At 43.1% G+C, this 55,342-nt stretch carries 67 protein-coding genes and 1 tRNA gene (2 of these 68 running past the window's edge); 22 read left to right on the top strand and 46 right to left on the bottom strand.

Annotated elements, in window-relative coordinates:
* On the top strand, positions 1–125 hold the end of the coding sequence (uvdE, locus tag BRC29_02310) for a UV DNA damage repair endonuclease UvsE (GenBank protein PSG98940.1). It extends 772 nt beyond the left edge of the window; 125 of the gene's 897 nt are visible here — the last part of the coding sequence; its start codon lies beyond the left edge, outside the window; it ends in the stop codon at positions 123–125.
* Positions 126–150: 25 nt separating this feature from the next.
* On the opposite strand, the gene BRC29_02315 is transcribed toward uvdE, so the two are convergent.
* Positions 151–471 carry a hypothetical protein gene (locus BRC29_02315; protein ID PSG98941.1) on the bottom strand — a complete coding sequence of 107 codons (321 nt, stop codon included), beginning with the start codon at positions 469–471 and terminating at the stop codon, positions 151–153.
* A 152-nt stretch (positions 472–623) separates the two neighbouring features.
* Here BRC29_02315 and BRC29_02320 point away from each other — a divergent pair, with 152 nt between their 5' ends.
* A complete protein-coding gene (locus BRC29_02320) occupies positions 624–1,979 on the top strand; it encodes a deoxyribodipyrimidine photo-lyase (GenBank protein ID PSG98942.1) in 1,356 nt (451 codons plus the stop codon).
* Positions 1,980–2,040: 61 nt separating this feature from the next.
* Here BRC29_02320 and BRC29_02325 read toward each other — a convergent pair whose 3' ends face one another.
* The 3 genes from BRC29_02325 to BRC29_02335 are packed head-to-tail and all read right to left on the bottom strand — an operon-like array spanning position 2,041 to position 7,311.
* Complete coding sequence (locus BRC29_02325) at positions 2,041–2,724, bottom strand: hypothetical protein (GenBank protein ID PSG98943.1); 684 nt, start codon at positions 2,722–2,724, stop codon at positions 2,041–2,043.
* Positions 2,725–2,781: 57 nt separating this feature from the next.
* The gene (uvrC, locus tag BRC29_02330; GenBank protein ID PSG98944.1) at positions 2,782–4,473 is read right to left on the bottom strand and encodes an excinuclease ABC subunit C; all 1,692 of its coding nucleotides are present in this window, start codon (positions 4,471–4,473) and stop codon (positions 2,782–2,784) included.
* A 3-nt stretch (positions 4,474–4,476) separates the two neighbouring features.
* Positions 4,477–7,311 (bottom strand): excinuclease ABC subunit UvrA, encoded by a 2,835-nt coding sequence (locus BRC29_02335; protein ID PSG98945.1) that lies wholly within the window; start codon positions 7,309–7,311, stop codon positions 4,477–4,479.
* Positions 7,312–7,404: 93 nt separating this feature from the next.
* On the opposite strand from BRC29_02335, the gene BRC29_02340 reads away from it, so the two are divergent.
* Positions 7,405–9,399 (top strand): excinuclease ABC subunit B, encoded by a 1,995-nt coding sequence (locus BRC29_02340; GenBank protein PSG98946.1) that lies wholly within the window; start codon positions 7,405–7,407, stop codon positions 9,397–9,399.
* Here the strand turns inward: BRC29_02340 and BRC29_02345 are convergent.
* Together BRC29_02345 and BRC29_02350 are read right to left on the bottom strand one after the other, a co-directional pair.
* The gene (locus tag BRC29_02345; protein ID PSG98947.1) at positions 9,396–9,788 is read right to left on the bottom strand and encodes a DUF4864 domain-containing protein; all 393 of its coding nucleotides are present in this window, start codon (positions 9,786–9,788) and stop codon (positions 9,396–9,398) included. The two genes, BRC29_02340 and BRC29_02345, sit on opposite strands and share 4 nt — an antisense overlap.
* Positions 9,785–11,152: a CRTAC1 family protein gene (locus BRC29_02350; GenBank protein ID PSG98948.1), complete on the bottom strand. Its 1,368-nt coding sequence runs from the start codon at positions 11,150–11,152 to the stop codon at positions 9,785–9,787. Before BRC29_02350 ends, BRC29_02345 begins: the two co-directional genes overlap by 4 nt.
* A gap of 278 nt (positions 11,153–11,430) precedes the next feature.
* Here BRC29_02350 and BRC29_02355 point away from each other — a divergent pair, with 278 nt between their 5' ends.
* A complete protein-coding gene (locus BRC29_02355) occupies positions 11,431–11,886 on the top strand; it encodes a hypothetical protein (protein PSG98949.1) in 456 nt (151 codons plus the stop codon).
* A gap of 68 nt (positions 11,887–11,954) precedes the next feature.
* The gene (locus BRC29_02360) at positions 11,955–12,644 is read left to right on the top strand and encodes a hypothetical protein (GenBank protein ID PSG98950.1); all 690 of its coding nucleotides are present in this window, start codon (positions 11,955–11,957) and stop codon (positions 12,642–12,644) included.
* On the opposite strand, the gene BRC29_02365 is transcribed toward BRC29_02360, so the two are convergent.
* A complete protein-coding gene (locus BRC29_02365) occupies positions 12,641–14,572 on the bottom strand; it encodes a copper-translocating P-type ATPase (protein ID PSG99533.1) in 1,932 nt (643 codons plus the stop codon). The genes BRC29_02360 and BRC29_02365 overlap by 4 nt on opposite strands.
* Positions 14,573–14,697: 125 nt before the next feature.
* On the opposite strand from BRC29_02365, the gene BRC29_02370 reads away from it, so the two are divergent.
* Together BRC29_02370 and BRC29_02375 are read left to right on the top strand one after the other, a co-directional pair.
* A complete protein-coding gene (locus BRC29_02370; GenBank protein PSG98951.1) occupies positions 14,698–15,087 on the top strand; it encodes a hypothetical protein in 390 nt (129 codons plus the stop codon).
* Positions 15,088–15,232: 145 nt separating this feature from the next.
* Positions 15,233–16,921, top strand: coding sequence for a glutamate--tRNA ligase (locus BRC29_02375; protein PSG98952.1), 1,689 nt, complete (start codon positions 15,233–15,235; stop codon positions 16,919–16,921).
* Here BRC29_02375 and BRC29_02380 read toward each other — a convergent pair.
* The 7 genes from BRC29_02380 to BRC29_02410 are packed head-to-tail and all read right to left on the bottom strand — an operon-like array spanning position 16,918 to position 24,841.
* Positions 16,918–17,268 (bottom strand): hypothetical protein, encoded by a 351-nt coding sequence (locus BRC29_02380; GenBank protein PSG98953.1) that lies wholly within the window; start codon positions 17,266–17,268, stop codon positions 16,918–16,920. The two genes, BRC29_02375 and BRC29_02380, sit on opposite strands and share 4 nt — an antisense overlap.
* 2 nt (positions 17,269–17,270) lie before the next feature.
* A complete protein-coding gene (locus BRC29_02385; protein PSG98954.1) occupies positions 17,271–18,449 on the bottom strand; it encodes a cysteine desulfurase in 1,179 nt (392 codons plus the stop codon).
* 26 nt (positions 18,450–18,475) lie between these two features.
* The gene (locus BRC29_02390) at positions 18,476–19,981 is read right to left on the bottom strand and encodes an MATE family efflux transporter (protein ID PSG99534.1); all 1,506 of its coding nucleotides are present in this window, start codon (positions 19,979–19,981) and stop codon (positions 18,476–18,478) included.
* A gap of 51 nt (positions 19,982–20,032) precedes the next feature.
* The gene (locus BRC29_02395; GenBank protein PSG98955.1) at positions 20,033–21,127 is read right to left on the bottom strand and encodes a hypothetical protein; all 1,095 of its coding nucleotides are present in this window, start codon (positions 21,125–21,127) and stop codon (positions 20,033–20,035) included.
* Entirely contained in the window at positions 21,124–22,524 is a 1,401-nt protein-coding gene (locus BRC29_02400) for a Fe-S cluster assembly protein SufB (protein PSG98956.1), read from the bottom strand. The genes BRC29_02395 and BRC29_02400 overlap by 4 nt, the downstream gene beginning before the upstream one ends.
* 49 nt (positions 22,525–22,573) lie before the next feature.
* Positions 22,574–22,999 carry an FAD synthase gene (locus BRC29_02405; GenBank protein PSG98957.1) on the bottom strand — a complete coding sequence of 142 codons (426 nt, stop codon included), beginning with the start codon at positions 22,997–22,999 and terminating at the stop codon, positions 22,574–22,576.
* 12 nt (positions 23,000–23,011) lie between these two features.
* Positions 23,012–24,841: a hypothetical protein gene (locus tag BRC29_02410; protein PSG98958.1), complete on the bottom strand. Its 1,830-nt coding sequence runs from the start codon at positions 24,839–24,841 to the stop codon at positions 23,012–23,014.
* Positions 24,842–24,914: 73 nt separating this feature from the next.
* Here BRC29_02410 and BRC29_02415 point away from each other — a divergent pair, with 73 nt between their 5' ends.
* The 4 genes from BRC29_02415 (at position 24,915) to BRC29_02430 (ending at position 27,360) form a co-directional block, all read left to right on the top strand.
* Positions 24,915–25,877, top strand: coding sequence for a hypothetical protein (locus BRC29_02415; GenBank protein PSG98959.1), 963 nt, complete (start codon positions 24,915–24,917; stop codon positions 25,875–25,877).
* Positions 25,878–26,359: 482 nt separating this feature from the next.
* Positions 26,360–26,575: a hypothetical protein gene (locus tag BRC29_02420; protein ID PSG98960.1), complete on the top strand. Its 216-nt coding sequence runs from the start codon at positions 26,360–26,362 to the stop codon at positions 26,573–26,575.
* Positions 26,562–26,867 (top strand): hypothetical protein, encoded by a 306-nt coding sequence (locus BRC29_02425; protein PSG98961.1) that lies wholly within the window; start codon positions 26,562–26,564, stop codon positions 26,865–26,867. Before BRC29_02420 ends, BRC29_02425 begins: the two co-directional genes overlap by 14 nt.
* Before the next feature lie 70 nt (positions 26,868–26,937).
* A complete protein-coding gene (locus BRC29_02430; protein PSG98962.1) occupies positions 26,938–27,360 on the top strand; it encodes a hypothetical protein in 423 nt (140 codons plus the stop codon).
* 44 nt (positions 27,361–27,404) lie between these two features.
* Here the strand turns inward: BRC29_02430 and BRC29_02435 are convergent, their stop codons facing one another.
* The 22 genes from BRC29_02435 to BRC29_02540 all read right to left on the bottom strand — a co-directional run bounded on the left by BRC29_02435 (position 27,405) and on the right by BRC29_02540 (position 42,020).
* Entirely contained in the window at positions 27,405–29,159 is a 1,755-nt protein-coding gene (locus tag BRC29_02435; protein ID PSG98963.1) for a translation initiation factor IF-2, read from the bottom strand.
* A gap of 96 nt (positions 29,160–29,255) precedes the next feature.
* The gene (locus BRC29_02440) at positions 29,256–29,411 is read right to left on the bottom strand and encodes a hypothetical protein (GenBank protein PSG98964.1); all 156 of its coding nucleotides are present in this window, start codon (positions 29,409–29,411) and stop codon (positions 29,256–29,258) included.
* Positions 29,412–29,459: 48 nt separating this feature from the next.
* Positions 29,460–29,636: a 30S ribosomal protein S28e gene (gene rps28e, locus BRC29_02445; GenBank protein ID PSG98965.1), complete on the bottom strand. Its 177-nt coding sequence runs from the start codon at positions 29,634–29,636 to the stop codon at positions 29,460–29,462.
* 89 nt (positions 29,637–29,725) lie between these two features.
* On the bottom strand, positions 29,726–30,100 hold the full coding sequence (gene rpl7ae, locus BRC29_02450; GenBank protein PSG98966.1) for a 50S ribosomal protein L7ae: 375 nt from the start codon (positions 30,098–30,100) through the stop codon (positions 29,726–29,728).
* Between the two features lie 350 nt (positions 30,101–30,450).
* A complete protein-coding gene (locus BRC29_02455; protein PSG98967.1) occupies positions 30,451–31,254 on the bottom strand; it encodes a hypothetical protein in 804 nt (267 codons plus the stop codon).
* Positions 31,255–31,309: 55 nt separating this feature from the next.
* Positions 31,310–32,350: a hypothetical protein gene (locus tag BRC29_02460; protein ID PSG98968.1), complete on the bottom strand. Its 1,041-nt coding sequence runs from the start codon at positions 32,348–32,350 to the stop codon at positions 31,310–31,312.
* A gap of 59 nt (positions 32,351–32,409) precedes the next feature.
* Positions 32,410–32,949 (bottom strand): hypothetical protein, encoded by a 540-nt coding sequence (locus BRC29_02465; GenBank protein PSG98969.1) that lies wholly within the window; start codon positions 32,947–32,949, stop codon positions 32,410–32,412.
* A gap of 1 nt (position 32,950) precedes the next feature.
* On the bottom strand, positions 32,951–33,562 hold the full coding sequence (locus BRC29_02470; protein ID PSG98970.1) for a 30S ribosomal protein S2: 612 nt from the start codon (positions 33,560–33,562) through the stop codon (positions 32,951–32,953).
* A gap of 97 nt (positions 33,563–33,659) precedes the next feature.
* A complete protein-coding gene (locus BRC29_02475; protein PSG98971.1) occupies positions 33,660–34,787 on the bottom strand; it encodes a hypothetical protein in 1,128 nt (375 codons plus the stop codon).
* Positions 34,788–34,864: 77 nt separating this feature from the next.
* Positions 34,865–35,032, bottom strand: a complete 168-nt coding sequence (locus BRC29_02480; GenBank protein ID PSG98972.1) for a DNA-directed RNA polymerase subunit K — start codon at positions 35,030–35,032, stop codon at positions 34,865–34,867.
* 22 nt (positions 35,033–35,054) lie between these two features.
* Entirely contained in the window at positions 35,055–35,819 is a 765-nt protein-coding gene (locus tag BRC29_02485; GenBank protein ID PSG98973.1) for a proteasome assembly chaperone family protein, read from the bottom strand.
* Between the two features lie 14 nt (positions 35,820–35,833).
* Positions 35,834–35,986, bottom strand: coding sequence for a ribosome biogenesis protein (locus BRC29_02490; protein PSG98974.1), 153 nt, complete (start codon positions 35,984–35,986; stop codon positions 35,834–35,836).
* Positions 35,987–35,994: 8 nt separating this feature from the next.
* Positions 35,995–36,747: a hypothetical protein gene (locus tag BRC29_02495; protein ID PSG98975.1), complete on the bottom strand. Its 753-nt coding sequence runs from the start codon at positions 36,745–36,747 to the stop codon at positions 35,995–35,997.
* 146 nt (positions 36,748–36,893) lie between these two features.
* Positions 36,894–37,067 carry a 30S ribosomal protein S27e gene (locus BRC29_02500; protein ID PSG98976.1) on the bottom strand — a complete coding sequence of 58 codons (174 nt, stop codon included), beginning with the start codon at positions 37,065–37,067 and terminating at the stop codon, positions 36,894–36,896.
* 8 nt (positions 37,068–37,075) lie between these two features.
* The gene (locus BRC29_02505; protein ID PSG98977.1) at positions 37,076–37,378 is read right to left on the bottom strand and encodes a 50S ribosomal protein L44e; all 303 of its coding nucleotides are present in this window, start codon (positions 37,376–37,378) and stop codon (positions 37,076–37,078) included.
* 37 nt (positions 37,379–37,415) lie between these two features.
* Complete coding sequence (gene pyrH / locus BRC29_02510; protein ID PSG98978.1) at positions 37,416–38,051, bottom strand: UMP kinase; 636 nt, start codon at positions 38,049–38,051, stop codon at positions 37,416–37,418.
* Between the two features lies 1 nt (position 38,052).
* Positions 38,053–38,667: a hypothetical protein gene (locus BRC29_02515; GenBank protein PSG98979.1), complete on the bottom strand. Its 615-nt coding sequence runs from the start codon at positions 38,665–38,667 to the stop codon at positions 38,053–38,055.
* A gap of 43 nt (positions 38,668–38,710) precedes the next feature.
* Positions 38,711–40,111, bottom strand: coding sequence for a hypothetical protein (locus BRC29_02520; protein PSG98980.1), 1,401 nt, complete (start codon positions 40,109–40,111; stop codon positions 38,711–38,713).
* A 55-nt stretch (positions 40,112–40,166) separates the two neighbouring features.
* A complete protein-coding gene (gene msrB, locus BRC29_02525; protein ID PSG98981.1) occupies positions 40,167–40,541 on the bottom strand; it encodes a peptide-methionine (R)-S-oxide reductase in 375 nt (124 codons plus the stop codon).
* Positions 40,538–40,759 (bottom strand): hypothetical protein, encoded by a 222-nt coding sequence (locus BRC29_02530; GenBank protein PSG98982.1) that lies wholly within the window; start codon positions 40,757–40,759, stop codon positions 40,538–40,540. Before BRC29_02530 ends, msrB begins: the two co-directional genes overlap by 4 nt.
* Positions 40,760–40,920: 161 nt before the next feature.
* Positions 40,921–41,673: a proliferating cell nuclear antigen (pcna) gene (gene pcn, locus BRC29_02535; GenBank protein PSG98983.1), complete on the bottom strand. Its 753-nt coding sequence runs from the start codon at positions 41,671–41,673 to the stop codon at positions 40,921–40,923.
* A gap of 14 nt (positions 41,674–41,687) precedes the next feature.
* Entirely contained in the window at positions 41,688–42,020 is a 333-nt protein-coding gene (locus BRC29_02540; GenBank protein PSG98984.1) for a hypothetical protein, read from the bottom strand.
* Between the two features lie 102 nt (positions 42,021–42,122).
* On the opposite strand from BRC29_02540, the gene BRC29_02545 reads away from it, so the two are divergent.
* Positions 42,123–42,692, top strand: coding sequence for a hypothetical protein (locus tag BRC29_02545; GenBank protein ID PSG98985.1), 570 nt, complete (start codon positions 42,123–42,125; stop codon positions 42,690–42,692).
* A 5-nt stretch (positions 42,693–42,697) separates the two neighbouring features.
* Here BRC29_02545 and BRC29_02550 read toward each other — a convergent pair whose 3' ends face one another.
* The 5 genes from BRC29_02550 to BRC29_02570 are packed head-to-tail and all read right to left on the bottom strand — an operon-like array spanning position 42,698 to position 45,052.
* Positions 42,698–43,048, bottom strand: coding sequence for a hypothetical protein (locus tag BRC29_02550; protein PSG98986.1), 351 nt, complete (start codon positions 43,046–43,048; stop codon positions 42,698–42,700).
* Between the two features lie 57 nt (positions 43,049–43,105).
* Complete coding sequence (locus BRC29_02555; protein ID PSG98987.1) at positions 43,106–43,612, bottom strand: signal peptidase I; 507 nt, start codon at positions 43,610–43,612, stop codon at positions 43,106–43,108.
* A 36-nt stretch (positions 43,613–43,648) separates the two neighbouring features.
* Positions 43,649–44,167, bottom strand: a complete 519-nt coding sequence (locus BRC29_02560) for a hypothetical protein (GenBank protein ID PSG98988.1) — start codon at positions 44,165–44,167, stop codon at positions 43,649–43,651.
* Positions 44,168–44,190: 23 nt separating this feature from the next.
* Entirely contained in the window at positions 44,191–44,433 is a 243-nt protein-coding gene (locus BRC29_02565; protein PSG98989.1) for a hypothetical protein, read from the bottom strand.
* Positions 44,434–44,449: 16 nt separating this feature from the next.
* Positions 44,450–45,052 carry a hypothetical protein gene (locus tag BRC29_02570; GenBank protein PSG98990.1) on the bottom strand — a complete coding sequence of 201 codons (603 nt, stop codon included), beginning with the start codon at positions 45,050–45,052 and terminating at the stop codon, positions 44,450–44,452.
* Between the two features lie 96 nt (positions 45,053–45,148).
* On the opposite strand from BRC29_02570, the gene BRC29_02575 reads away from it, so the two are divergent.
* The 5 genes from BRC29_02575 to BRC29_02595 are packed head-to-tail and all read left to right on the top strand — an operon-like array spanning position 45,149 to position 49,703.
* The gene (locus BRC29_02575) at positions 45,149–46,810 is read left to right on the top strand and encodes a hypothetical protein (protein PSG98991.1); all 1,662 of its coding nucleotides are present in this window, start codon (positions 45,149–45,151) and stop codon (positions 46,808–46,810) included.
* Entirely contained in the window at positions 46,807–47,115 is a 309-nt protein-coding gene (locus BRC29_02580) for a hypothetical protein (protein PSG98992.1), read from the top strand. The genes BRC29_02575 and BRC29_02580 overlap by 4 nt, the downstream gene beginning before the upstream one ends.
* Positions 47,116–47,156: 41 nt before the next feature.
* Complete coding sequence (locus BRC29_02585; protein ID PSG98993.1) at positions 47,157–48,131, top strand: sugar ABC transporter ATP-binding protein; 975 nt, start codon at positions 47,157–47,159, stop codon at positions 48,129–48,131.
* The gene (locus BRC29_02590) at positions 48,118–48,915 is read left to right on the top strand and encodes a hypothetical protein (protein ID PSG98994.1); all 798 of its coding nucleotides are present in this window, start codon (positions 48,118–48,120) and stop codon (positions 48,913–48,915) included. The genes BRC29_02585 and BRC29_02590 overlap by 14 nt, the downstream gene beginning before the upstream one ends.
* Positions 48,912–49,703 carry a hypothetical protein gene (locus BRC29_02595; protein ID PSG98995.1) on the top strand — a complete coding sequence of 264 codons (792 nt, stop codon included), beginning with the start codon at positions 48,912–48,914 and terminating at the stop codon, positions 49,701–49,703. Before BRC29_02590 ends, BRC29_02595 begins: the two co-directional genes overlap by 4 nt.
* Before the next feature lie 174 nt (positions 49,704–49,877).
* On the opposite strand, the gene BRC29_02600 is transcribed toward BRC29_02595, so the two are convergent.
* Positions 49,878–50,624 (bottom strand): hypothetical protein, encoded by a 747-nt coding sequence (locus BRC29_02600; GenBank protein PSG98996.1) that lies wholly within the window; start codon positions 50,622–50,624, stop codon positions 49,878–49,880.
* Between the two features lie 96 nt (positions 50,625–50,720).
* Positions 50,721–51,251: an inorganic pyrophosphatase gene (locus tag BRC29_02605; GenBank protein ID PSG98997.1), complete on the bottom strand. Its 531-nt coding sequence runs from the start codon at positions 51,249–51,251 to the stop codon at positions 50,721–50,723.
* Between the two features lie 570 nt (positions 51,252–51,821).
* On the opposite strand from BRC29_02605, the gene BRC29_02610 reads away from it, so the two are divergent.
* The 4 genes from BRC29_02610 to sufC all read left to right on the top strand — a co-directional run bounded on the left by BRC29_02610 (position 51,822) and on the right by sufC (position 53,731).
* A complete protein-coding gene (locus BRC29_02610; protein ID PSG98998.1) occupies positions 51,822–52,091 on the top strand; it encodes a hypothetical protein in 270 nt (89 codons plus the stop codon).
* A gap of 125 nt (positions 52,092–52,216) precedes the next feature.
* Positions 52,217–52,376, top strand: a tRNA-Met gene (locus BRC29_02615).
* A 53-nt stretch (positions 52,377–52,429) separates the two neighbouring features.
* The gene (locus BRC29_02620) at positions 52,430–52,957 is read left to right on the top strand and encodes an NUDIX hydrolase (protein ID PSG98999.1); all 528 of its coding nucleotides are present in this window, start codon (positions 52,430–52,432) and stop codon (positions 52,955–52,957) included.
* 27 nt (positions 52,958–52,984) lie between these two features.
* Positions 52,985–53,731: a Fe-S cluster assembly ATPase SufC gene (sufC, locus tag BRC29_02625; protein PSG99000.1), complete on the top strand. Its 747-nt coding sequence runs from the start codon at positions 52,985–52,987 to the stop codon at positions 53,729–53,731.
* Positions 53,732–53,758: 27 nt separating this feature from the next.
* On the opposite strand, the gene BRC29_02630 is transcribed toward sufC, so the two are convergent.
* Positions 53,759–53,962 (bottom strand): hypothetical protein, encoded by a 204-nt coding sequence (locus tag BRC29_02630; protein PSG99001.1) that lies wholly within the window; start codon positions 53,960–53,962, stop codon positions 53,759–53,761.
* An 85-nt stretch (positions 53,963–54,047) separates the two neighbouring features.
* Here BRC29_02630 and BRC29_02635 point away from each other — a divergent pair, with 85 nt between their 5' ends.
* On the top strand, positions 54,048–54,251 hold the full coding sequence (locus tag BRC29_02635; protein PSG99002.1) for a hypothetical protein: 204 nt from the start codon (positions 54,048–54,050) through the stop codon (positions 54,249–54,251).
* A gap of 5 nt (positions 54,252–54,256) precedes the next feature.
* Here BRC29_02635 and BRC29_02640 read toward each other — a convergent pair whose 3' ends face one another.
* Complete coding sequence (locus tag BRC29_02640) at positions 54,257–54,907, bottom strand: fibrillarin (GenBank protein ID PSG99003.1); 651 nt, start codon at positions 54,905–54,907, stop codon at positions 54,257–54,259.
* Positions 54,904–55,342: the 3' portion of a hypothetical protein gene (locus BRC29_02645; protein ID PSG99004.1), read on the bottom strand. The gene runs 320 nt beyond the window's last position; 439 of the gene's 759 nt are visible here — the last part of the coding sequence; its start codon lies beyond the right edge, outside the window; it ends in the stop codon at positions 54,904–54,906. Before BRC29_02645 ends, BRC29_02640 begins: the two co-directional genes overlap by 4 nt.

Here is a 55,342-nt window from a genome sequence, read left to right on the forward strand (position 1 = left end):
CAAGGCCTCAGAGCCATTCAGATGACATCAAAGGACCGATAAAGACTTTCGGACAAAAAATTTATGTTATGATAGAGGCCAAAAACAAGGAAAAGGCCTTACTGAATTACAGAAATAAACCTTAACTCTAAATTAATACTCGACACTATGTTATGCTTCGCCTCTATATTCCAGGCTTTTTTCGTTTAATTCTTCGATGAATCTCTGTCCTTCCTGTTCTATCTTTTTCGAGACCTCGATTGCTTGGATAAGTTGTTCTCTACTCATCTGTTTGTAAGCCGGTTTATCTGCCTGCTTATCCAAGTAATTATACCAGCAGTCTCCGAATACAGTATCTAATATTACTCTCTGGAAACAATGATCGTAGACAATAACCCATCCGTTTTCTTTCGCTCGTCTGGGTAGTATTCTTTCCGTCAAGTTAAGATATATTTCTCTCAGCCTTTCCATATCAGCGCCGCCTAGATCCATTACAATTAAGCTAATCTATTTCACCATTATTAACTTGAAATCTTCCTGACGAGAATTTGAAGGGAAACGCCTTCAGTTTTCTTTCAGCCAGAACTTAGCCGGTAAACGGATTTCTATCTGGTTGATTTAAATCTTGTAACCGATCAAATATTATGAATATATTCCTTCATAGAAACGACCTCAGAATCCATGATAACAGGCCTCTAAGAGCTGCCTCAAAATCTTCTGAAACAGTACCAGTTTATATTGATGATCCTCGGATCGAAAACAAAAATGGAGTGAACAAGAGAGCTTTCAGGGAAAGAGGTCTTGAGAAATTAGCGGAGAAATACGAGGAAAGAGGTTCAGGCCTGATAATCAAACAGGGCAAGACAAAGAATGAGCTAGAAGGTCTGGTAGACGAGTTTGACGCGGAAAAAGTTTATTACGGCAGGACATACACTCCTACGGGAAGGGAGATAGGAAAAGAAATTGAGGCACTAAATGTCGAGTCTCAAGGTATGCAGAATAATCTCTTGGTTGAGCCCCGACAGCTCTCGAAGGAATATGATACTTTCTCGCCTTTCTACAGGGAATGGAAGAAGGTGAAAAAGGCCTCGCTAGCAGAGAAACCAGAAAACCTTGCAGATGTGAAAAGTGAGGTACCTGATTTTGATACGGAGGCTCGAGCAGATATTCCGGAGGCCGGGGAGGATGCAGCTCTGGAGAAATGGGAAGATTTTAGGGACAAGAGGATGAGTAATTACAAGGACAAGAGAGATGATGTTGCAAATCCTGAGTATGTCTCAAAACTTTCCATGTACTATAGCTCCGGAATGTTGGGGAAGAGAAAAGTATTATCTGATATAGAAAATAAAATTAACCGCGAAGATAATTCCCACCATATCAAAAATTATGCGAAGTATAGGAACGAGATCGCCTGGGGAGAGTTCTTCTACCAGGTTCTTTACCGCAATCCTCAAGCCGTAACTGAAAATTACAGGGATATTCCAAAGAAAATTGAATGGAAAAACAAATCCGATGAACTTCAGGCCTGGAAGAAAGGAGAAACCGGTGTTCCATTCGTAGATGCGGGTATGAGACAGTTGGTCAAAAAAGGTTACATGCACAATCGTTTAAGACAGAATGTCGCATCATTTCTGACAAAACATCTGATGATTGACTGGCGTGAAGGAGCCAGATTCTTCAGGAAGCATCTAGTAGATCACAATACTCCGTCTAACAACGGTGGCTGGCAATGGTCAGCATCAACCGGAACAGATTCAGTCTCTATAAGAATATTCAATCCAGTAAAACAAGGGAGGCAGTACGATTCACACGCAGAATACATCAAACGCTGGGTTCCAGAGCTCAGAGAACTTAATCCAGATTCCATCCATAACTGGGTGGAAATGGGGCAGAAAGAGAGAAATGAATACGATACAGATTATCCAGATCCTATCATAAATTTCAACCAGAGATACCACATGGGAAAGGCTATGTTTGAGAAAGCTCTAGGCTATGAATAACCTTCTAGAGTTGGGTAAGCTAAAACTCTGCTGTCGCCTTTGAGAGTTTTTTGCGATCGTTTTAGCCTTTTTCTGGTCTTATGAGTACTGTGTTTCTGTAGATGTTTTTCCCGTCTTCTTTTCCTATAATTTTGTAGCTCTTTGAAGTCCTGACTTCAAATTTTTTCTTTGTGCTATTGATAACTTTCTGGCTCATGTGTTCAGTAGATAATAGGTAGTTGTATCCGCCTTCTACATCTTTTTTCTTAACTAAGAAATCATCAAAGTTTTTTTCTTCCAAGTTTTGACATCTGTCCATGATATGATCGGATATTCTATCTATACTGTCTCCTCTCAGCTGTATCTTTGATTTGGTGAATGCGCCTTCAAATCCTTTACATTCCCTACAGATATCTTCTTTTAGAACTAACTCTATGCTTCCAGATTGTTCTAAATCATTCTTTGATACCTGATAATCGATAAGCAATTTGTCTTCATTTCTCGATACTTCAAACTCTATCTTTTCTGAGCTATTCGTGTGATCTGCAAAATATTTCTCACATATCTCCCTGTCAGTAAATCTTCCGTATAACTTCCCCTCTTCAAACAACCTGTCACAGTTCTCACAGATTGTTAAACTATCTTTATCCGGTAAATCAAGTAATTTATTGGAGTTAGTATAGCAGTTACCACATAATTTCACATTATCGCCGTAAAGGATCTTGGCTTCATCTCCGCATGATGGACAGAATTTGCTTAACTTCATACACTAATTTTTTGAAATAATATTTTTGTGCTATTCCATATGCATGTGTTTTAGGATTTAATCTAATGATTGGATAATTTTTTCAGCCAGTTTAGGCCCAATCCCATTCAGTTCCTCTAGCTCTGAGACATCCATCTCACGGAGTTCATCCAGATCAAAGTTCTTCATCAGGTACTTCCTTCTCTCAGGGCCTAGACCGTCAATTTCTTCTAGTACTGGATTGATTCTCTGTCTCCTCTTTTTATGATATTTTTTAGCGAATCTATGTGATTCATCTCTCATCTGAGAGAGAATGTTATTTGCCCCATCCGTTAAATCAGGGTTCCTATGCAAACCTATGATCTTATCATCTGGTTTTACAATTCCTAGGACCGATACTGAAAGATTCTGTTCTCTAATTGCCTTCGCGGCCGCTTTTAACTGTCCTTTTCCACCATCAATCAATATAAGATCCGGTACAGGTCTTTCATCCCTGCCTTTTACTTCTCTCTTTGCACGCCATTTCACCAGCTCATACATGTTGTTGTAATCATCGTTTTTCTCCTCTAATTTCTTTCTCCGGTAATCGCTTTTAACCGGTTCATCATCTTCAAACACTACATTAGATCCTACGACTTCTTTTCCTCCGGTATGGCTGACATCGAAACACTCCATTCTTTCTAGTTCGATTCCAAGTTCATCGCCCAGTTTGGCCATTTTAGAATCCCTCAATTTCTCCGCTGCATTCTGAGCAGAATCCATCAATATTCTTTCTCTGCCGTCCTCAGGCCTTGAAAACTCTACACCCTCATCTTCCAGCCATGAAACAATCTCTCTGTCCTCAATATTGACCTCTACAATAAGTTTTTCCGGTAGGGAATCCGAGGCATAGAACTGTTTGATGAATGCCTCTAGGGCTTCAACTTTGTCTTCTGCGAGTTCATTTAAGCTGTAGAATCTCTTATCCTGTATAGTATTTTCCTCTAGTACAACTAGGCCTATTCTATCAAAGTCATTGTTAGATGCGATAACATGTTTGATTCCTGAATCCCTGATTTTTTCATTTCCTCTCAGGTTCTTGACATCCTCAATGTAATCCCTTAAGGTCCCGGCTCTTTCAAATTTTTTCTCCTCTGAAGCCTCTTCCATGCGGGATTTAATTTCATCGACAAATTCCCCAGAATTCTTTCGGAAAAGATCAAGTGCCTTCTCCAAGTTCTCCTCATACTCCTGTTCAGATACTTTGTCGGCATAAGGCGCTGAGCATAGACCCATCTGATAATCTAGACATGGATCTCCCTCTGATTCTCTTCTCTTGCATTTGGGTGAACAGATACCGTGGATATCTCTCAAGGCCTTGATCACATTTTCAACTCTTCCCATCTCGGTGAAAGGTCCGAAGACCGTTGCCTCATCTTCAGGATCTCTTGTAGGTTCTATAGATGGATACTGTTCGTCTTTGAATTGTATTACTGGATATGATTTCGAATCCTTTAATCTAATGTTGTATCTGGGCTGAAACCTTTTGATCAAGTTAGCTTCTAGAAGCAGTGCTTCTTTCTCATCCTCTGTAACCCTGTGATCGATTGAATCAGCTCTCTCGACCATGTTTCCAATTTGGACGGTTCTTGGATCAGTATAAGATCTGAGACGTTCTCTGATGTTGACCGCCTTGCCGATATAGATTGGTACCTCGTCTTCTCTGAAGATATAGACTCCAGGTTCCTCAGGCTTTTCTGCAATTTTCTCAGAGAGTTTTTCTTTTTTCATGGTTTAGATCATGTTTTCCAAATATTTTCCGGTATATGATTCTGGGTTTTTGGCGACTTCCTCAGGTGTACCCTCTGCGACAATTTTACCTCCGTTTTCTCCACCTTCAGGCCCCAGATCGATCATGTGATCTACTGATTTGATTAACTCCAGTTCATGTTCGATTAAAAGCACGGAGTTACCGTTGTCCACGAGTCTGTGAAGGACCTCGATTAGCTTTCTTTCGTCCTCCCAGTGAAGGCCTGTAGTAGGCTCATCCAGTAGATAAAGAACATCATCATTTCTGATCTTGCCTAGTTCCTCGCTTAACTTGACTCTTTGTGCTTCACCGCCAGATAGTGTTGTCGATGGCTGACCTAGTTCCATGTAACCAAGTCCTACATCTTTCAGGAGCTTCAAACGTTTCTTGATTCTTCTATCATGTTGGAAAAAGTCATAGGCCTCTTCTACCTCCATACCAAGGACTTCGGAGATATTTTTCCCGCGGTATTTTACTTCTAGAGTCTCTTTGTTGTATCTATTTCCGTTACATTTTTCACATTCTACGTAGACATCGGAGAGAAAGTTCATATCGATTTTGACGGTGCCTTGGCCTTTACATTTCTCACATCTTCCGCCTTTCACATTGAAGGAAAACCTTCCTTTTTCATAACCTCTCTTTTTCGATAGCTTGGTCTCTGCGAAGAGCTCTCTGATGTAATCGAATACTCCTGTATAAGTTCCGGGATTCGATCTGGGAGTTTTTCCTATTGGGGACTGATCTATCATCCTCACAGATTCAACTTGTTCTGTTCCCTCTATATCATCGTGTTCTCCAACTTTCACTGTTTGATTGTCGTTTAATTCCTTGGTTAACTGGTTGTACAGGATATCATGCATGAAAGTGGATTTTCCTGATCCTGAAAGACCTGTGATCGCTGTCAGAGTGTTCAGAGGCACTTCTATATCAATATTCTCCAGGTTGTGTTCACGGGCTCCTTTCACTGTCAGAGATTTTTCAACGTTTCTTCTCTCATCGGGTACAGGAATTTTTCTCTCTCCTGACAGAAAATCACCGGTGACTGATTCCGAAGCCTTCTCTACCATCTCTTGTGTTCCCTGAGCCACTATTTCCCCACCTCTCTTACCAGGTCCAGGACCTAAATCAACTATGTTGTCAGCCCGTTTGATTGTGTTCCAGTCGTGTTCGACCACCAGTAAAGTGTTTCCAAGATCTCTAAGATTTTCCAGTGTATTAATCAGTTTCTCATTGTCATGTCTGTGAAGACCTATTGATGGTTCATCCAAAACATATAGTACACCTGTAAGACCTGAACCTATCTGGGTTGCCAGACGGATTCTCTGTGCCTCACCTCCTGAAAGCGTAGATGCTTCACGATCCAATGTCAGGTAGTTAAGACCGACCTGTTTCAGGAATCCAAGTCTTTCACGAATCTCTTTGATAATCTCTGAACCGATTTCTCTTTCCCTCTCAGTCAATTCCTTTTCAATAAATTCGAAGATCTCATAGGCTTCATCAATATTTGATTTATTGATCTCCTCTAATTGGATACCGTTTACCTCGACATTTCTTGATTGTTCCGAGAGCCTTGATCCATCACATACAGGACACTTTGATTCACTCATGAACTCTCTAAGCCTTTCACGGGTACTTTCACTTGAGGTTTCATGGAACCTGCGGTTGATATGTTCCATAACTCCTTCAAATTCTTTTTCCCGCAATCCATGTCCTCGCATCTTTTCCACTGTATAGTAGATAGGTTCATCTGGACCATGAAGAATCGCTTCCTGTATATCCCTATCTAAATCTTCGAAAGATGTCTCTTCGCTGACATTAAAATGATTGGCGAAGGCGGTGATGGCTTTCCTGTAATAATCCTTGCCGAAGTCCCATGGTGCTAAAGCATTTTTCAAAGGCTCGGATTTATCCGGTACGACCAGGTCCTCATCCGCTGCCTCGGATTTTCCGAGACCATCACATTCATCACATGCTCCCAGAGGAGAGTTAAATGAAAAGCTTCTCTGTTCCAGTTCCATGAACTCTCTATCGTTCCCTGGCTCAGAGAAACCCTCTGAAAACCGCAGAACCTCTTTATCATCGATTTCCTCAGTATCGATTGTTTCATCTTCAATATTGTTTATTTCGACCCAGATCTCTCCCCCTGATTCCTCCAGCGCTGATTCTACAGCCTCAAAGATACGGGATCTTGAATCCTCTGAGGCCTTCAATCGATCAATAACTATCTCGAATTCTTCTCCCGGTTCAGGATCATCTAGTGTTATATCGTATTCTTTATCGGTATTTACTCTTGAGAATCCTCTGTCTCTGAGGTCCTCTAGTCTGCTCTCAAAGTCTTCAGTTTTCACCGGTGCAAGTATCTTAATCTTGAGGCCTTCTGGCAGTTCCAGTACTTCATCAACGATGTCACCTACCGATTTTTTCTCGACCACTTTTCCTGTCTCAGGTGAGTACTGCGTTCCAATCCGTGCATAAAGCAAGCGGAGGTAATCATGTATCTCTGTCACAGTTCCCACTGTAGATCTTGGTGTAGTCCCGGAGGTATTCTGTTCAATGCTGATAGCCGGGGAGAGACCTTCGATCTTCTCGACTTCCGGTTTATCCATCTGATCCAGAAACTTTCTGGCATACGATGAAAGGGATTCCATATAACGTCTCTGACCTTCAGCAAACACCGTACTAAATGCCAACGTGGATTTACCCGAACCTGAAAGACCTGTCACGACATTAAACTCGCCTCTAGGAATATCAATATCAACATTTTTCAGGTTATTTTCCTTTGCTCCTCTTACCTTGATAAATTCATTTTCTGCACTCATGGTATCAAATCTAAATCATAGTTTTGACCAGAAAAGGCCTTATGAAAAAATTGAATTGTTAATCATAAAACGGTTATTAGAGAAATTGCTTTCATGACAGAATCGGAAAACAGAATCTCAAATAAACTTAACGTGGAGGCACCTTTCACCCCTGCAGGTGACCAGCCACAGGCCATCAGAAACCTATCGGAAGGCTTCCAAGAAGGATTGAAGGAACAGACCTTACTTGGAGTCACGGGTTCCGGAAAAACTAATACAGTTTCCTGGGTAGTAGAGGAGATACAGAAACCAGCCTTGATCATCGCACACAACAAGACTCTAGCCGGCCAACTTTATGAAGAATTCAAAGACCTATTCCCGGACAACGCTGTAGAATACTTCGTATCTTACTATGATTACTATCAGCCAGAAGCCTATGTCAGCAGCTCCGATACGTACATCGGGAAAGACGCATCGATTAATGAGGAAATCGAGAAATTGAGGCACTCAGCGACAAACTCACTTTTGACCCGCGATGATGTAATAGTTGTAGCATCAGTCTCAGCCATATACGGACTAGGAGACCCTGATTTCTACCGTGATCTCGGACTAGAGATTTCAAAAGACTCGGGTATGACCCGTGACAATATACTGAACGAGCTAGTTAATATCCAGTACGAGAGAAATGATGAGGATTTCCAGCAGGGAAAGTTCAGGCTCCGAGGCGATACACTGGATATCTTCCCGATGTATTCGGATACCGCATACAGAATCAGTTTCTGGGGAGATGAAATAGAGAAGATCACTGAGTTCAAGCCACTTGAAAACGAGACAGTAGAGGAAAAAGACAAGATCCTTTTGAGGCCTGCCACTCATTACTCTGCTCCCGATGAAAAGATGGAGAAGGCCTTAGAGGAGATTGAGGATCTGATGCATGAAAGAATCCAACATTTCGAGTCTATTGGAGATGAAGTCTCGGCCCAGAGGATAGAGGAAAGAACAAAATTCGACCTTGAAATGATCAGGGAATCAGGTTACTGTTCAGGGATAGAGAATTACTCGGTGCATCTATCTGACAGGGAAAGAGGCGATCCACCATACACATTATTGGATTACTTTCCGGACGATTTTCTTACGGTGATAGATGAATCACATCAGACCGTTCCTCAAATCAAAGGCCAGTACGAGGGAGACCGGGCGAGAAAGGAAAACCTGATAGAGAATGGTTTCAGGCTTCCAACAGCCCAGGATAATAGGCCTTTAAAATTCGATGAGTTCAAGGATAAGACTGATAAGACACTTTATGTCTCTGCTACACCAGCAGATTATGAACTTGAAAGATCAGGAAAAGTTATAGAACAGATCGTCAGGCCTACTTACCTGGTAGATCCTACTATCGAGATAAGAGAGACTGAAGGCCAGGTAGAGGATGTGATATCCGAGATCCGGGAGAGAGCTGAGAAAGGTGAAAGAACACTTGTTACAACCTTGAGTACGAATATGGCTGAAAATCTCTCCGATTTCCTTCAGGAAGCTGGTATCAGCGCCCGGTATATGCACCATGAGACAGATACCTTGGAGAGACATCAGATTATCCAAAAACTCCGGGCAGGAGAGATTGATTGTATAGTAGGAATCAACCTTCTTAGAGAAGGCCTGGATATACCAGAAGTCTCTCTTGTAGCAATACTGGAGGCTGACCAGACCGGTTTTCTGCGATCCGAGACTGCGTTGGTTCAGACCATGGGAAGGGCGGCAAGAAACCTTCAGGGTCATACAATACTGTATGGAGACGAAAAAACTGAAGCCATGGAAAATGCTATTTCTGAGACCAGGAGAAGAAGAAAGATTCAGGAAGAATTTAATGAGGAAAATGATAAGAACCCGAAGACGGTAGAGAAGGAAATCAAGGAAACTAATCTGCCGGGTCAGGATGAGGAGGTTGAGGAAATTCCGGAAGGCGATGAGATTGAGGATCAGGAAGATGCGGAGGAAGTAATTGAAGGCCTGAAAAAAGAGATGGATGATGCGGCTGAGAACTTGAATTTTGAATTGGCGGCAGAGTATCGTGACAGGATAGATGAGATTAAAGAAGAAATGGATCTCTAATCTATCCTAAGGACACTGTCAGTCATCCAACAGCCTTCGTGCTCGCCTGAATCCTGGGCACTTAGATTAAATTCATAGGTCACGGTGGAACCCTTATTTTCTATTTCGGCTTTGATTGAGGCCTTTTTCTCGGAAATATCGGTCTCTTCAACACTGTAAGATTGTGAATTAAGCATATACTTGTATCTGGGATTTTTCACCATTTTCTTGAACCTCTCAATTGGTCCGGTGCTTGATTTATTTTTAGGTGAGGCAAACTTGAAAGCTGTCTCTATACCAGCATCCTTGTATGGTTCATCGTTGTTCGCCATCGCCTTGATCTGAATCTCTACAGCATCCAGAGGAGATAAATCTTTTTCCGGCCCTGGGATTTTATTCTTTTCAGTCACTTCGTTTCAGGATGAGGTATTTTCTGGGTTTTTTCCGTGATATTGACTTCAGTACTTGTACCGTTTGGGTAATTTACCTCTACTTCCAGAGGCAGGTTTTTTCCTCCGAGATGTATCCAGGGTTCCATCTGATTTAGGTAAGCTGAACCACCATCCATGACATGAACGGAGCCATCCTCAAGTTTAACGTAGGAGTTTCTTGCCGAAGCACCTGACGGGGAGAGAGGCTGCAGCCTGACAGAATCTCCGTTGTTAGGTATTTTATACATTGTCAGAGGCTGTCTGCCGGCCTCACCATGTGCGAGAATTAACTCTAGAGTTCCGTCTTCATCAATATCTGTAACTGTTGCACCGGTTCCAAGTCCTTGAGGCTCTGATGCCTCTCCAATCTCCAATGGATTGCCTTTTGAATCAAAGAATCTGTTTTCTGCTTCTCCCCTTGATGCGATATTGTTCAGGAAAAGCTCCGTCTCTCCATTGTTGTTAAAATCCGCTGCCACCAGGTTTCTAGCGGGGGAAGGTTCACTGAATTCTTCGGTCTGGACTTCCTTAAATCCTTCAGTGGTTTTCTCATAGATTTTATGTGGTGAATTCCAGTTAGAGATGGCTAGATCAAAGTCCCCATCACTTTCTTTATCATATACTGTAGCTCCTCTTGCAGGTAGAGCCTCATCTGCTATACCCAGTGACCTAGCTTTCTCCTCATAACCATCAGGACCTTGTTCATAGTAGAAGTTAGGTCCTCTCTCATTTCCTACGAAAATATCAATGCCGTTTTCTGTAGGCAGGTTAACAATACTTCTGCCACCTGTTTCCCTGTCCATACCGTATCTGGGAGCTATATCTTTCAATCCATCTTCGGTATCTGTTATAACCTGCATTGGACCTCCGTATCTGGCCACGAAAAAAGCATATCCTTCAGGAGTATATGTACATGCTACAGATCTCCCGGAGTATCTGTTAGGAACTGTCGAGTCTTCGAAGAGATCCACCCAACTATCTCCTTGTCTATCATATAATTTATCGGTACCTGATTTTTTACCGCCGAACTGCCCGCCCGTCGTCAGTACATAAAGTTCCTCTTGGCCATCCTCATCGATATCACAAGCCGCAGCGCCAATAGCATTGTCATCCGGATCCTTCAAATTTTCAGGAGTATCATCAACTAGGTTTCCGTCTTTCCAACGATACAAAGAATTTGGTCCGCCAAATCCAGTAACAAATACCTTCGTTTCACCCTTTGATTCTATAGCCGCAAGGCCGTACCTCCTCATCTCTCTGTTATCCTCAATCAAGTTGGTCTGTGATTCAAATCCCTCATAACTTGTTTCATTTTTCTGGCTTGAGTTATCATTCGAAACCATGGATGCACCCAATATAATCACTAGCAACACTGCTAAATAAAGATAAACAGAACGTGAAGAACTCGCTACATCGGGCATATTATAACTTATCTGTCTAGCGATTAATTAAAACATGGCTGACTGGATTTATCCCCGTTCCAAATGTTCTCAATAATACTGGACAAACAGCTATTTCCAAAGCCAGTAAATTTAGATAAGAAACATCTCCTGAATACTCAGGATTCTTTAGAGATTTCAGGTTCCATAAAAAATTGGGACCACAGTAGTTTTGATAGAAAATGACAGACTTTGATCTCCACATTCACGGAAAACATTCTGGCGGAGTATCACCGGAGATGGAGATACCCACAATAGCCGAAGAAGCAGAAAAGAAAGGCCTAGAAATGGTCGGGACCGGTGACATTTTGAATCCAAAATGGCTCAATCATGTAAAGGAAGAAACCGTGGAGAAAAACGGATACTTGGAACATAAAGACATCAAATATATCCCAACGACTGAGGTGGAAGATGAAGATAGGATACATCATCTGATAATATTCCCAGATCTTGAAACAGTGGAAGATGCCTACCGAGATTTCCAGGAACTCAGCGATGATATAAGAAGAGAGGGAAGGCCGCGAATCAAAGCAGACGGCCAGAAAATAGTAGAAATAGTAAAAAAGCATGGCTGCCTAGTCGGTCCTTGTCATGCCTTCACACCCTATACCGCGATATATGGCAAAAAAACTCGCTAAAGGAGTGCTACGCTGACCAAACTGATAATTTAGACTTTCTCGAATTAGGCCTATCAGCGGACTCAGAGATGGCTTCTAAAATATCTGAACATGATAATCTGATCTTTCTTTCAAATAGTGATGCTCACAGCCCGTGGCATCACCGGCTTGGTAGGGAATTCAATCGGGCAAAGCTTTCAGAGGAAAGCTTTGAAGGTCTGAAAAAACTGTTTCACGGAAAAGCCGGTGAGATGAAATTGAATGTAGGACTCAATCCGAAAGAGGGAAAATATCACTGCTCTGCCTGTAATTCCTGTCATCAAAAGTATTCTCTGACTCAGGCCGAAGAGTTTGATTGGAGCTGCCAGGAATGCTCCGGCACCATAAAGAAAGGAGTGAATGACAGGATAAATGAACTGGCCGACAAGGAACCAGATTACCCTGTAAATTACCTTCATCTTCCTCCGCTAGCCAAAGTAATCCAGTACACAGTCGGCCACGCCTCCGCCACGACTAATACGGTTGAGAAGAGATACGATGCCTTAAACAAGGAATTCGGCACAGAAGTAGATATACTTATCGAGGAGGATATCCAGCAGCTGGCCAAGATTGATGAAGAAGTCGCAGAAAGTATCAGAAAGTTCAGAAACGATGAAATAGTGATGATACCGGGAGGCGGCGGTGAATACGGCGAGAGAATCATTCCTGAAAAAAAAGATAAGAAAGAAAAAATAGAAGAAGAGAGAAGAGATGAGATAAAATGCCGTTACAGAAGCTAGGCCTCAATGCTTTTTCTCCTCATTAATTGTGCATTTATCGCTACGATAACAGTACTCAGCGACATTATCCCTGCACCGACCGCTGGTGAAAGCATAATCCCAATCGGTGCTGCTAAACCTGCTGCTAAAGGGATCGCCAGGGCGTTGTAACCTGTAGCCCAGAAGAGGTTCTGGACCATCTTGCTGTAGTTCAGATCAGATAAATTCAGCAGTCTAACAACTGCTAGAGGATCGTTTTTTACCAGGATAACTTCTGCGGATTCTATCGCCACATCAGTTCCTGAACCAATAGCAATACCAGCATTGGCACGAGTCAGTGCTGGAGCATCGTTCACTCCGTCACCAACCATGGCAACCTTTTTCCCTTTATCCTGAAGCTCCTGAATCTTTGAATCCTTGTCACCAGGTAAAACCTCGGCAAAGTAGGTATCAATACCCAGTTCCTCAGCGACAGAGGCTGCAACGTCTTCAGAGTCTCCTGTAAGCATCGCGACCTCAAGCCCCCGATCCTGCAATTTTCCAACCGTTTCATGGCTCTCACCACGTATCTTGTCAGCCAATGACACTGCAGCCCTTACCTCGTTGTTTTCCACAAGGTAAAGTACTGTACGGCCTCTCTCACCCGCTTCTTGAGAGAAATCCTTGAAGTCATGTTCGACTCCGAGATGCTTTAACATGTTAGGTCCTCCGACATAGACCTTCTCACCTTCAATTTCCGCCTTCACGCCTTTACCGGATATACTGTCAAAGTTTGAGCATTCAGGAATTTCGAGGCCTTCCTCGTCTGCTTTCTCTCTGATTGCCTGTGCAATTATGTGTTCGGAGTCAGATTCTGCTGCAGCCATCTTCCTCAATGCGTTCTCTTCGTTTTCTGCCTCTATATTTAGTACTTTTTGCTCTCCTTCTGTGAGAGTCCCTGTCTTATCGAAGACTATCGAATCCAGCTTCCTTGCCTGCTCCATTGCGATCCTGTCACGCACCAGAATACCGTTCTTTGCTGCCATCGAAGTATTTATCGATACGACAAGAGGTACGGCTAAGCCTAGTGCGTGTGGACAAGCGATTACAAGAACTGCAACTACTCGTTCGATCATATTCAATCCGAAGCCGACTGCTAGGGTCCATGCTATACCTGTGAGAAGGCCTGATCCGAGTGATATGTAAAAGAGATATCCTGCTGCCCTGTCCGCAAGCTTCTGGGACTTTGATTCTGATTCCTGAGCCTCTTCCACAAGACCCATGATACCTGAGAGTGCGGTCTCATCTCCTGTCGCTGTAATCTTGATCCTCAGAGACCCTTCATTGTTAACAGTTCCTCCTATGATCTCGTCTCCCTCAGATTTATTGAGAGGCTTTGATTCGCCTGTTATCATGGATTCATCAACTGAGGACTCGCCCTCGTATACTTCTCCGTCCGCCGGTATCGAGTCACCGGGTCTTACAAGAACTTTGTCACCTTCCAGAAGTTCTGAGACCTTGACTTCCTCGGTGTCCCCGTTATCTGTGATCTTTTCCGCGGTATCTGGCATAAGCTTCTCAAGCTCTTTGAGTGCTCCAGAGGCTTTTCTTACGGACCTCATCTCTATCCAGTGGCCTAGAAGCATGACATCAATAAGAGTAACCAGTTCCCAGAAGAAACTAGAGGTTCCGGAGAGGAACAGAGACGCCATCGAATAAGTAAAGGCAACGAAGATGGCGAGTGAAATAAGTGCCATCATACCAGGCTCCCGGTTCTCTAACTCATTTTTACCCATTTTGATGAACGGAAAGCCTCCATAAGCGAAGACTATAATCGAAAAAACCGGTACGACGAGCGAGCTTCCCGTGACTGTCGGCATTGAGAAGTTGAGTAAGCCTTGGACAAATGAGGAGTAAAGTAGGACTGGTATTGATAGGGCTGTGGAGATGAAGAATTTCTTTCTGAACATTACTTCGTGGTGTTTGTGTCCATGTCCTGAGTCTTGGTCTTCATCGTGATCCAAAAAAGATTTTCACCTGTCATATAATGATACATCACCCAGTTTTAAACATCTTGGACTCAAAGAGATAGTTTATGAATGATCTGAAAATTCATCACGTCTTCCGGCTCTACACCCTAATACTTTTGCAGGAAGGTGAAAAGACCGGCTACGAGATAATGGATAGAATCGAGGAAAACATCGGCGAGAAACCGAGTACATCCTTCATCTACCCGTTTCTCTCGGATCTGGAAAAAAGAAGCCTTGTATCCGTGGAACAAGGCGGACGTAACAAGAAAATCTACTCACTGACTGATGATGGAAACGAATTTGCTTCCGAGAAATTGAACAGTTTCGGAGAGATACTTGAGGCCTCGATACAGAACCAGGTAGAGGATTGTGAGAAATGTGGCTGCGAGATCTACTCTGGAGGTTACGATACAGATGGGGAGACTTACTGCTGTAAGCACTGTGCCTCAGCATAGACAAAGCAGTGAATACCTAATATTAATGCGACTTGGTTCACTGGAGCCTGAGAGCTATCCATAAATTAAAACCCGAGAAGAAATGGTTTCTTCTCAATGATAAGAATCGTTCACTTTATAGAGATTTCTTTCGAAATATTCTTTCATGGATTTAGAGGAAATAGCCCGGAAATACGCTTTAAGAAATGCGGTAGATCACGGCGGTGAATGTAACCCTGGATCAGTGATAGGAAAGATATTCTCAGAGGAAGAATTCGAAAACAAAGGCGAGGTACAGCAGAAGACCCAGAAAATCGCCCAGGAAGTCAACGAGCTATCTATTGAACAACAGGAAGAAAAACTTGAAGAATACGAGTTTGATGAGAAGAAACAGGAGCACGACCCTATCCCCGATCTGGATGTTGGAGAGGATGAAGAGGTTGTTGTAAGATTTGCTCCCAACCCGAACGGGCCGCCCCACATCGGACACGCCAGAGGAATGGTTATCAACGGTGAGCTCCGGGACAAGTACGATGGCAAGCTGATCCTCAGGTTTGATGATACAGATCCAAGAAAGAAGAGACCGCTGAAGACCGCTGAGCACGATGCTTATGAGATGTATCTAGAGGATTACGAGTGGCTGGGCTACAAACCGGATGAAATACGTTACAGCTCTAAAAACTTTGACAATTATATCATGTACGCAGAGAAACTGATTGAAGAATATAGAGCCTATGTATGCTTCTGCTCACAGGAGGAGGGAAGCAAATACCGTTCAGAAGGAGAGCCATGTCCTCACAGAGATACCTCGATAGAGGAAAATATGGGCAACTGGAAGAAAATGAAGAACGGAGGGATTTCCGAGGGTGAAGCAACCCTGAAGATAAAAACAGATATTGATCACAAGAACCCGGCGATCAGAGACTTCGTCGCTTTCAGGATAATTGAGAACCCGGATCATCCGGTTACCGGTGACGAGTACCGGGTCTGGCCCATGCTTGACTTCCAGGGAGCGATTGAAGATCATGAAATGGGTACTACTCATATTGTCCGTGGAAAAGATCTCAGAGCCTCAACCAAGAGGCAGAAATACATCTATGATTACTTCGACTGGGAGTATCCTTATGTCCGTTACTGGGGAGATGTCCAGATCTCAGGCTTCAACGCCCCTGTATCCGGATCCTATCTAAAAGAGATGATAAAGAAAGGAGAACTTGATGGCTGGGATGATCCCAGAGCTCCAACTCTCAGAGCATTGAGAAAAAGAGGTTTCCAGCCGGATGCTATCCAGAACTTCTTTATTGACATGGGAGTAAGCGAAAACAATGTCGAGGCATCAATCAAAACACTTGAGTCAGAGAATACTGATATAATTGATGAGCAAGCGGACAGGCACTTTTTCGTGAAAAACCCTGTAAGATTAAAAATACGTGAACTACCGGAAAACATTGAAACTGATCTGCCTCTCCACCCTGATTATCCTGACAGAGGCACTAGAGATGTAGATGTAGAAACTGAAAACGGAGAGGTTGAGTTACTTATTGAGGAGAACGATTTCCAGGATGGATTTGTCAGGCTAAAGGGATTATGCAACATCAGTGTGGATGAAGATGATCGATCAGCAGAATTTATTGAGGGCGATCATAAGAAGGCTATGGAAGAGGACGCTGATATCATACACTGGCTTCCAGAGGATTCACCTGAAGGAACGGTCTACATGCCGGACGGTTCAGAAATCAGAGGAAGGGTTGAAGATGCAGTTATCAATCCTGGTGAAGTAATCCAGTTCGAGAGATTTGGATTTGCTCGATCCGATGATGGTGAGAAAAAGAAATTCTACTTTGCACATAACTAGTCTTCAAGAGATTTCTGTGCCGTTTTAAGACCTAAAACAGCGCACTTCACCCGTAAAGCTGAAACCTCTATTCCAAGTTTGTCCAGCATCCAGTCCCTGTCAAGCCGTTTTAGCTCTTCAATTTCCATCCCCTTCATTTCATCAGTTAGAATGGAAACTGACGCCGTGGAGATCGCACATCCTTCAGTCCCGTGTTTGACATCCACAACCTTCCCCCCCTTTATATTAAGGAAGATCTCAGTTGAATCACCGCAACTGGCGTTTTCTCCCTCCTCATGGTATTCCGTCTCAAGCTCCCCTACGTTCCGAGGATTCTTGTAGAGATCAAGTATTTCGTCTTTATACATCCCTACTGGAACACCTTTCTGACTTCTTTTACTGCCTCAACCAATTTTTCCACATCTTCTTCCGTATTGTAGATATAAGGGGATACTCTTGCTGTACCACTGATCCCAAGTTCCTCCATCTGTGGCTGTGCGCAGTGATGCCCGGCTCTCACAGCAACTCCATTCTGGTTGAGCACCTCTGCAACGTCATGTGGATGGGCGAACTCGGTTGTAAAAGAGACAAGGTTCGCTCCTCCCGGTGAAAGAACATTTACTCCTTCTGCTTCCTCAAGTTCTTCGATTATTAAAGCCGATATCTCCTGGCTGTGGTTGTAGACTTCATTCATGCCGATGTTTTCCAGGTAGTCAATAGCTGCGTCGAGACCTACTGCTCCGGCTACGTTTGGAGTTCCGGCTTCAAACTTTTCAGGTACTTTCTCATACTCGATTTCTTTCTCGGTAACCTTTCGGATCATACCGCCTCCGACCTGATATGGATCCATTTTCTCCAAAAGCTCTTTCCTGCCGTATAAAACTCCTATCCCGGTAGGACCGAGCATTTTGTGACCCGAAAAACAGAGAAAATCGACGCCAAGTTCCTTCACATCAACCGGCATATGTGGAACTGACTGAGCTCCGTCAAGCACTACCAATGCATTGTTTTTATGAGCGATCTTCGTGATCTTCTCTACAGGGTTTTCAGCGCCAAACACATTTGAAATATGTGAAATAGCTACAAGTGAGGTATTTTCATCTATCTTTTTCCGGGCGTCCTCCAAAGATATTTTTCCATTTTCCGTCTCTAAGTAAGAGATATTCAAGTCTTCTTTCTCCGCTTTTCTTCTCCACGGAAGCTGCTCTGAGTGATGAGCCATCTTCGAAAGTACTATCTCTCCATTTGTATCTAGAGAGTGAGCCAGTAGGTTCTCCGCCTCGGTAGTATTTCTTATGAAAACTGTTTCAGAGTGATTTGCACCGATAAAGTTTGCTGTTTTTGCTCTTGCCTCTCTATATGAGGTGTTTGCATCATTCGCTAGATCGTATAGCCCTCTCCCAATATTTGCATTGTTCTCGCTGTAGAACTCGTTAATCTGTTCCAGTACCTGTCTCGGTTTTTGAGAAGTTGCGGCGTTGTCTAGATATACCAGGTTTTCTCTTTTCCTGAATGTTGGATAATCTTCCTTGATTTTTTCTGGTTCCATAAGGTAGAAAATCTAAGCGAATCTTTTTACTTCTGCTTTCCGTGTGAGAATACTTTTCCAAGCCATTCTTCGATAGATTCAGTTATGCCGTCATTGGAGCCTCCGGTTTCCTCAGCCGCCTCATCTTCGTCCCTACCTTCCTTTGTTATAATCTGTTTCCAGGTGCCTTTCTGGTACCATAGATATGCGATCAGGGCTCCTGCAACGTTGGATATGAAGAATGCTGTCCATACACCTTTGGTTCCGATGTTTACCGCTCCCAGGTATGCTATCGGTAACCGGATTGCGCCCAGGGTTGTAACTGATATTATTGCGGCGGTAGCAGTTTTTCCTGCACCCCGGAAGCTTCCGTTATAGGATCTTAAGACTCCCATGAACCCGAAGCTGAAAGCTACGAATCTCAAGAACTTGGAAGCAGTGCTTGCTATTAACTCGCTGTTTGGCTCTGCCTGGCTGATGAAGACTGAGGCAATTGAGTCTGCAAACACGAATGTCAAGAGTCCAACAGCAGTCAGAATTAGGAAAGTGTATTTTGCACCGGTTGCTGCGGTTTTGCCTGCTCTTTCATAGTTTTCGGCCCCGAGATTCTGCCCTGTCATCGATTCTACGCCTCGGCCTACTGCCGAAGCCGGTAGGAACACCATGGAGAAGATTCTGATGGCGATACCGAAACCGGCAACTATGGGGTTTGCAAAAGTCCAGCCGACTACTGCAGTAAGAGCGTTAACTGAAATGGATCTTCCTGCTCCCTCAAGTGATGCTGGAATACCGATACGCGTTATTTTATGGAAAAACTCGGCATCTGGTTTCATGCTGGCCAATGATATTTTGATACCTTTACTTCCGCTGAAAAGTAACCCTATTCCAATCGTCAGAGACAATAGTCTTGATAAAATTGTTGCTACTGCTGCACCTCTGATCCCCATCTCCGGGATAATCCAAAAACCAAAGATGAACAAAGGATCGATAACGATATTGATTATCACCGTTACAAACATCAGAATCATCGGCGTTACGGTATCACCAAAACCACGCATCAGCGACTGGAAAACCAGGAAACCAAACATCGAGAATAAGCCAATGGATATTATCTGGAGATATGCCTCGGCAGATGCTGCAACAGTTCCTGTAGCTCCTAGAAGACCGACTACATCACCAATCACAAAATAACCAAATAAACCGATCAAACCCGACAAAACCGCACTGAAACCGACTGTCTGCGATGCCGCGTAATTCCTCATCTTGGTTTTACCTGATCCTTCGTACTGCGCCACTAGGACGCTTCCGGCGACCGCCAGACCCATTCCGAGAGAGATCAGGAAGAATACGAGAGGGAAAGCAAAAGTAATAGCTGCAAGTGCTTCTCCTGAGTATTGGCCTAGCCAGAAGGTATCAGCCAGATTGTATGCGGTGTGCAGTAAGTTAATTACGATAACCGGTAACGATAGATAGAAGAGATTTTTTCCAACAGGGCCTTCAAGAAGATCTAGTTCCTCACGGGATTTAAACTGGTTTTCGAAAGTATCGGCCAGACCTGATAGTCTTTGTCTAAAGCTTCCTGACACTGCTGCAGTCGCCTTAAATTACCGTTTTTCATCCAGTTTTCTCTGGACTTCTTCCCGGATTTTCTCCTTAACCCTTGTAACCCTGATCTGTTTCATTACCGGCTCGAAAAATCCTTTAACAACCAGTCTTTCAGCTTTATCCTGTGAAAGCCCTCTGGATTCCAGATAGTGTTGTTTTTCTTTCTCAACTGTTCCTGCTGCTGCTGCATGTGACGCTTCAACATCAGGATTTTCAATCATCAGTTTCGGTGAGGCGTCTGACTCTGAGTTATCTGAAAGCATAAGTGTTTCCTGGTCCTGGAAACTGGATGTATTGAATGCCGTCTGTTCCACTTTCTGAAGTCCTTCGTAGAGACTTCTTGCTTTGTGATCCACAACGCTTCTCGAGTCCATATCACATTTGGTTCCATCGCCTATGTGTTTCACATTTAGAGAGATGTCGTGATGCTGTTTCCCTGATGGGTACCAGACACCTGTCATCTCTGTCTCCGAGTCATCACCTTTTAGAACTGTCTCGATCTTGGTCCGGTTCAGATCTCCAGTAAAAATCCCGTTCAACCAATTTATGGAGCCATATTTCTTTGTTATCGCTTTTCTTCTTGAGTAGGAGAACTCCCCGTTTTTCTCTACCGCACCGTACTCCACTGAGGCGTTTTCACCCACATAAATCTCTGTAAAAGATGTGTTAAAGTCTCCGCTAGATGTTTCCTCAGTGACTGTTGCTGATGTATTCTTTTCCGTATTGACGACCAAATGGCTGAGCACAGGATTGTTTTCAATGTACTTAACATGTAGCTCTGAGCTGTCTTTAAGCTCGGCGTAGATGAATGAGTTTACATTTGCTGCATGCAGGGCGTTGATAGTGTTTTCGTTATGTTTTATAAGGTCAAACGCTTTGTCCCCTGCTTCCTCCATTCCTTCTTTTCCGGTGTATACATCCACGTCGCCTTCTGTCTCAATTTCTGGTTCGATCATGTCCTTTGAAACTTCCAGTTTTTCCTTTAGATTGTCCGGGTACCGTGTCCAGGTTCTTCCCGGAGTCCTTATTGACTCAGGTACTTGAAGTGATTCTGCTTCTCTGTCGGCTTTCTCCCGTATTTTCTTTAGTTTCATCCCAGGCTGCCCTCCATCTCTAGCTCAATCAAACGGTTTAACTCGACCGCGTACTCAAGAGGTAGTTCTTTCGCAATAGGCTCGATAAATCCTCTTACGATCATTTCTTTGGCTTCCTCTTCTTCTATTCCTCGGCTTTGGAGGTAATGGATCTCCTCGTCCCCGATTCTTCCCACTGTTGCCTCGTGTGCCATTTCCACGTCATCTTCTTTGATCTCAATGTAAGGCTCCGTATCACTGGTTGCCTCATCGGAAAACATGATCGCGTCACACTCTATCGACGTTTTAGAGCCTTTAGAGCCTTTGGGGATCCTTACGAGTCCTCTGTAATTTGTTCTTCCATCTCCCTGTGAGATTGACTTCGATTCGATTGTCGACTTTGTATTTGGTGCGTTATGTACTACTTTTGCTCCGGTGTCAATGTCCTGGCCGTCTCCCGCATAGCTTATTGTTATGTGGTTGGCTTTTGCACCTATTCCATTGAGATGAGAGGAAGGGTAAAGCATTGTAACTTTTGATCCCATTGAACCTGAGATCCATTCCATTGTACCGTTTTCCTCAACTTTTGAACGCTTTGTATTAAGGTTATATGTGTTTTTGCTCCAGTTCTGGACTGTTGAGTACTGTACGTGAGCGTTTTTGCCTACAAAAACCTCTACGCATCCGGCATGTAAATTGTTGCGAGTGTATTGAGGGGCACTACACCCTTCTATGTAGTGAACTTTGCTGTTTTCCTCTGCAATGATCAGTGTGTGTTCAAATTGGCCCATGCCCTTTGAGTTCATCCTGAAGTACGCCTGTACAGGTATCTCCACCTCTACACCCTCCGGAACGTAGACAAAAGAGCCTCCGCTCCATATTGCTCCGTGTAAAGCGGCGAACTTGTTGTCTTGGGCCGGGACGCACTTTGTCATGAAGTATTCTCTGACCATCTCTGGGTGTTCCTGTACAGCTTCATCCATGTCGCAGAAGATGACGCCTTTCTCCTCCCATTCCTCTTTCATGTTCTGGTATACGACTTCTGATTCGAACTGGGCTCCAACCCCGCTAAGAGCCTCTTTCTCGGCTTCCGGGATTCCCAGCTTGTCGAATGTGTCTTTGATGTCCTCAGGCACTTCCTCCCAGGAATCGCTCTGGCCCCCTCCCTGCTTCAGGAAGGGAGTTATCTCCTCTATGTTGAGATCGGAAAGATCAGGTCCCCAGCCCGGCATCTCACGTTTCTGGAAATGCCTGTATGCCTGGATTCGCCGGTTTGTCATCCATTCCGGCTCATCTTTTTCCTCGGAGATCTGTTTAACAGTTTCCTCGGAGAGACCAGTAGATGATTTGAATTCAGGTTCGGATTCCACTTTGTGCTGGAATCTTTCCTGATTTTTGGATACATTTTTCTCTGTCATATTATAGATGTCGGCTTGAATCTTTAAATGAAGAGTTGAATCAACAAGACTACCTTTTCTTGATGTCGGTGGAAGAGTACTCGTTCTTCCCTTCGATTCTCAGTACTTCTACATCGTGGCCTACTGTGTCTTCAGCCAGTTCCCTGACTTCGTCTCTATCATGTTTCTGGTCGTAACCGAGCGTGATTACATCAGGATTGACGTTCCGTACCGTATCGTATATATCGGTCTCGGAACCTAGGATAGCTCTGTCTACAGATTCTAATGCTTCAACCATTTTCTTTCTCTCGTCTTCGCTAAATACAAGATCCTTTCTTTTTTTGATTCTGGAGTCTCTGGAGATAACCACTACAAGCTCGTCTCCCATTCCTGAGCTTTCTTCCAGGTAATGGATGTGACCGGGGTGAAGAATATCGAATGTTCCCTGTGCCATTACTGTCTTCATACCGATAAGAGACAAACTGACTGTTTTCATTCTTTCCCGGGATTAATTGAAGAATCCGTCTATTTCTTTCCATGGTGCTTTTGTTGTCTTCATTTTCTTTCCTGGTGGGAAGACTTTTCTATAGTTACTCCAGTCGTACCGTTTGTCCATGTAGACTATGACTCCTTCATCAGTTTTCGATCGAATGCAGCGACCGGCGGCCTGAATTGCCCGGTTCATCGCGGGGTATGAGTAGCCGTAGTCCCATCCTTTTCCAAATAATTGGTCGTAGAAATTGATCAGTTCTTTCGTTTCGAGATCAGGTGTTTTAAGGGGTAAACCCACGACGAATACACCTTTTAGGACTTCTCCCGGGTAGTCGACTCCCTCTCCGAAGGATCCGGCGGCGACTCCGAGCAGTACTGAGTCTTTCTCATCTTTTCTTGAGGCGAAGTCATTCAGCATCTCCTGTTTCTCTTCTTTATCATGAGCTCTATCCTCGACGAATAGCTTTCTCTCAGTTCTCTGCTCCAGCAGTTCTTTGATTTTGTGCATCATGGAGTAGGAGGGGAAGAATACTCCACAGTTTCCGTTAACAGCCTTGAAGGATTTGCTCAGGTACCAGGCGTATTTCTGGTACATTGAATCGTCTCGTTCCTCGTATTTGGTCGTTAAAGTAGGAATTATCAGGTCTAGTTCGTTTTCTTTAGGGAAAGGCGAGCTGTAGGCAACGCTTTCAGTATTCTCTTCTTCTAGCCCGGTTAGGTCGACATACATCTGCTGTGGTGTCAATGTTCCGGACATCAGGATTGAGGAGTGAGACTTGTTTAATGGTTCAGAGGTTGAAATCCGTGGATTGAGGCAGGAATAGTTAATCATCAGGTATCTGTTTCCGCCTGAACCTCTGGTTCTCTTTATAGTTCTTACAAATCCTTCATCATCGCCGTTCCAGTAGTCCAGGAATTCTGCTATCTCGGCGCAGTAACTGTGCTCTTGTTCATCTTCTACTTCTTCCGCTGCTTTCTCTAGATTTAGTATGAGGTCTTCGTAGTCTGTGAAGCTTGAGATTGATTCTTTCAATGTCTTCTTTTCCAGTTTTTCCTCGTGGCTCTGCTGCCCTAGCTTGTCCCGGGCGATATCATGGATCTTTCTCTGCATTTGCTCCAGGTTTCTCTCCTCTTTGTAGTAACCGAATGTTTCGGCCTCTGTTTTTGCCTTTTTCAGATTTGGCATTGTAACTGAGCTGGAAAACAGTGATCGGGTTCTTGATGGTAGGTTATGCGCTTCGTCTACAATAATGATTAGGTCATCAAGCTCCAGACCTGATTTCTCCAGCACGATATCTCTTACCCCTGGATGGAAAACATGGAAGTAGTCCGCCACTATAAGATCAGAATCAGAAACCATGTACATAAGTATCTGGTATGGACAGATTTCACTGCATCTTTTCTTAACCTCTTCAGCTGTTAGAGACTGTCCTCTCAGTTCTGCTATTTTTTTCTTTGCCAGGTCGGTGAGTTCATGTGAGTCGGTAAATGTGTTTTCATGTCTGGGGCAGTCAGGACCTTCAACTCCTCTTACTCCGGTCTCTCCCTCGCACAAATGTGATTTACCGATAAGATCGACTGAATGAATAGCTGCGTCATGTCTTTTGTTCATCTCCCTGACAGTTTCAATCGCTATCTGGTGCTGGGAATGTCTCGGGGTTACAAAGAAAACCTTCTCGTCATTCTCTCTTGCGTATTCCAGAGCTGGCGTAATTGAGGCCGCGCTTTTTCCCAACCCGGTAGGAGCATGTGCGACCAGGTTCCCACCAGATTCTACAGCTTTGTCTACTTCCTGCATTAGTTCATCCTGTTTCTCCCTGACTTCAGGGAACGGAAAAAGATCCATACAACACAGATCGACTAGAACTCATTTAAGCCTAGTCAAAACAGATTAAAAGCTAAATGAGACATCTATATTTATGCCGTATAAAGCAATAGAAGCGGTTGAGAAAGCATTTGATGATACGAAAAAACTGCTTCTACCTTTCGATCTCAGAACATGGAGCAAGCTTGCTCTTATAGCGGTTCTAGCCGGAGGAGCAGGTGGCTTTAGTTTCCCAAGTGTGCCCTCCGGAAGCCCAAACTACAGTCCGGAAACAGGACAGTCCGGAACATCTGATTTCAGCGGCCTTCAGTCAGATCTAGGTTCTCAAGCCAGTATTAATATGGCTACAGGTGCATTTAGCTCTACCTCTACGAAAGCGGCTGTAACCGGTGCTGTGGGATTGATTGCCTCTCTAATTCTACTTGTCTTATTCATTAACAGCGTTTTCCAGTTCATATACTATCAGTCTCTGATAGAGAAGAATGTGAGGATTATAAAGAACTTCAGAAACAATACGGGTTTAGGATTTAGGCTTTTTCTTTTCCGCTTTGTCTGGTTAGCTGTTTTAATCTCAATTGCAGGCATAGGAGTTGCAGCAGTAATTTTCCAGCCCGTACTGATACTGGGATTGGTGCTGTTGGCTCTACCTCTCATACTAATTATAGGTGTGATCAATTTATTCGTCAATACCTTTGTAGTCTTGAGAATGCTTGAATCCGGAGAAAGATTCATTACATCTGCTAAATCGGTTTACACTGATGTAAGATCAGAGTGGAAAGAATTCGTGCTTTTCATCTTCATAAACATCCTTCTTGGAATGGCTGTAAGCACAGTTATTGTGATTGGAGCATTGATTACTCTTATAGCACTAGCGATGCCTGTAGGCGTTGTTGGTATCTTATTTTATATGGTGAACCCGATTCTCATAGCCCCTGTAGCGGTTATAGGAGTTTTGATAGCTATCCTGATGGTTTTGGTCGGTTTAGTTGCACCAACCAGCACGTTCATGTATTACTACTCTATAGAGGTCTATCACTTACTGACCTCTGAGAACTAATAAGAAAAGAAGGGGAAAAAGGGAGGGGAGGGAAGTATAAAGTAATCAAGGTAATTCGTGTTCCAGTTCAAAATCCTGGTAATTTAGAAGTAAAAGTCTAACTGCTTCGTGAAAGGCATCCGTCTTGTCTTTGAAGACTCCTTCTTCAACCATCTTCTCTACTTCATCATTCAGTTGGTCGGATAGTCTTACAGATACAGTCGCCATCCACTTTCTGTACTACATTTATCTCCTACGTTTATAAATAAACCGGTTTTTTGTATTATAGAATTTGAAAATACCTGAATTTGTAATGCGCTCGTATTACCAAGCTAAGTTCTGAACTGAGAACTGTCTTCCGCCTAGCATTTCGCTCAGGTTTTTTTATCTGATTATAGATTAACTTTTGCAAGTTTTCCGTATCCTGAGAAATTTTCTTAACAGCAAAATTTCAAGCCGCCTGTTCTAGAAAGATTTTTTACTGTAAACTCTGAAACAAGAATATGAGCCAAGGAAAAATTAGAAGTTTTGCACCGCTTCTGGGAGTCTTAACCTTCGTAATGGTTTCAACAGCGATTATATCACTGGTTGGAAACTTTACAGAGCTAACGCAGACTGGCAAGGTTTTCATGGCTATGTTCTTCCTGGCATTTGGATTCTTGAAAGCCTGTAATCTTGAGGGTTTCAAGGAGGCGTTTAAAAGCTATGATAATGGCTGAAAGAAGTGATTTGTACGCAACATCTTATCCTTTCCTTGAGCTCGGGCTTGGACTTCTTTATATCCTGCTTCTGTTCAATGGTTCTTTTGAGCTTGAGGTATTCACTCATGTCTCCGCCGTGTTTCTGATGACCGTCGGAGGTGCAGGTGTCTTGAATGCTATTAGGGAAGGAAGAAATCTGCAGTGTGCATGTCTTGGAAATGTATTCAATGTCCCGATGACAAAAGTTACGCTTGCAGAGGACCTTGGAATGGCTTTGATGGCTCTGCTGATGCTTTTTTCAGTCCTTTAGAGAGTTCACGCTAACGGTACCCGTTTTTGAAACAAGTTTTTTCTTAAATGTTGCATCCAGCTAATTTAGCATGATCGCCGAAACCAAAAATAGGCTTGATCAGGTTGGAGAGTCTAGGGCTAGAAACTTAAACATGTTTTTCTCCACTTTAGCAGGTTTAATATACACTTCGGTAGCCTTTAATCTAGACAGTGTAGGTTCAACATACATTTTAGGAGGCATAGTCCTAGCTACGCTATCTGACTGGAGTACAGTTTATTTTGTTCATAGCGGGGTTCTTGCAGGAACTCTGGATAGAATAATGAACTCTCGTGAAGCAGATATTTTCATGAAGCTGCATCTCTGGCCCGGTATTGTCGGTTATATCTTTCTAGCCGGTTTTGTTACTTCGGTACTTGTGTCGGCGCAGTTAAATCTGTTATTCTACCTATTCTTGGCAGGTTGGCTCATCATGTATATTTCAGGCCTCTATCCTTACTCAAAACTTAACTGAATAGAATTTAGAGCCAAAAACCTATTTTGCTCGGTATTCCGGGTTTATCCCAGTTTCCAGTGAGGATCTTCCTCGTCTTTTATCTCAATTATCTCCTCAAGCACATCTTCTTCTCCGGCTGTAAGAAAATCTTTCAGCTCTCTCAACTGCTTGTATTCTCTTCCATTAATGTTGACTATTAGTGTGTCGCCTTCCTCGAAGTCTCTTCCTACGGTCGCATTCGAAATTGATACTGCGACTTCCTGTCCCTTCTCTGCTTTATCCAGTGTCTGGTTTTCCGCCTGCACACTTTTGATCTTCCCGATTCTGTCTCCTTTCAGTGTCATTACTGAGCTACCGGCTGTTAGTATTCCATCAACTACTTTTACTCCAACTACAGCAGGTTTTGATCGGTTGAAGACGTGATCAGGAATCGACCTGATCTTGGCTGGTCTTGCAATCGAGTTAAGAGCTTCTTTTTTCTGTTTCTCTTTGAGTTCGTCCTTCCATTCAGTATAGTTTTCGAATATCTCATATATTACCTTGCTCTGGAATATTTTGACTCCTTTATCCAGGGCCATCTGCCGTGCCTGATCTGTTACCCGAGTGTTGAATACAAATATAGCTCTTTCCTCAGGTTTCTCATTTTCTACTTCTATGATATCGGACTTGGTTACGTTTCCGACCTCTGCTTTCTGTACGTCAATGTCTTCGATTTCCCGCATCACTGCCTCAAGTGATCCTAAAGAATCTGCTTTTACCGCTACACCCTGTCGCTGTGTGTCGAACTCGACTGATTCCAGCTCCTCCTCAACTTCTTCTATCGCAGCGTCGAGTTCATTTTCAGAGGCTGTTCTTATAGGTGCTCCTGAAACGACAGCTTCAAGGTCCTTCCCTGCTATCTTTATACCTGAGGCAGGTTCCATTTTTTCCACTCTTTCATATTTTTCGTCAAGCCTTATTTCTTCTAGAGGTCTTGGACACATTAGAGCTCTAATATCTGTTGTCTTTACGCCGTTCGAGGTTCCATAGACCATTTTATCTTCTTTATCAATTATTCCGTCGTAGTGTATAACGTCAGTAGTTGTTCCCAGGCCTTTTTCCTGTGATACTTCGAGTACTGTTCCCTTGCCCATGCCTTCGTTTACTTCGAGATTATCTCCTAGGTATTTCTGGGCTAATCCTGTTACAACCATCAGTAGTTCAGGAATTCCTTCACCTGTCTTGGCGCTGATTGGCACTATAGCTGCCTTTTTCTGGAAACTTTCGACCCGGTCGAATCTGTCTGCAGTCACCTCTACTTCCTCGTGTAGATCGCTCATTAGTTCGTATATTTTCTCATCAAGTGCGTTTACGTTTCTCTCGTTCTGCTGCTTGATGTTTTTGGTGAATAGCTGGTGTTTGGAGTTCCAGCCATGAAGGGTATCGATCTTGTTAAATGCAATTACAAAGGGAGTTCCTGAGTCCTGAAGGATTTGTAGTGCTTCCTCTGTCTGTGGCTGAATTCCTTCGGTCACATCTACAACGACTATTGCTATGTCCGAGATTGAGCCTCCGCGTTTTCTGAGGGATGAAAAAGCTGCGTGACCTGGTGTGTCAATGAAAAGTATTCCAGGTATTGTAAGTTCGGTATCTAGTTGTCCGAGAAGATCTCCGCATACATTCTCAACGGTCTGTATAGGTACTTCAGTTGCCCCGATCATCTGTGTGATACTTCCTTCCTCGTCTTCGGTTATCTCTGATTCTCTAATCTTGTCAAGAAGTGATGTTTTCCCAGCGTCTGTATGACCCAGTACCGATAAAATTGGCTGTCGGGGCATTGTATATCACTAAGTTTATAGAATCCGATTTAATGTTATAAAGAAAACGGTTATTTATGAAGAGGAGTTAGGAATAGAGAGATAGGCGGACAGGAATTATTTTTGCTTCGATGGATACTCGTGCTGCCGATTATTCTTCCAGTTCTTCTCACACTTGGAGTTACAGAAGTGAACTTTTTTGCCACTTTGGAGAACCATCAGTTTTCCTTCAGTCTTTTGAAGTTCCTCTCCACAGTATTTACATTCTGCCATCTACTCGTTCACCTCATGATCAAGTCTTTGAAAATTTCTCATTTTTGATTATCCCTCCATTTCTGTTTCTTTGATGTGAACCACGTCGTCTTCTCTGATGGGTCCACGAGTATTTCTTACAAGAATTTTGCCTTCTTCGCTTCCTTCAATTATTCTGCAACGGATTTTTCGGACTCCTCTGTGTCCTTGATCTCCGATCACTTCAACTACTTTGGCTGCTACCACGAAATTCTCACTTTTTGAGTTTCTAGAATCTGGAACCGCGTAGGGCGGCTCTCAGTTTTGCTTTCAGGTTTTGAAGAATCATGGATTGTTCACTCTTCGTCTTTGTCGAGAAGTTCTCTTGCTTTTAGTCTTATGTCGTCTACCTGATCTTCAGCCTGTCCGACTGAAGTAACCGCGATTGCAGCGCTCTGTACATTGATGCCTGCTGCCAATCCAAGTTCTTCTTTGTCAGGGACGAATGTGTATGTAATATCTTTTTCTTCCGCCATTGCTGGTAAATGCATTACAATTTCTTCAGGTGATACATCTGAAGCAATTACAATCAGGTCTGCTTCATTTCTCTCGATCGCTTTCGTTACTTCGTTGGTACCGATTACGACCTTACCTGTGTCGTCTGCTTTTTCGATAGCGTCGTAGGTTTTTTCTGCTAATGAATCTGATGGTTCGAATTTTTGGAATGCCATTATTTGTTAACACCTTTCGCAACCTTGGGTCATCAAGGCTTATGCTCTAGAATAGTTTGAAACTTTTTTATAGGGACTGCAGTTGTATATGTGAGAGGGTTGGGATGCTTGGCCTTTACTGTCTTTCCGGATTAATTTGGAGAGTTTATCGGATTTGATTTAATCAAGTTCTTCTTTAAGATCCGGCACTATGAGTATGTCAGTGTTTATAAGTTTTTGTTTCCATCTGCTTCAATTTCTTTCAAAAGTTGCTATTTTAGGAATCTGATCAGTTTCATTCCTGAATTTTCATATTTCTACTCGCCCAGTTTTTCCAATTAGCTTTTTCCCGATCCGGATCATTCTTCATGTCATTCCTGCTGGTTGCTGTTCTGCTGGGAAATTATGTTCTTGACACCTGACCTATCTTGTTCGAGGCTATGGAGTAATTCTTTTGCCTCCTTTTCGGTCGCCCTGTCCTCCTCTATACCTCTTTCCAGCTGATTCACGGTATCCTCTATCTCCCTGGATAGATACCTCATCTCCCGTATCATATTTTTGGCTGATTCAAATTTTTGTCTCCTGATAAATAATGGACCTTTATCGATTTCCGGTACATCTATCTGTTTTGTTTCCGCAGGTTCAGGTATAGAATCATTAAGTCTTGAGTCCGAGTTAGTATTTGTTGTTGAATTCGGTGATCTGTTCTGGTTCTGTTGAGTCTGTGATTCCTGTGCTTGCTGTGATGTGTTTTGTCTGCTGCCTCTATTTTGTTGGTTCTGTGGTGGTGAATCAAAGGTTTCTACTTCTTTGGATGGGGTATTCTCTTTATGCTGTTTTTTGTTTTGCTGCTGGTTCTGTTTTTGTGTAGGAGTGTCCGATTTTTCCTTGTTCTGGAACCTTTCTTCAAAAGATTTTTCGGATGGCTCTGACACATCATCATGTTCGGTCGGGTCCGGGTCTTGAGAGAAGGACTGTGTTTGGTTGATGTTTTGGTTCGGAGAGCCGTCATCGTCTTCTTCAAATCCATGTGGGAACTCTTCTTCTGGTTCATCAGTTTCTTTTTGCTGGTTCTGTGGAGGCTGCTGATCTGGCGTACTGCTGTTAACCATCTGTTTTATATCCTCCATATTCTCCTGTAGTTGGTCTTTGTCGTCTCCTCCTATACCGAACATAGTGTTACATAAGATTTGGTCTTACCGGGTTTAAATATTCGGGTATTACAGGCTTTTAGAATTTCTTTAAGGTCATTTGCGTTTTCCTATCAACTAGATCAGATACTCTTAGGCCGACTCTACGCAATGAGGCGTTTTTTTCTTCTAATAGTCTTCTAATCAATTTGTCAGAGTGGTTGATGAGTTCTTTCTTTGACTCCGCGGTATCTATTTTTGTGGATCGGGTGTACTGGTTTAACTCGGTATCTATACCTATAATAGCTATTTTTCCGAAAGCTTTCTGCTCTGATTCTATTCTTTCATCTAGTTTTTCGGCGATCTCTTCTATTTCCTTCATTATATAGCGATGGCTTTTGGAGTTTCTCTCCATAGTTTTGATCTTGGAAATCTGTTTCTGTTCTCCTGATTCTAGCTTTCTTGAACCTTTACCTATGGCTTTCCTCTTCAGTGAAGCGGCTTTCTCTCTACCGAACTTCTGTGCTAGTATGGTGTTATTAACTTCTCTTAAATCCTCTACAGTCTTTATCCCTGTTTCTTCCAGTATTTTCTCAGTTTTGCTTCCTACGCCGTGAAGATCAATCACATCTTTTTCAGACAGAAATTCCTTTTTGCTGTCTTTCCCTACTTTTTCTAATCCGTCAGGTTTGTCATCATCTGAAGCCAGTTTCGCTAGAAACTTGTTCGGAGCTATACCTATTGATGCAGTCAGTCCAAGTGATTCTATTCCTGCCTTGATCTTTTTTGCTTTTTCAACTTCATCTCCTTCAAGTCTGAAGTAGGCCTCGTCGATGCTGGTCTTCTGTATTTTGCTTGTGAAAGAGCTTAGGATTGCCAGTAGTTCCTCCGATTTTTTGCGGTAGAAATCATGGTCTGCCTCAAGAAATACTGTTTCCTCCGTTGCTTTGTCCTTGGCTTCTCTCAGAGGTATTCCTGAGTCTATTCCGAGTTCCCTTGCCTGATAGTTACAGGTCGATACTGCTCCTGAGCTCTTATTCCGGGTGTATATACATATCACAACAGGTTTTTCCTTCAGTTCTGGTCTTCGGAGTTCTTCACAGCTGGCGAAAAATGCATCCATATCGATGTGTGCGATCATGTAACTAGAATGGAAGGTTTATTTAAAAACAGAAGTCGGGAGCTGAACCGGTAGTTCCACTAGTTGAGCTTTCCCACATGTTTTTCTACATCTTCTATGTAGTCCTCAACTCTGGATCGATAGCTTTCGTCCCGTAATTCTCCGTCTTCAGAGAATACATCTGTAACACCTGAGATAGGAAGGTTGGGTCCGGGTTTACCATTAACTGCCAAGGTTATATCATGGAGATGTGATAGACCTCTAACACCGCCGAATCCTCCGGCGGATGTCGTTACGTAACTGAATGGTTTATCATCGTACTCTGGGTAAAGATGGTCCAATGCGTTCTTGAGTACTCCTGGGATTGAGTGGTTGTATTCCGGGGTGATTATTACCAGACAGTCTGTTTTCCTGATTTTTTCACTGAGAAGTTGTGCGTTCTCTGGTGCCTCACCTTCATCAGAGTAGGTCCTATAGTTGAGAAACGGGATTTCTTTCTCTTTCAGGTCAAAGATTTCGGGTTGATGCCCTGCTTCTTCCAGTTTCTCTTTGAGAAACTCGGCTGCATGGACGGTTTTTCTTCCGTCTCGGGTTGAGCCTATCAGGAGGAGAAAATGCATTTTATTCCTTTTCTTCAGTTTCTTCGGTTTCGGGTCGGAAGTCTGAAAGGTTGAGCTCGATTTTTTGTCCGTTCTCTCCCTGCAGCTGTTCTGCAAGTAGGTAGTATACGAGACCGATCGAGTTCTCCGCCTTGTTATTTGCCGGTATTACAAGATCAATGTTGTCCAGACTGTTTCCTGAGTCTGCGAGAGCTATCACGGGTATTTGTGCATCGACTGCTTCGTCGATTGCCTGAGCGTCTTCTTCCGGATCTGTGACTATAACTACTTCGGGTTCCATGAAGTCATCGGAGTTCGGGTTTGTCAGTGTTCCCGGCATGAATCTTCCTGCAATTACTTCTGCGCCTATTTCCTCTGAGAAAGCTTCTAGGGGCATTCTTGATGCTTCCTTTCTTCCAACAACTAGAATTTCTTCTGGACTGTATTTTGACAGAAATCTCGCTGCACTTCTTATTCTTTCATCTGTCTGGTTGAGATCGATTACTGATAGCTGGTTCTTTTTCACGTGGAAAATGTATTCCTCCATGTCACTGTGTTTTGTCTGTGTTCCGATATGTACTCCGTGTGAAAGATATTTTTCACGATCTATCAGCAGCTCTTCTTCGTCACTCACTTAAAAACCACCTGATTTTCTGTGTAAACAGAGAAAATTAATGTTCGGTTCATAACCGGATAGTCGAAGACTAAATATTAAATAAGGGTTTGATCTGCTAGAAACTGTTCAGTTCCGGGTTCTCCATCTTGCCCCAACTCCTCAAGAGAGTATTCAGTTTTGCTATTCTAATATCTGAGATTCCGGCTTTGATGACAGGCGTTTCCCACTCCAGTGCGAGGTCTGAGATTGTTGAGTCACAGGTCTCACCTGATCGATGTGAGATGACAGTGATGTAGTTGTTCTCCTTTGCAAGTTCTACTGTTTCCCTGGCATCTGTTACCGTCCCTACCTGGTTTGGTTTGACTATCAGTGCGTTTCCCGCGCGGTTCTCTATTCCTTCCTGTAACCTCTCTTTCTGTGTTACAAAGAGGTCGTCTCCGGCTATCATTATTTCAGGGTTCTTCAACGTTAGTCGGGCATGGTTTCTGAGATCATCTTCATGGAACGGATCCTCGACATAAACCAGGTCGAACCCATCGATTAGTTTCTGCACGAAATCCAGCATCTGATCTCCGTCGAACTTTTGCCTCATCGAAGGCAGGTTATATTTTTCAGTTTCTCGGCTGTAGAACTCAGAGGCTGCAATATCCAGTCCGATCCTCGCATCATGTTTGTCGGCTACTTTTTTCAGCGCCTTCAGTGTTTCCTCGTCATCCATCGAGGTTACTAATGCGCCTTCATCGTTCATACCCATTACTTTCTGTGAGTATCTTTCCTTCAGTTCCTGGTAGATCGTGGTATTTGTCCTTATTGCTTCTGGAAAGGTCTCTGCGTTGACAGGTAACACAAGAAACTCCTGTATAGCGGTGTTTCCTCCATGTTCTCCTCCACCAATCACATTGCTGAGCGGTAGCGGGAATTTTTTACCTCTCTGGAATCCGTCTGCGTTCTTGAACGCAAAGCTTGAGGCGACTGCTGCCGATCCGATTCGGGAGAACTTGTCTGTACCATCAAGTTCTCTGAGCTTGTTATCAAACTCTTCCTGTGTCAGGTTTTTTCCTTCAAGCTTTGAGAGAAGCTCTTCAGTTCCATCAAGATGTTCCGGGACAAATGCCTCTGCTTCGTACATTCCGGTTGAAGCTCCGGAAGGCGCCTTTCCGTAGCTGGAGTTTATTTCCGCTTCCACAGTAGGTTTTGTACGTGAGTCAATTATCTGCCTGAGTTTCAGAGACTTGATTTCCATAAAGTAGAATTAGCTGTTCTTGTTTAAAATCTGGCTGGGTGAAGAATTGGTAAATAAAGAGAAGAAACGTGGATACTTTAGTTGTTCTTGACTGTAATTGGGAGTTTGTCTTCTTCCATTTCCTTTCTCGCTGTTTTTAGTGGTTTCTCACCTTCTTCTGCGTCTACGAATGCTGGTGCTCCCTGCGCTAGCTGGAGCGTTCTCGCTCCAATTACTCTTGCCTTTTCGTATCTTGTGTAGTTCATTTTAAGTATCACCTTTTGATGATCAACCAATGTAGCCGAGATCCTGTTGGCTCTGGCTTTCTTGGTCCTGACCCTGTTTGCCTTTGAGGTTTTGAAGTTTTTTAAGGACTTCCTGTGACTCCTTTACTTTCTCGTCCAGTTCTGAATAATCTATATCAAGATCCAGGATTTTCTCAATTGACTGTAGTACGGCCTCGGTTGCCTTTGGATCGCTTAGGAGGAATCCTGGGGTTTCCCCTAGCAGGCAGATTCCGGAGTAGTCTCTCTCGTGACCGAGTCCAAGGATAAGTCCGGATGCTCCGACTATCTGCCCTACATCATGATCTAGGTTGATTCCATGTTCTGAGTAATCGTCTTTGAGTTTCTCAGTTGTCACGGCGCCGAAGACATCAGGCTCTTCTACTACATCTCCTGTTCCGTATCCCCCGATTGTTATGATTTCTGAGGCTTCTGCCTCGTCTACAAGTTCCATTATCTTCTCCGCGACTTCGTAATGTCCCTGAGGTGTTGATGCCTGTGCATTTCCCTCAATAAGTACTAAATCGCGTGCATCATCTCTTTTAAGCTGGTATATATTGTTTTTAAGGAGGTCTACTGTTTTGTTGTCTCTTACAATCGTGTATGGTGGGAAGTGATGGGAATAAAGTTCGCCGACCTTGTCTGCTTCAAGATGGTCTGCGAGGTATGCTACTGTAGTTTTGCCTATGTGACCTATTCCTGCAAGTCCTTCTATGAATACCGGGTTTTCTGTACCTAGTTCTTTTTCCATGTCAAGTCTAACTGTCATTCTTTTTGATCACATTAGTTCTGGTCTTCCATCTGTTTTTTGGTTTTCCGTCTATATTCTCCATATCTATCCGGGTAAGAGAATTTTGGCGGTCTTGCAGTTTCTGTATCTGTACAGTGTTCCTGCTTCAGTGTATATGAGTTACATTCTGGACATTTTTTAATCATAGGAGAACTCACGCCTTCGAGAATTCGAATTTTCCGCCCAGTTCTTCGGCTTTTTCCCTGAACTCTTCAACAGCTTTATCCATCCTTTTCTTGGCCAGTTCCTGGTTTCTTCCCCATGCAGTTGCAGAATACTTCGGTGCTGACACATACTTTATATCAATGGCTTCAAACTCCTTGAATGTATCTTTTATCCGGTCTACCCCATTACCTTGATGGAACTCGAGTTTAATCTCTCCCTCAAGTTTTTCCTGTTTCAGGTTGATGTTTTCCTCGGCGACTTCCTTTATCGCCTCTACTGTCTCTTCATCGAACATTTCCTGTAGCTTTTCCTCCTTTCCTACCGCGATTTCGAAGCCGTGGAAGGCCGAGCCGAACTCTTTCTGGAGCTCGAATGCTATTTCTTCATACGCTCCATCTTTTGAAATATTAAGTTTTTCTCCCAGTTCCTCTACGAAGCTGTCCGCCTTTTTCTCCTTGTTCAATCGAGACATTGCATCTCTTTTCTGGTTCTCGTTAACTCTTTTCAGCGAGAGATCCACTGTATCATCTTCGTTTTCAACTACTTGTGCGACCGTTTTCTCTCCTTCTGAAATCTCCTTGCCGACATCCTGCACCCATGAACGTGAGACCTCAGATATGTGGATAAGTCCAGAAACATCACCGTATTCGTCAAGGTCTGCGTAAGCCGAGTTCTTATCAGCATCAGTTATAGTTATGACCACGAAATCTCCGACTTCGGGTCTATCTTTGTACCATCTCATAAATGGAAAATAGAAAGTGAGCTTTAAAAGATGAATTAAGTCTCTACTTTATCATTCCCTTAAACTCTCTAAATCTAATTCAGAGCAGAATTACTTGAATTGATCGTGTTAGAAAATAGGTTCGATTATTGCGGGAAAAAGAATATTTACTCTGCTTTAAGTTCTTCTGCTATTTCTCCATTCACGTCTGCCTTGCCGCCGGTAGGGGTTGCGAGTTCTTCGCTGCACACTAGACATTCAACCTTTGTTGATGCATGTGAGAAGATCTTCTGCTCATTACCGCATTCGCTGCATTTTACCCTGTAGAAATCTCTGGCCATCTAATTAATCACCGTTCAATCTCAAGTTTTGAAGTCCTGATTGGGTTTTGTCTCTTGTAGCTCTTTCCGCATTCCTTGCAGTTAAACTCGAGATCTTTCTTCTCCGAGGTCGGGTTCTTTCTTCCTCTGCTTCTGATTGCAGGGTTCTCATATGGGAATGATCCGTACCCGTTATCTACCTTTCTCTGTCTCTTTCTATCTTTCTTTTTCCAGGCGCCTGCGTTTTGATTAGTTGGTTCTTTGAGTGTCTGCTCTGTGTGCTTATCGCAGTTTGGGCAGTATCTTCTCTGTTCTTTTGGAATCTTGACCATATTCATCACTGGCGCGGTTAAACTTTAAAAGGACTTCCTAACCTTTTTCCAGGATTCTTGAACCGTTGAGTTCAGAGGATTTCAGGTTTTCAGGCGTTCCCAGAACTATTTCCGTTCTGATATTAGATCTTTCGATTATATCGAGTGCTGTAGAGTCTATCAAGTCATGTGTTCCAGCTGATTTATTACCTTCTGTTAGCTCCCTAAGCTCAGATACTGTCGTTTCTTCTATCTTTTCCGCCTCCTGTTCTTCAGGATCTTCGGTATAGACTCCGTCTACACTTGTCGCAATGATTAGTCTGGCCTCAAAAAGTTCTGCAACCGTTGCCGCAACCGCATCTGTAGAGTAGCCAGGGACCAAACCACCCATAACAGTATCTTTCCCTGTTTCTGCTGCTTTTCGAACCTCCTTCACTGTCTCCGGGATCTCCGGATATGCATTGAGCGCTGTCGCCAATGTTTTTGCGTTCAACCTCGTAGCTTCTATTCCAATAAGATCGAGCTCTGTCTGGTTCCCGTATTCTTCTGCTGCAAGAATGTTTTCCTTCAGTCTACCGGCGCCTGTAACTATAATTTTCTGCTTCTCCGAACTGAATGCGTTCTTGTACTGATCCAGTTTATCCAGGTTCTCTGTTAAAATTGATCCTCCTAGTGCGTATACTTTTTCTACCATTTTAGCTTTCCACCTTTTCTGCGTTTCCTCTGTTAACCAGTATATCCGCGTTTTCTTCAGGCAGTTCAGCTTTCTCCCCTTCTTCAAAAGGTCCGTAGGATTCAAGATCGGTCCCCATGAACTCTGGCACCTCCGATATGATTTCCACTTTTTCGTATCCTTCCTCTGTAGAAGTTTCAGTTACATCTATATCGTCATCTGTTTCTTCATTTTCCTCCATCTCTATCTCAGATTCTTCCTCAATATCAGGAGTTTCAACTTTATCTGAATCGCCCTCGATTACTTCATCAATACTGGCGGAGTATTCTTTGAATCTTTCCTTGATATCGCGGAAGAATTCCTGTTCTCGGGGAAGAAGATTTAATTTGCTGCTTTTAACATCAGACTTCACAGATATTTTGGCGTTCTTGACTATCTTTTCCTGTCGAAGCCCGATTATTTTCTCGAAAACCCTCTTTGCGTTCTTGTATTCTCTGTTGTCAACTCCTTCTTTTCTTTCAATGTACTCGGAGACTCTCAGAAGAAAGTTGTCTTCTAGTTCGGATAGCTTATCCTGTCTTTTCTCTGTCTTCTGTATCTTTCTTAAATCGCTGAAGGTCAGTGCTTCGTCTCCCATTCTCCCAGTTCAAAATTTGACTACAAACTTTTTATCTGGACTGCTACAGCTTTTTGACCTTGTCATCTTCCTGGCATTTCTGGACGTGTTTCCTGTAGTAACTCTCCATCTCGTATTCCTTGCCGCAGTAGGGACACTCCATTATCTCCTTCTCATCGTTGTTCTCATCTTTCTCGCTTTCCGGGTCTCTCTTATTTGCCTGCCGGAAGGCATAGCTGACAGGGTTTGTTACCTGTTCTTCAATGTGGTCTCCCTCATATACTTGCATGTCCTCGTAATAACCATTGGAATCGTAGTTGGGAGGAGGTACATCCTCGTCTCGGCGTCTGTGCCATCTTAACTGAGTTTTGATGTAGGTATCGGAGAGCGCTTCCTCATTCCGTTCGTTCCACTCCCAGATTTTGGATTCGATCTGTTCCCAGGAGTATCCGACGGTTCTCAGAAAATTGAGGAGTATGAATAATCCACGTTTTCTACCGTCCTCAAGGCCTTCCAGAACATTGTTTATAGTAGGTGGGAAGTACTTCTCCGGTATCGCGTCCTCAGGTCTTTCAAAGTCTCTCTCCGATCTCTCTATTCTTTCCTCTTTTTTCTGCTCTCTTCTCTTCTCAATGTAGTCCATCGCCTGAACGGCCAGATTCGCCGCCTCGCCAACCTCGTATTCGTGAAGAAACCGTGTCTTAAAATCGATATTATCCATTTCTGCGTCTTTTTTCTCAAATTCCTCCAGTTTCCCTATCTCTATAGGTTTGGATACCAGCCAGCTTCCATCATGGAGAGAGTAAGGCATTCGGAAAAGATGTCGTGAACCCCAGTCATTCTCGATATCCGATACCTGGTAAGGATCTAAGCCCCCGTCAGTCTCCATTTCCTCATCGAATCCATGTTCCTTGACAAGCTGTATCATTTCGTCCTTGATATTCTCCCGGACATAATTTACTATGCCCTGGGGAAGCTCAGGGTAATGTTTTGAAATATGGTCTCCGCCGATTGTCTCCGGAAATGCTTCCCCTCTAAAACCTATATGGAATCCGCGGTTACCTGAAAACTTGATGCTTATATTCTCGATTCCGTGTTCGTTTAACTCCTCTATAACTAGTTTTGCGGTATCTTTGGAGAGTTCAAAGGAGTAGTCACAGTCAATATCTATTACGAGATCCCAGCCTTCTCTCAGCTTGTCAGCGTCGTTAACTTTATCGATCAAAAGCGGATTTCTCCATTTCTCTACCGATGAATGGAAAGCCACTGCGCCGTTTTCAACTAGCTGTTTAAAATCTCCCGGGAAGTTGACGGCGTCCGGTCTTTTTCCGTAGCCTTTCAGGTAAGTTGGAGCGATTTCCCTATATTCAGAAACTTCAACTACGCGTTCAACTAATTCTTTCTGTTCGTAATACTGCCTTATTTTCCAGTCCTGCGGTTTCTCTCTGCTCCCTTCATCCGCCATGGTTCATCTATTGAAACGAAAACCTAAAAGTGTGATCTGGAGAACCCGATGAAGTCTATTCTTCCTCGAAGTCAAGAGCTATCGAGTTGATGCAGTATCTTTTCCCGGTTGGTTCCGGACCGTCATCGAATACATGTCCGAGATGTGAATCGCAGTTGGAGCATGTTACCTCAGTTCTATCCATGCTGTGGCGGTCATCTTCTTGAAACTCGATTGATCCTTCGATTGCATCGTAAAAACTTGGCCATCCGGAACCAGAGCTGAATTTTGTATCTGAGTCAAATATTTCCTGTCCACACGCTTTACAGCAGTAATTTCCATCCTCTTTCTGATCAAGATATTTACCTGTTCCTCTGGTCTCAGTTCCTTTTTCTCTCAGGACTTCGTATTCTTCCTCGGATAGTTCTTCTTTCCAGTCTTTCTCTTTCATGGTTTATTCATATACTCAAGTATATTATCAGTATCTATTTCTCTTTCTTCTGTCGGAGTCCCCAACTTGAGAGCGTTGCAAAATTCATCTAGTCCTTTGTAATTTCCTTCCTCGTCTGTTTCTAGAAGGTGAATCCCTAGGGCGGATCCAGAAACCGGAGGTTCATATACCTCCGTAAAAGCTTTGTAAGCTGTTGAAAAACCTTCCTTGTCATTCACTTCGATCTCATCTCTGAGATGTTCTATCCTTGCCCAGTCTCTATCTGTCTCCTGATTGAGAGGTACAAGTCTTTCCAGTTACAGCTTAGGGCATCCCTCTCGTGATCTTCTAGTTCCTAAAATTTTACTGCTCCGCTCCGACACAACTTATTTTTTTACCTTTAATCTTCTTCAATGCGTGGTGCGAGTACGAAGCTGAGCCTTGCTTTTTCAGGGACTTCGAAGTTGAGTCTCATCGGGAAGTCATTTCCGAGTCTCAACTGAAGTGTGTCGCTGAGTTTTTTGGCGCCTGTGATTGAGTTAAGATAGTCAAGAGAGAACATTGACTTACACTGTGATCCTTCGATCTCCATCAATCCTTCGCTTCCTTCCTGAATATTGAACTTAACGTTGCTTTGATCTCCTTCTGCCTCGATTGTAAGTGAGTCCCCGTCTGATGATACTGTCACCGAGTCTCCTACAACCATTGCATCCTTGATAGCGCTTTCAAGCACAGAAGTCTCTAGGTCTGCTGTTACGTCGAAATCCAGCTGGTCTGTTGATGGGATGTCGTCCTCTGAAAGGTTGAGTATAGGCAGTGAAAAGTCTCTGGTAGATGAGTCCTCCATTTTTATGTAGAATTTGGACTCGTCTTCCTTTACCTCAAAAGTTAATGTATCACCTGAGTTTGCTCTTCTTAGAATCGAGTAAAAGTTTTCTAGGTTAAGTCCTACCTTGGTTTCCTCGTCTAGATCATAGCCCTCGAATACATCTTCTTCCAGTTTGAAGTCTACAAGAGCGACCATCGCAGGATCTGCTGCGATTAGATGGATTCCGTCTTCTTTCAGTTGGAAAAGCCCTTCTGAAATCAGATCTGATATGGTTTTTAATGAATCCTGTACAAGTCCTACATTTTCTAGTTCAGCTTTAAACATTCCTCTCACCGTTATTATTCAGTAGTGTTAACAATTTTTTTAACTCTATTGTAGGTTTCCATATCCACTTCTTCAAGACTGTGGACGATCTCTGCCTGTATTTCAAAGCTGTCAGGGGTAGGCAATACACGCCCGAGAACCCGAATCTCGTTATTTTCCTCAACATCTTCAATATCTTCTTCCTGCATAAAGATTTCTACGGAACCGGTTCCATCATCCATAGTAATTGATTCCTCATCCACCGAAATCACCGTTCCGACTACACGAACTCTGATATCTCTCTGCGGATCTATTTCCTCTATATTTTTCGGCTCTGTCGGTGCTCTTCTTTGATGTTCATCTGCCATATCCAATCAATCTTAATTAAATGTTTTAATTATTCCGTGGACGTATATTGAGAAGGGAGAAAATCAAGGGTTTCAAATACTGGAAACCTCTATTACTGTCACATGGGACTTTTCAGCGACGAAACCGGGGAACTTGAAACCGAGCTAAATATGATCGAAGAACAGGTAACAACTCTGGAGTCTCACCTAAATGCTGTTGATGCAGCCCTTCAGGATGTCGTAGATAACTATCAATCAGTTCTCACCGATGAGATGAGTTATCAAGAGCATGAACTGGATCGTTTGAGAGAGGTTATTAGACGTGAAAGACTGGAAGAGGATGACGTAGATGAGATCAAAAGACGTCTCCGAAATCTGGAGCAGAAATTCTCGGCGAAGCGAAACGAGAAAGAAGTTAACTTGGAGCAAGTCCTCTATGCATTCAAGTATATCCGCAGGAGCATAAAGGATTCAAAACAAGAAATCGGGGAGCTGGAGAACCATATTGATGATTTGGAAAACGAGTTTTACATGTACAGGAATAACAAAAAGTATGATTTCGAGAAAAAACTGGATGAAAGAGACTATCATGAGGATAAGGAGGACATAAAGGATGAACTTGCTCGTTTAAGGGCTTCAATAAATGCTCTTGCCGATACAATGGATGAAGAGGATAAGATAAAAGTAGAGTAAATACTTTAGTCGTAGATCTTATGTACATTTCTACATTCAGTGCATTCGTAGAACCTTGTAGGTGGCTCATCAGAGCTTCTTGTCTGTTCCATCCACCATTCGTGTTCTTTTTCATCCTTCTTACTATCTGAGCATTCAGGACATTCTTTCATAGTGGTTGGTCTCGTGGTTTCTTCATCGTCTTCTGATGAGACGTTCAGTCTATCCATAGGGTCTTCCTCTTTTTCCTCTGTTACTTTCATCTCATCTGCCTCAACATCTTCTTGAAACTCTCCACAGTTCCTGCATTCCATTTTAGCTTCTCCATCTTCTTTCTCTGAGACAAGCATTCCTCCACATTCATCACAGAATTTCATTGTTGAACACGAATTATTTGCTGAAGATTTAAATAGGAATGCCTACTCTGGACTGAATCAGACTCTGCGGCATGCAGGAGTGCTATCAAAACTTAATGGTTCGTCCCCTGAGTATCCAAATAGATCCATTGCCAGAATCTTCACAAGCCCTACTCTTGGAATACTGAAAGCTGTCTTCCCGTATATCTGATCAGGTCCGATATCTTTTTCGAAATCGTGTTGTCCACGAGTGTTATCCCCCTGCGTCTCTATATGATCGTCTGTTTTCAATATAACCCGGTGTATTATCGGTATGTTGACTTCCGGGCTTTCAGAATCATACACAACTACATCTCCTTCTTCAATCTCCTCGAAGCTCTGACCCTGTACAAGTATTACATCCCCGACATTGTACTCAGGGTACATTGAGCACGAAACCACCGTGACGACAGGTTTTTCCGTATCAAAAACTACCCCTGTTGTCTGAATTATGCCGAAAGCAAGTATCAAGGCCAACGCCACAAAATAGAACTCCTTGAACGCTTTCGATTCCTTTAGATCATTCCAAGATTTGTGAGCATCCATGTGAGTTTATTCGGCGAGTCATTTTTTATAACGATTTTAATCCTTTTTCTGGAAGGCATTCCCTATCAGGTCGGCGGCTCTAACTGTCTCCGGAATATTTCCCTGTAAAGTCGCTTTCTCAGTAAATCTTTTTGCTTTTTCTTTGCTGCAACCTGCGAACTGAATGAAGATATATCCAAAGCTATGAGTATCCGGCAACTCGGAAACTATACTCGGATCTAAATCTGCAGCTTCCATTCCTTTTCTTACCGAATCCTTGTCAGGCTGATTGATGGTTACAGCAATAACAGGTTTGTTCAGTTCCTCGGAGATTTTTTCAATATCGGCTATATTGAAACCATTGAAGCTTACACCATCTAGGAATATAGCTGCAATATCCTGTTTGAATATGTGATAAAGTTCAATTATATCTTCTGTAGCATCTCCTGTATCCGGTTTCTGGTCTATGATCCCGGTTTGTTCCATGAACTCTGTGCCTCTGTAGGAGACACCTATAAGCTTCTCGGCCTCTCGAGGACCGTCGTCTATACCAAGAAATCTGAGGCCCTCTTTCATCTCACTGAAAAATTATTTTGGATTTAAAGCTGGTCTTCGAGTTTGTCGAACCATTCACGGGCAGTTTCTATCGCGTCTTTTACGACTTCTTCAGGATTTTCTGCCTCCACAATAAGATTAGATTCTCCGCCAAGTGGGTGCCCTTGATCGTAGGCTGCTTCTCCACCGTTCTCCCAGACCGCCTTCCTAACAAGATTTGCGACCGTATGGTTCTGATTTAGGTTGATCAGAATTCTGTCTTCTTTTTCAACTGCTTCAAGCTCCATAGTATTATTCTAACCCCTAATCTTTTTCACTGGTTATGAAAACCCCTACCTTGACATCTTTTGACTCCTCGATGTGAAAACCATAGGTGGCTGGAAGTGATATCTCGTAATTTTCCCAGTTTAAGAGCTCGTGGGGCGATTCTTCTATAAAATCTTTTATAGATCTGTCTTTCCCGTTGTAAATAACTGAGTAAACCTTTCGGCCGGAAAAGAAAGCTTTTTCCAGGAACGTCATACCCTCGTCTGAGTGTACAGAGAACGGCGGGTTCATTAAGACAGTATCGTGTTTCTCTCTAATCTCCGAAATATCACGCTTTTGGAAATCAATAAACTCCTTTACCTCTGCTTTCCCTGCATTCTCCTTCGCTATCTCCAGAGCTTCTTCATCTTTCTCCACAGCGGTAACATCTGCCCCAAGTAAAGCCGCACCGATTGCAAGTATTCCCGTCCCGGTCCCTAAGTCAAGAACTTCTTTTCCCTCCACATCATCCTGCATATAGGCATTATGGAGGATGTCGGCTGCCAGTTCTGGCGGTGTCATATACTGCTCAAGGGAAATCTTCGGGTTCCTGAACCCCTTTAGTTTCGAGAGTTCTATAGCGATTTTGGATTTTTTCATGTTATTCTTTTCGGCTTTAAGAGTTATTAACGAGACACGGAATCACAGAATTCACACAAATTAAGGATTTAAATTTTAGGGTTTATCTAAGAAGGCATGCCCGATAAAAACGGTTTTATTGACACTGAAGAACTCAAAGAACTCCCCAGAGAAGAGCTTGTAGAAAGGATGGCAGAGCTCCAGAACGAAGTCAGCAATGAAAAGGCGGTGTTCTTCGAACCTCAAAGAGAAATAATTCTATCCAATCCAAATGAGGAAACACTGAACGAGATGTCAGAAGTTGCGCATATGGATACGAGTTCAGGCGCTCACTACAAGTTCAAGGTCAAGCAAATGGATATCTGGAACTCCGATCTCTCACTTGAGGAGATGAAAGAGAAATACACCCGGATTGTTGGAGACTATCCCAACTTCCTGAACTGGCTTGAGAGAACATATGAAAGACAGGAAATCTTCTCAATCGAACACTCGGGAACATACCATACGCTGAAGGCAACCGATGAAGAGAGAATGGAATGGGCCAGGAGTATTGATGAGGTAAGAGATAACCTGTCTGTTGATCTAACAGATAAAAAATCAAGGATTGCGATGGGAGCAAAATCCAGAGCAAAAATCAAGGAAGTGCTCCTGAAGAAGGGATATCCGGTAGAAGACAACTCCAAATTCAGAGAAGTCGATGAAAGTATCGGATGCGATCTGAAGGGAATCGAGCTCAGAGACTACCAAAAAGAATATGTAGAGAGGGCTCACGAGAAAAAAGCAGCTGTACTAGCCAATCCTGCGGGCTCAGGAAAAACAGTTACTTCAATCGGCTTAATGTCTAAAATTGATGCACCAACGCTTATTCTTGTACCTCAGAGGTCGCTGGTAGGTCAGTGGAAAAGAGAACTGCTTGACAAGACAACACTCACCGAGGACCAAATCGGAGAATACCACGGCGATGAAAAACAAATGGGCGACATAACACTGGCCACATATCATATGGCCGGCGAGAAAACCTCTCTGTTCCGGAAGGAATGGGGATTGATCGTCTTCGATGAAGTACATCATATTCCGTCCAAACTATTTAGGAAGACGGCTTCACTTCAATCCACAAGAAGAATCGGGTTATCTGCGTCACCTGTGAGAGAAGATTCCAAGGAGAGAGAAATCTTTGCACTGATCGGCCAGGAAATCGGTGGAGACTGGGCACGTTTCTTCAAACAGGAATACGTTCTGAAACCGGATGTAAACATAAAACTGGTGGAATGGGAGAGCGACTTCTACAGGAACAAATACAACGAGGCATCAGGCTTCAAGAAAGCAATCATCGCCTCGAAAAATCCGGCAAAAATCCCCAAAATCGAAACACTTCTTGAGCAACATGAAGGCGATAAGACAATCATCTTCTGTGACTGGATCGAACAGGGAGATAAACTAGCTGAGGAATTTGATCTGCCTTTCATCTCCGGGGAAACCGACTTTGATGATCGAGAGGATTACTTCGAGAAGTTTAGAAACGACGAGATTAAGACAATTATTGTCTCAAGAATTGGTGATGAAGGACTGGATCTGCCAGATGCAGAAGTAGGCATGATTGCCTCAGGGCAGGGAGGATCCCGAAGACAGGCGACCCAGAGGGCTGGCAGAGTTATGCGGCCATTTGGCGATGCACAGGTCTATATAGTTGCAACAAAAGGGAGTAATGAAGAAGATTTCGTCAAAAGACAGGTGGGACATCTGAAGGAGAAAGGAGTGCCTGTGAAAGTGGAGGAATGACAGATAAAACTTTTTTTCTAGTTGGATATGATTACTTGAATGTAGAATCATTCACATATTTTGCAGACAATCTAGGAGAATCAAATGAAATAATCATGCCAGAAAATTCTATTGAAAAAAGATTAGCTCAATCAGGAGGTGATGTCCTCAAATATGAGAATGAAAACGAGACAATATACAGGACTGATACAAAGGAGGGAGAGCTTTTCTACGGGACAGAGCAGAATATTAGAGATATATTTCCAAATAGTGATGCATGGGGCGAGTTTCTGGGTCAAGATGAAGTTGAACAGATTCTAGAATAGATTAAGTATATTTTAAACAGCTATTATTCCTATACTGAAATATGACGCTTATAGAAGCAGAAAACTTGAACAAGAACTTCAAAATTTACAGTCGTGGAGAAGGCATAACCGGATACCTGAAATCTTTCGTCTCAAGGGATTATGACGAAGTAAATGCTGTAGAAAATCTTAACCTAGAGATTGAGAAAGGGAATATGATAGGATATATCGGAGCTAATGGAGCCGGAAAATCTACAACCGTTAAAATGCTGACCGGTATTCTCGAACCTACTTCAGGACGAATTGAAGTTAATGGGATAAATCCACATGAAGAAAGAAAGAAAAATGCGATGAATATCGGAGTTGTATTCGGACAGAAAACCCAGCTCTGGTGGGATCTACCGGTTAAGGAGTCCTTCAAACTATTGAAAGACATTTATGAGGTCTCTGACGAAGATTATGAGGCCAGGATTGATGAGTTTGATGAGGTTCTTCAGCTCAGTGATTTCTGGGATCAGCCGGTGAGAAAGCTAAGCCTTGGACAGAAAATGAGATGCGAGTTAGCGGCGGCGTTCCTCCACCACCCGAAAATTGTCTATCTGGATGAGCCGACGATAGGTTTGGATGTAGCCGTAAAAGAAAGAATCAGAGATTTCATCCGGAAAATGAATGATGAGATAAACATCACGGTAATACTTACCACACACGATATAGGCGATATAGAGGACTTATGTGAAAGGATTATCGTACTTGATGAGGGCAGGAAAATATACGATGGTGCCTTGACTGAGTTGGTAAACAACTACACTTCCCGAAGAATAATTCTGGAGACCGATGATATTATTGAACTTGAGATTGAGGGTGTAGAGGAAGTTGAGAGCATTAATAGAAAGACAAAGATATTATTCGATAGTGAAAAGATCTCTGCCTCAGAGCTTATGAATAAGGTTCTGGAGAAGTATGATGTCGGTGACTTCCAAATTAAGGAACCTGATATCGAAATGGTTGTAAAGAAGATTTACAATGAGGGCATCTAAATTAATGAAAAAATATCTCCAGTTCTTTAGAATAGGACTAAGAAAAGGAATAATTTACCGTTCAGATGCCATTGCAGCGGTAGGAACCACTATTTTCTATTTAATTCTCATGTTTTACGTCTGGAAAGCGATTTCCATCTCTGGTGAGCTTTCATCACCGTTTTCAGCTATAATAGCTTATATAGCGCTCGGCCAGGTGGTTTCAAACGCTACCTCAGTTAACTTGGAGACGTGGTTTACGGAAAGAGTTCGTAAAGGAACTATAGTTAATGAACTGAAGAGACCGGTAAGCTTACATCTGCAAGTTTACTTCTACCAGCTTGGTTATTCCGCGTTCAATGTTATAGGAAGGAGTATACCGGCGTTTATCGTGAGCCTTATTTTTCTGGGTATAGGAATTCCTTCGGCATTAAACAGTCTAGCTTTCCTCTTAAGCATTTTTCTTTCTTTAAATCTTGTAGTTGCTCTCTCATACTTTTTCTCAATGGCGGTTTTCTGGACCAAAGTAGGCTGGAGTCTAAGAATGATGAGATCAACACTTTCCCGCCTTCTCTCGGGTATAATGTTCCCTCTCTATCTTCTACCGGAGTGGTTAAAACCGATATTTTACTCTACTCCTTTCCCTTCAATTATCGATGGACCAATAAGAATATATCAGGGAGCAGCTGGCTCAGAGATTGTGAGGGTTTTGTGCATCCAAGTGTTCTGGACTCTCATTCTAATCATCATCTCTGCGTTAATATGGAGAAAAGCTAAAAAGAAAATTACGGTGCAAGGCGGATGAAAAAATACGTAAAATTATACCTTTCGTACCTGAAACAGTATCTCAAATCACGTTTGGTCTACAAGTCCGATTTTATTCTTGGTACGGTTGGACAAATGGTGAATGTAGCGGTATCACTGGCATTCTTGGGCCTAGTTTTTACAAAAGTTGAGACTCTTCAGGGTTGGAGCTTTGAAGAAATGCTTTTCCTTGCTGGCTTCAGCAGCACGGTTCTATACATTCATAACATATTTCTGTTCAACATTTACAGGCTTGGAGAAAAATATATTGTGAAAGGAAATCTTGATAGGGTGCTTTTGAGGCCTTTAAACCCTCTTTTCCAGATATATGCTGATGACTTCAGGGACAACAATATTCCGAAACTGATCGCTAGCATTGGTTTAATAGTTTATTCATCGGCAGCTTTAGGCCTTAGCTTGACTTCTTTGAAGTTCTTTTATGGTTTGGCTTCTCTTGTGAGCGGAGTTTTAGTTGTAGCTGCCATATATCTAACATTTGCGTCAACAGCTTTCTGGACGGGTAAATCAAAGAACGTTATATGGTTATTCTTCAGGATAAGTGACTTCAGAAGATATCCTTTCGACATATTCAGCCTGGCCATACAGGTAATGCTCGTTACTTTGATACCTCTAGGATTTGCATCATTCTTCCCTGCATCCTTTTTACTTGGTAAACCTGGCTGGGAAACTTGGAAACTTCTGACACCAATCGCTGGCCCTGTGCTTTACCTTTTCGCGTATCAGTTCTGGAAGCTTGGTTTGGCCAGTTATTCCAGCACCGGAACCTAAATATCTCTACCAACAACTGATCTAATGAGTGAGTTTAGAAGATCTGGATCTGGTGTTGTGGATAGATGAAAAGGAGAAAACGGAGAAAGCACTGGCCCTCTACCTAGAAAAGGGAAGCAGGAGAAAATCAATAGCCTGATGACAGAAATTCTAAATATCTTGGATTACCCCGGTTTAAACTCCGATGTCCTCTAGATCACTTTCTGAAAGCCTTTCTGGTCGGAAGCCGGCCTCAATGAGCTCGTAGACAGGTTCTCTATGAGAATCCAGATAATCGCCGGAGTTGTCTATAACAGTATCGTAATAGGCTTCATTACGAGGTTCGACGCCATCATATATCTTGGCGAAGGAGCTGTAGATGCGTTCATCTTGATCTACTATCTCCTCTCTAGCGTCTTTCAGAACTTCCTCTGAAATATCTTCAGGCTGCTCAACATCGGTTTTTCCTTCATCGTCAGCGTAGCGGCCGGCGCGCTGCTCCCAGTCATCACAAGTCATTTTCACACGCAATGTAGCTATAGGTTCATCAGATGCCTTACTTCGTGGAGCACTCAAGGATGCTGCATCAAGACGGCCCTCTCCGATCAGCGGCTCTCCTGAGTAGGCATGCTCCAGCTTCCGAGCATCCGCAACCAGATCAGCTTTCTCGTTCTCAGATCTGAACTTTGTAGCCGCAGTACCGTCTTCATCGGTCTCGTAACCGTTCTCTTCAGCAGCCTGCCTTTGCGCAGTACCATTATCGAGATGATCTATTCCGAACTCCACGCTGAGATCAGATGCATGCTTGCTGGTTCCCGTTCCACGACCACCGGAGATAGCTAATATATAGTCGCTCGGCTCCTGGTCGCTTTCAAGAAGATCCTCGTACTTGCTCTTCAATAAGTCGTGTCTTTCCGGTAGCGGCCGTGAGTCATAACTCATGGGATTTTATTAATAATACTAAAAGCTAAAAGCGTATCATTCCGTGCTCAGAAGCGGATGTTCATCAGGCAAGCCAGTGGAGGAATTACCTATTTACTAAAAGTTCTGCTCGTAAAGTTCCTGACTTCTCTCAATTGCTTCATGTGCTTCTTCTTTTCCTCCCCAGCCTTCGATCTCTACTTCTTTCTTAGGCTCGAGGTTCTTGTAGGTGGCGAAGAACTCCGCGATCTCTTCCTTTCTATGTCTGTTTACATCGTTAAGATCTTCTACATTGTTCCACCTAGGATCTTCGGTAGGTACTGCGATAATATTGTCGTCCTGTTCTCCATCGTCATCCATGTAGAGAATACCTACTGGTCTTACCTCAATGACACATCCCGGGAAAGTGGAGTGTGTTGTGAGAACTAGGATATCCATTGGATCGCCGTCTTCATAGTAGGCTCGTGGTATAAAGCCGTAGTCTCCTGGATAGTTGATAGAAGCGTAGAGAACACGGTCAAGCACCACGCTCTCTTTGTCCTTATCGTATTCGTATTTGTTCTGGGTTCCTGTCGGGTTTTCGATTACAGCGTAAATTTCCTCCGGAGCGTTAGGCCCGGTATCGTAGTCATGCCATTTATTTACCATAATTAATCAACTTTACTGGATTCTAGGAGATTTAAAACTGCTTCGAACCTGAAATTATTTTTGGTTAAGGTTATTTGCAGCAAGTCTTACCATAGAAATATCTCTAACCTCGCCACAGTCGCTGCAAACGACTTTTACCCAGTCTACTTCTGGTTTTTCTACTGAGTCGACATTCAGATTCCGATCACAGTTCTCACATTCAACCATGTTATTTCTCCCTATGTAAAGTTGGAAAACGAATTATATAAGCCTAACTAAAGAATCCATTTTACTTGATAGAACCTTTGGGGTTCGTGGTCTAGTTGGTTATGACACCGCCTTGACACCCGAGAATTCTCGAAGACTGAAGCCAGAGGAGTTTTTGAACCCTCCGAAACCTAGGTTTCAGCATAGATTCGAGGATAAGAAAAAATATTTGGATTTTCAATGGACAAATTGGCGGAGATCCCCGGTTCGAATCCGGGCGAACCCACTATTATTTTTATTCATCAGAGCTAAATCATCAACGTGCTATCAAATAAACTTAGTATTGTAAAAAAGCTAATAATCGGATTAGTAATTTTATTCGCTATGGTTGGAGCAGGACTGTTTTATGCAGTTCACACGGCACAAATGTGTACTCAAAGCGCAACAACGCAATACAGGATAGCAGAAAATACCAAGACAGGTGAAATTGTTCACAAGAGTTTTTCGGCTAATGGAGATCCTGACTGTAGAAGTGATGACTGGAATGAGTTTCCCAATCATTACAGAACCAATTTAAGCCAGAGTGAAATACAGGAATACTGTTCAGAGAATCCTGAAAAACGGCGCTGTGAACTAAGGCGAAAATTTGATTAACATCTTGGCCTTCAGAGTTCAGGCAGCTTTCATAAGTTTAACCAGCCCAATAATTGAGTACGTCGAGGGCAGTTGAGCCAGACGCGATTGCTGCTTATGATAATGGAACTTTCGAAAGTTCCTGGGAAAGTAGCTCAGCGGTTAGAGCGCTGCGCTCATACTAAGTTATGAGCGATGAGGTCGGAGACGACCGATGATTAAAACATCTATCATTGGTTCAGAGTTTCAAACACTGAAGCCGCCTTATGAGTTACGCAGAGGTCCCGGGTTCAATTCCCGGCTTTCCCATCAGCGGTTTTCGGTTCTTCATTTAAAATTTCGACTACAAATGTTCTAGTATGAAGGAGCTGGCTTACTGCCAAAAATGCGGGACAGAACTGGAGTCGAGGAAGCATGAGGACCGGGAGAGATACTACTGTCCTGAATGCTCAGATATCCTTTACCGTAATTCTATACCTGTGGCAGGCGTTTTTGTTGTGCGAGGAGATGAAGTTCTACTCATAAAACGGGGTAATGAACCACATAAAAACGAATGGAGCTACCCTGCCGGTTATCTTGAGTTCGATGAGAAGCCGGAGGAAGGCGCTGTCAGGGAGCTTAAAGAGGAAACAAGTTTAACTGCAGATCAGAAAGAGCTGGAACTTGTCACTACAATCCATCTTGAGCATCCTGACAAGTACGTTGTTGGGAACGCATACACGGTCAGCTTTGACCAGACTGAAGGGGAAATTGAAGCGGGTAGTGACGCGAAGGATGCAGAGTTCTTGACGGTTGAGGAAATGAGATCGAAAGTCTCTCAGATAGAGTCGCCGAAGATTATAGAGGCGGCAGAGGAAGCTATTCGAACTGTCAATCGTCAGGGTTAATGAATCTTTAGGCTTCAATAATTATATATGAGTTTTGAAGTAAAAGATCTTGAAGTATCAGTTGAAGATGAGAAAATTGTAAAAGGTATTTCTCTTGAGGTTGATCCTGGAGAAATCCATGCTGTCATGGGTCCAAATGGTTCCGGTAAATCAACTCTCTGCAAGTCCTTGATGGGTAACCCGGAATACACCATTGACTCCGGAAGCATTCTGATTGATGGAGAGGATGTTACTGATGAAGAAACAGACGAAAGAGCAAGAGAGGGTCTTTTCCTTGGATTCCAGTACCCCGCTGAAATTTCAGGTATCAGCGTCGCCGAGTTTCTGAAGGAAGCGATCAACGCTCAAAGAGAGGAAGAAGATAAAGAACCGATTTCCCAGAGTGATTTCCGTGATCTTCTGAAGGAGAAGCTTGAACTCCTTGATATGGATGAAGAATACGCACGGCGTTACCTGAACGAAGGATTCTCGGGTGGAGAGAAGAAGAGGAATGAGATCCTTCAGATGGCGGTTTTACAGCCAAAGTATGCTATGTTAGACGAAATAGATTCCGGTCTGGATATTGATGCACTGGAAATTGTGGCAGATGGTATCAATAAGCTGGCAGAAGAGGACCGTGGAATGCTGATGATCACCCATTACCAGAGAATACTTGATTATGTGGAACCGGACAGAGTACATGTTATGATTGATGGAGAAATAGTTAAGTCCGGGGGCCCAGAACTGGCCCATAAACTGGAAGATGAGGGCTACGAATGGGCTAAGAAGAAGTAGAATGCTTTCTGTAGTCCTTGATTATACCTAGCTTTCTGCTTTGTTCTTGTTTTCCCGGTTGAGGAAGTCTTTCATCATCTGTTCCAGCATACTGAGCTGTTCTTGGCTTCCCAAGTTCTGGTTTCCGCACGGACAGTTTTCAGGTTCCAGTTCGGACTGGAGTTGGCGACCGCAGTCTTTGCATTCCCAGTTTTTCATTGTCTCAACGTTTTTTTGCTCGTTTTTATTCATAAGAGTTCTACCGGAATACCGGTAAACTGCTCGCTTCTTTATAAAGCCAGTAACGATAATTGAGGGTTACGAGGTCTGAAGGGGTATGATAAAATTTGTGTGTGAAAGCTGTGGGGAGAGTATTGAGGAAAATGTTTTACCAGGAAAACATACCGTGATTGGCACGGTCAGAAAACTTGATAGCAGAGGGGAATGCTGTCAGGATCCTCAGTACTATGATTCCAGAGGCTTCAGGGAAAACATGGTAAAGCCAAATCTGAGAGATATGGTTACCTCCCTGTCAGCCTGACCAACTCATTCTTTTTTCTTCAGTTTTAGAAAAAGATGATCCTTCTCATAAGGTTCTAAGGTAGTTTCTGCGAGAATCTCGAAATACTCCTCAATTTTCTCTCGGACATCATTGAATATTTTCCCGGGTTCTTCCGAGGTCGAAATAGATTTAGCTTTCACAGCCAGAAGTCCTGTTCCGTCATCTTTCATGTATTTTTCACAGTTTCTTATGAATATCTCCGCCTGATCGCTCTGTGATATATCTTGGAAAACTATGTCACATTTCTCAACTATTTCTGAATACTTCTCAGGTTTCCGGGCGTTCCCCAATATCGGCGCAATATTTTCCCGGTCTTCCGCCACTTCCAAAAGATCCCGGATAACTGTTTCAGAGTATTCGACCGCGTAGATGAATCCTTCTGAGACTATATCGGAGAAATGTGAAACTGTAGTACCGGAGGCTGCACCAAGATAGAGGATTTCGCTGTCTCTCTTAATTCCGAGATTAACATCTTTCATAACAGCTGCTCCCGCCTTGGAACGGTTTGGATCCCATTTCCTATATTTTTGGTTATTTTCTTTCACAAATTTTTCGCCGTAGACTGACTCTCCAGAGGCGGCTTCAGTGTAGATACTGGTGTTCTTCTTGAAGATTCTAGTTTGTATTTGTTTCATCCTGACTCCTGTTTTAGTTCTTCGTATTTTTCTCTGCATTCCTCTCTCAGCTGATCACCTTTGAATTTCTCGCCATACTGGTCGAGTCTTGCCGCCATGGCAGCTTTGTTCGCCAGAAATCGAGCCATTTTACCTCTTTCATCTTCGGGTAGAGAGTTGACGAAGTTGTGCTGGAAGATCACACCGTGTTTTGGTGGCGTTCCCTTCCCTTTCAGATAACGGAAAAGCGCCTTCTCAGCTCCTAGCATTTGAATAGTTGAACTTGGTTTTCTTGCTAGCTCTTCCAGCCCTCCTGCTAGAGATACGATTCTTGCGGTGAGAAGAGGACCGAGCAGTGCGCCAAGATTCTCCATCTCATCTTCAACAATCTCTTCCACATATTCCTCTAGTTCGTCCCGCATTTCTACTTTTTTCTTGAGGCTGGAGTATATTTTC

It is taken from the genome of Nanohaloarchaea archaeon SW_7_43_1 (assembly GCA_003009795.1).
Lineage (GTDB): Archaea > Nanohalarchaeota > Nanosalinia > Nanosalinales > Nanosalinaceae > SW-4-43-9.

Coding starts and splice junctions, on each gene's coding strand:
- BRC29_02315 (PSG98941.1), bottom strand. CDS start 471: ATGGATCTAGGCGGCGCTGATATGGAAAGGCTGAGAGAAATATATCTT.
- BRC29_02320 (PSG98942.1), top strand. CDS start 624: ATGAATATATTCCTTCATAGAAACGACCTCAGAATCCATGATAACAGG.
- BRC29_02325 (PSG98943.1), bottom strand. CDS start 2,724: ATGAAGTTAAGCAAATTCTGTCCATCATGCGGAGATGAAGCCAAGATC.
- uvrC (PSG98944.1), bottom strand. CDS start 4,473: ATGAAAAAAGAAAAACTCTCTGAGAAAATTGCAGAAAAGCCTGAGGAA.
- BRC29_02335 (PSG98945.1), bottom strand. CDS start 7,311: ATGAGTGCAGAAAATGAATTTATCAAGGTAAGAGGAGCAAAGGAAAAT.
- BRC29_02340 (PSG98946.1), top strand. CDS start 7,405: ATGACAGAATCGGAAAACAGAATCTCAAATAAACTTAACGTGGAGGCA.
- BRC29_02350 (PSG98948.1), bottom strand. CDS start 11,152: ATGGTTTCGAATGATAACTCAAGCCAGAAAAATGAAACAAGTTATGAG.
- BRC29_02355 (PSG98949.1), top strand. CDS start 11,431: ATGACAGACTTTGATCTCCACATTCACGGAAAACATTCTGGCGGAGTA.
- BRC29_02360 (PSG98950.1), top strand. CDS start 11,955: ATGGCTTCTAAAATATCTGAACATGATAATCTGATCTTTCTTTCAAAT.
- BRC29_02365 (PSG99533.1), bottom strand. CDS start 14,572: ATGTTCAGAAAGAAATTCTTCATCTCCACAGCCCTATCAATACCAGTC.
- BRC29_02370 (PSG98951.1), top strand. CDS start 14,698: ATGAATGATCTGAAAATTCATCACGTCTTCCGGCTCTACACCCTAATA.
- BRC29_02375 (PSG98952.1), top strand. CDS start 15,233: ATGGATTTAGAGGAAATAGCCCGGAAATACGCTTTAAGAAATGCGGTA.
- BRC29_02380 (PSG98953.1), bottom strand. CDS start 17,268: ATGTATAAAGACGAAATACTTGATCTCTACAAGAATCCTCGGAACGTA.
- BRC29_02385 (PSG98954.1), bottom strand. CDS start 18,449: ATGGAACCAGAAAAAATCAAGGAAGATTATCCAACATTCAGGAAAAGA.
- BRC29_02395 (PSG98955.1), bottom strand. CDS start 21,127: ATGAAACTAAAGAAAATACGGGAGAAAGCCGACAGAGAAGCAGAATCA.
- BRC29_02400 (PSG98956.1), bottom strand. CDS start 22,524: ATGACAGAGAAAAATGTATCCAAAAATCAGGAAAGATTCCAGCACAAA.
- BRC29_02405 (PSG98957.1), bottom strand. CDS start 22,999: ATGAAAACAGTCAGTTTGTCTCTTATCGGTATGAAGACAGTAATGGCA.
- BRC29_02410 (PSG98958.1), bottom strand. CDS start 24,841: ATGGATCTTTTTCCGTTCCCTGAAGTCAGGGAGAAACAGGATGAACTA.
- BRC29_02415 (PSG98959.1), top strand. CDS start 24,915: ATGCCGTATAAAGCAATAGAAGCGGTTGAGAAAGCATTTGATGATACG.
- BRC29_02420 (PSG98960.1), top strand. CDS start 26,360: ATGAGCCAAGGAAAAATTAGAAGTTTTGCACCGCTTCTGGGAGTCTTA.
- BRC29_02425 (PSG98961.1), top strand. CDS start 26,562: ATGATAATGGCTGAAAGAAGTGATTTGTACGCAACATCTTATCCTTTC.
- BRC29_02430 (PSG98962.1), top strand. CDS start 26,938: ATGATCGCCGAAACCAAAAATAGGCTTGATCAGGTTGGAGAGTCTAGG.
- BRC29_02435 (PSG98963.1), bottom strand. CDS start 29,159: ATGCCCCGACAGCCAATTTTATCGGTACTGGGTCATACAGACGCTGGG.
- BRC29_02440 (PSG98964.1), bottom strand. CDS start 29,411: ATGGCAGAATGTAAATACTGTGGAGAGGAACTTCAAAAGACTGAAGGA.
- rpl7ae (PSG98966.1), bottom strand. CDS start 30,100: ATGGCATTCCAAAAATTCGAACCATCAGATTCATTAGCAGAAAAAACC.
- BRC29_02455 (PSG98967.1), bottom strand. CDS start 31,254: ATGTTCGGTATAGGAGGAGACGACAAAGACCAACTACAGGAGAATATG.
- BRC29_02460 (PSG98968.1), bottom strand. CDS start 32,350: ATGATCGCACACATCGATATGGATGCATTTTTCGCCAGCTGTGAAGAA.
- BRC29_02465 (PSG98969.1), bottom strand. CDS start 32,949: ATGCATTTTCTCCTCCTGATAGGCTCAACCCGAGACGGAAGAAAAACC.
- BRC29_02475 (PSG98971.1), bottom strand. CDS start 34,787: ATGGAAATCAAGTCTCTGAAACTCAGGCAGATAATTGACTCACGTACA.
- BRC29_02480 (PSG98972.1), bottom strand. CDS start 35,032: ATGAACTACACAAGATACGAAAAGGCAAGAGTAATTGGAGCGAGAACG.
- BRC29_02485 (PSG98973.1), bottom strand. CDS start 35,819: ATGACAGTTAGACTTGACATGGAAAAAGAACTAGGTACAGAAAACCCG.
- BRC29_02490 (PSG98974.1), bottom strand. CDS start 35,986: ATGATTAAAAAATGTCCAGAATGTAACTCATATACACTGAAGCAGGAA.
- BRC29_02495 (PSG98975.1), bottom strand. CDS start 36,747: ATGAGATGGTACAAAGATAGACCCGAAGTCGGAGATTTCGTGGTCATA.
- BRC29_02500 (PSG98976.1), bottom strand. CDS start 37,067: ATGGCCAGAGATTTCTACAGGGTAAAATGCAGCGAATGCGGTAATGAG.
- BRC29_02505 (PSG98977.1), bottom strand. CDS start 37,378: ATGGTCAAGATTCCAAAAGAACAGAGAAGATACTGCCCAAACTGCGAT.
- pyrH (PSG98978.1), bottom strand. CDS start 38,051: ATGGTAGAAAAAGTATACGCACTAGGAGGATCAATTTTAACAGAGAAC.
- BRC29_02515 (PSG98979.1), bottom strand. CDS start 38,667: ATGGGAGACGAAGCACTGACCTTCAGCGATTTAAGAAAGATACAGAAG.
- BRC29_02520 (PSG98980.1), bottom strand. CDS start 40,111: ATGGCGGATGAAGGGAGCAGAGAGAAACCGCAGGACTGGAAAATAAGG.
- msrB (PSG98981.1), bottom strand. CDS start 40,541: ATGAAAGAGAAAGACTGGAAAGAAGAACTATCCGAGGAAGAATACGAA.
- pcn (PSG98983.1), bottom strand. CDS start 41,673: ATGTTTAAAGCTGAACTAGAAAATGTAGGACTTGTACAGGATTCATTA.
- BRC29_02540 (PSG98984.1), bottom strand. CDS start 42,020: ATGGCAGATGAACATCAAAGAAGAGCACCGACAGAGCCGAAAAATATA.
- BRC29_02545 (PSG98985.1), top strand. CDS start 42,123: ATGGGACTTTTCAGCGACGAAACCGGGGAACTTGAAACCGAGCTAAAT.
- BRC29_02550 (PSG98986.1), bottom strand. CDS start 43,048: ATGAAATTCTGTGATGAATGTGGAGGAATGCTTGTCTCAGAGAAAGAA.
- BRC29_02555 (PSG98987.1), bottom strand. CDS start 43,612: ATGGATGCTCACAAATCTTGGAATGATCTAAAGGAATCGAAAGCGTTC.
- BRC29_02560 (PSG98988.1), bottom strand. CDS start 44,167: ATGAAAGAGGGCCTCAGATTTCTTGGTATAGACGACGGTCCTCGAGAG.
- BRC29_02565 (PSG98989.1), bottom strand. CDS start 44,433: ATGGAGCTTGAAGCAGTTGAAAAAGAAGACAGAATTCTGATCAACCTA.
- BRC29_02570 (PSG98990.1), bottom strand. CDS start 45,052: ATGAAAAAATCCAAAATCGCTATAGAACTCTCGAAACTAAAGGGGTTC.
- BRC29_02575 (PSG98991.1), top strand. CDS start 45,149: ATGCCCGATAAAAACGGTTTTATTGACACTGAAGAACTCAAAGAACTC.
- BRC29_02580 (PSG98992.1), top strand. CDS start 46,807: ATGACAGATAAAACTTTTTTTCTAGTTGGATATGATTACTTGAATGTA.
- BRC29_02585 (PSG98993.1), top strand. CDS start 47,157: ATGACGCTTATAGAAGCAGAAAACTTGAACAAGAACTTCAAAATTTAC.
- BRC29_02590 (PSG98994.1), top strand. CDS start 48,118: ATGAGGGCATCTAAATTAATGAAAAAATATCTCCAGTTCTTTAGAATA.
- BRC29_02595 (PSG98995.1), top strand. CDS start 48,912: ATGAAAAAATACGTAAAATTATACCTTTCGTACCTGAAACAGTATCTC.
- BRC29_02600 (PSG98996.1), bottom strand. CDS start 50,624: ATGAGTTATGACTCACGGCCGCTACCGGAAAGACACGACTTATTGAAG.
- BRC29_02605 (PSG98997.1), bottom strand. CDS start 51,251: ATGGTAAATAAATGGCATGACTACGATACCGGGCCTAACGCTCCGGAG.
- BRC29_02610 (PSG98998.1), top strand. CDS start 51,822: ATGGTTGGAGCAGGACTGTTTTATGCAGTTCACACGGCACAAATGTGT.
- BRC29_02620 (PSG98999.1), top strand. CDS start 52,430: ATGAAGGAGCTGGCTTACTGCCAAAAATGCGGGACAGAACTGGAGTCG.
- sufC (PSG99000.1), top strand. CDS start 52,985: ATGAGTTTTGAAGTAAAAGATCTTGAAGTATCAGTTGAAGATGAGAAA.
- BRC29_02630 (PSG99001.1), bottom strand. CDS start 53,962: ATGAATAAAAACGAGCAAAAAAACGTTGAGACAATGAAAAACTGGGAA.
- BRC29_02635 (PSG99002.1), top strand. CDS start 54,048: ATGATAAAATTTGTGTGTGAAAGCTGTGGGGAGAGTATTGAGGAAAAT.
- BRC29_02640 (PSG99003.1), bottom strand. CDS start 54,907: ATGAAACAAATACAAACTAGAATCTTCAAGAAGAACACCAGTATCTAC.